This is a genomic window from Spirosoma utsteinense (assembly GCF_014282275.1).
GTDB classification, from domain to species: domain Bacteria; phylum Bacteroidota; class Bacteroidia; order Cytophagales; family Spirosomataceae; genus Spirosoma; species Spirosoma utsteinense.
Genome location: NZ_VFIA01000005.1, coordinates 230,686 through 273,687 on the forward strand (window position 1 = coordinate 230,686; position 43,002 = coordinate 273,687).

Genomic DNA, 43,002 nt, shown 5'->3' on the forward strand with positions numbered 1-43,002 from the left:
GTTTCCAGCACGTTCGGCGAGCCGTTGTTATTGAAGCCCAGCGCGTTGGTGAAGTTGCGATACGCTCCGGTGTTCGACCGGGTGTTGTTGTATACGTAGTTACCCACGTTGCCCCGCAGCACGAAGCCCGCGTTGAACTTGCTGTAAGTATACTGCGTCGTGAAGCCCAGGAAGATCTTCGGGTTGGCCGACTGGTAGCGGTACCGATCATCGATCGTGATCAGGCCATCGCCAACGGTTTCGCCCACCCGGTTACGGTCTTCATACACCCCTTCAAGCGGTTTACCATTCTGGTCGTACACCTGACGCAGCACAAAGAACGAGTTCGTTGGGAAGCCCACGGTCTGAATCTGCACCGTGTTACCCGTACCGCCCGAGATGTCGCCGACCAGCACACCCGGATCGTTGGGGCTTGGCACTTTGCTCAGGTTCGTGATCTTGTTCTGGTTGTAGGTGATGTTGAAGCCTACGTCCAGGTTCGACCGCTCCCGACGGATAGGGTTGGTGTTGATCGAGAATTCAACGCCCTTGTTTTCCAGATTACCCACGTTGGTCAGCACCCGGTTTGTCAGGTTCGACCCGGCCGGTACCGGAATGGTCGCCAGCAAATCTTTGGTCTTTTTCTGGTAGACATCGATGCTACCCGAGATGCGCCCGTCGAAGAAGGCGTAATCCACCGCTGCGTTGATGGCCTGCGTTTCTTCCCACTTCAGGTTGGCGTCGTACCCTTCAGCCCGCAACGTCCGGTAGTAGGTGTTGCCAAACTGGTACTGAGCCGTCAGGTCGCTCAATGTGTAGCGCGGCAGGTAAGGGTAATCGCTCAGGCCCGAAGGCAGATCCTGCTGACCCGTAACGCCGTAGCCGACGCGCAGTTTCAGCGACGACAGCGCCTTGACACCCCGCAGGAACGACTCTTCTTTCACGTTCCACGACAGACCCGCCGATGGGAACGTACCCCAGCGAGTGTCGGGACCGAAACGCGACGTGGCATCCCGGCGCAGCGTAGCCGTCAGGGTATACCGGTCGTTGAAGGTGTAGTTAGCCCGGCCAAAGAACGCCAGCAGCGTATACTGCGTCTTGAACGGAACCCCTGCCGGCGTAAACTCGGTGCCGTCGGCAGTCAGTTCAGCGTAGCTTGGCGCATCCCGGATGAAATCCTGGTACGAGTAACCCGCCGTTACGTCGACGCGGCTGTTGATGCTGCGCAGGTCTTTGGCGTAGTTCAGATAAAACTCAAACGTTTTGTTGTCCCGCGTTTGCGACGACTGGCTGCTTTGACCACCCCGAAAAAATTGGGAGGCCGCCGTTGCCGGCACGAAGATCGTACCCGCTGACGTCGATACGTCATAGCCCAGGTTCAGGTTCGCCCGCAGTTCGGGCAGGAAATGGAACTTGTAATCGAACTGAGCATTCCCGATGCTGCGCTTCACCGTAGTCAGGTCCTGCCGCTGCATCAGCAGGCCCAGCGGGTTACGCGTAGCCTGCGTATTGGGGTTGCCCGTTGCCGGGTCGAGCCACTCATAAAAGCCGCCGTAGTTGCTGTTACCGCTATAAACGGGTTGCGTTGGATCGAAGGAAACAGAAGCCCCAATAGCATCCTGATTGGCAAATACGTTGTTGATGATAGAGCCTTTCAGGTTGAGGTCCACGCGCAGGTGGTTATCGAAGAAGCGGGGCGAAATACCGAACGAGCCCGAGTAACGCTCGAAATTCGACGTTTTCAGGATACCGTTCTGGTTGAGGTAACCAAACGACACGCGGAAGGGCGCGTTTTTGATCGACCCCGTTACCGACGCGTTGAAATCGCCACTCAGGGCGGTGCGGTAAATCTGGTCCTGCCAGTTGGTGTTGGTCGTCCCAAGCAGCGCCTGCTGAGCCGCGTTGCCCGTCTGGGTAATCGCAGCCCGGAACTGATCGGCCGAGAGTACCGGCACCTGCTTTATAACGTCTGAGACAGAACCCAGCGCGCTTACGCTCACGCGCAGCTGATCGTTTTGGAGGCCCTTTTTGGTGGTGATCAGGATAACGCCATTGGCAGCGCGGGCACCGTAAATAGCCGCAGCCGAAGCATCTTTCAGCACCGTGAAGGTTTCAATATCCTGTGGGTTGATCAGGCTCAGCGGGTTCGACGCCCCGTTGACGCTGCTGTTGTCGACCGGCAAACCGTCGATAACTACGAGCGGATCGTTGCTGGCGTTCAGCGACGAACCACCCCGGATACGGATCGTGCTGCCACCGCCCGGCTGACCGCTGGGGGGCGTAATACTTACCCCGGCCAGTTTACCGGCCAGCAGTTGCTCCGGGTTGACAATGTTTCCTTTCTGAAAGTCTTCCGCTGAAATCGACGAGATAGCCCCCGTCACATCTTTCCGGCGCTGCGTACCATACCCAACTACCACCACTTCATTAAGCGATTTGGAGTCGTCAGCCAGCGTTACATCGACCGCAGTGCGGTTGCCAACCTGGACTTCCTGGGGCGTTTTACCGATAAAGCTGAAAACCAGCGTAGCATTAGCTGGTACATCGGTAAGCTGGAATGTACCATCGATGTTCGTTTGTGTGCCCCGGGTAGTTCCTTTTAGCTGGACCGTTACGCCCGGTAGTGGTGTACCATCCGTTTCTTTGACCAGACCCGTCAGGGCTTGCCCCTGCGCCTGCGCCGATAGCTGGCCAGCGACTAGTAATAGCGTGAAGGCAACCAGACGCCAGAGCGACCCGGTAACGCCATCCCGTCGAAACCTTTTACTAAAGAGTTTCATCATTGAGTTGATTAACAATAGGTTGATAAGACTAAATTTTTGGCCTGACCAATTAGGTCTGGTCAACTTTATCTCACAAAAGTACCATTGGTAATCACCCCTGTCGCCCCACTTTGCAACGACGTTAAGAATAGTTAAACTTTTATTTAGTTAGCTGATTTACAGGAGTATACTCTACAAATTTAGTAGTACCTCTTTACGAAACTGGTACGATCAGGCCACCTGTTAGCCTTAATTTAACGCGTATGGTCAGAGCGGCTGCTCTTCGCTGGCCATATGGAAGTAATCTTTAGGCGTCTGGTTGGTCAGTTTTTTAAACGCCCGGTTAAACGCTGTTTTCGAGTTAAAGCCCACGTCGAACGCCAGGCTCAACAGCGTGTATTGTTTGGAACGCGGATCGTCCATGCGCTGCTTGAATTCCTCCACCCGGTACTCATTGATGAAGTCGAAGAAATTCTTCCCAAACCCCTCGTTGATGACCTTCGACAACACATGCGGAGGCATTTTCAAACCACCCGCCAGTTCATGGATCGTCAGGTTAGGGTTTTTATAAGGTTTCTGCGCTGTCATGTATACCGTCACCATTTCCCGAAACTGCACCAGGTCGAGCGGGTGAGCGGATTTTCCGGGTGCAGGACGGGATGTGCCATCTGTCGGTGCTGTTTTAGCGGGGGTTGCAGGCCCTTCTTCGGCGGTGAGCAACCGTTGGTCAGGAGCGGGAAGTATGGCTGGTTCGGGCAGCGGATGTACTACGTCCTCGAAAAAGCCCGACACGGGTGTCTGGGCGGGACGCGGTTGGGGTAATTTGAAGATCTCGGGCTGATGAACCGCCACATACCCCAGAAAATAGGTGATAGTAGAAAAGGCCAGCCAGATGGCATCCACGTTCCGCTCGGCCAGCGCCAGCACATCGAAGGTAATAAAGCGACTGGCCGCAACCAGCCCGTACAGGAACGTCCAGAGCATCAGACATACCGCCTGTATGGTCAGGACCGTGCTTAGATACTGAAGATTCTGTTCGTACGATATGCTGGTCTGGTAGTGCGCTTTATAGGCCCGGATCGTCCGGCGGCAGATGAACCAGTACGTCAGGTTAAAGACCAGCGCCAGAAAGCCCGTCGCTAAAAAAAGTCCCCGAAGCAGTGGGTCCTGGTTAACGAGCTTCAACTGAAACACCTTGCTTTCCATCAGGAAGTAAGGAAGGTAAGCCAGGAACTGCACCGCCACCGGGATGAAGTGATACGCCCACCAGCGGGTAGGCCGCTCCGCGCTGGCCGACCCGGGGTCGAACAGAAGCCGCCGGATGTAGAAGTAAAACAGGGGGGCGTAGAGAAACCAGATGAAATCCGGCACCAGTAATAGCTTGGCGTAGTTGTTGGCCACTCCGCGATACCCGCCTACCACTTTAAGCAAAATGAACAACGACGCCAGTCCGATAAGCACGACCAGCCAGCGATTAGCCAGCCGGTTGTAGTTCTGAATACTGGGAATGGCAATCAACAGCAAAAGACCCTGAAAGCAGCCGAACAGCATCAGGAGATCATAAATCGAATAGAACTGAAACGTGCTGGTGAGGTCTTCCCAGCTCTGGATGTTCACGTCGATGTCCTGATTGCCGGTCTCCGTGCGGGTTACGATTCGGTTCGGTCGCGCCTTTCCTGACTCCCGCCCTTCGACCGCATCCCAGCTTCCCCGCGTGAATTTATAGGTCAGCACGGGCGCGTCGGAGTAGACCGTCACGCGGTAGGTGCCGTCCTGCTGTCGGCGCAGTTTGTAGCGGGGATCGCCGGCGTTCCATTTGTTGAACGTACCGGCAATGTAGAGTGTCGCGTCCTGGGGTGTATTAGCCGGCACTTCGGTCACCACAAACCGGTAAGCCGGTCGCTGTTCCCAGCCCGCAATCGTATCCCGAATCAGCACGGTACCGTTCGTCCCGCGCTGGAATACCCGGTTGCCAATGGATCGCCCGTCGGCAGCGCCTTCGGTCAATTGCCAGCTTCCCTGCGTAAACTTGTACTCGAACTGCCGCAGCGAATCCGGTAAGGTAATGGTAAACCGACCGTCGGGCGTGCGCCGGAGCATGAAGCGCGGGTCGCCGGGGTTCCAGTCGTTGAAGTCGCCCGCAATGAACAGCCCCGGTCCGGACGGTGATAACGTGGGGTACTCGGCCACCTCTACCCGAACCTGCGCCCAGGTCGATAGTACGGTTAGCCAGCACGCCAGAAAGAGACCGAATCGATTCATGGGTTGAGTACGCCTGTCAACGTTCCCCGCTTCACTACGCCTGTGAAGCGGGGAACGGAACACTTTTTTTATCGCTTCAACACTTTCAGCACCCGCTGGCGTTCCCCTTGCTGCACCCGAAGTAGGTAGATGCCCGGTGATAGCGTCTGTAAATCGAGCGGTTGCCGTAGCCCGTTCGACGTCTTCTGACTCCGAACAGTCCGGAGGTTTCTGCCCCCTGCATCGCGCAAACTGAATTCTACCGCCCCACGGTAGGAGCTGGTTACGTCAACAACAACCGCATCATCGGCCGGGTTGGGCGAAATAAGAATCTGTCCATCCAGTTCAGGTTCGTTGGCCGTTACCAGACTCGGCACTACTGCGAATGGGACCAGTCCGGCCGTGGGCGTCGTAAACCTGGTGGTCGAGTAAATATGAAAAGCCCCTGGTTCCAGCGTTACGCTCTGGTTAGCCGTTGCGTTGGTTATGTCGATCTCTCGTCCCGAAAAGAAATGATACCACTTGCCGACGGATGGAAAACCCATCGTAACGGTTTGCGGCTTAGTGTCGAAATTACCGATCAGGTATACGGTTCCCAGTAGCCCGCGCAAGGTCAACCGTTTGACTGCTCCGGTGAAATCGGCGGTGAAGTCGGCCGTAGCAAACGTCTGGGAGGAGGTTTTGAGTTTGATCAGTTCCTGATACACGCCAAACAGCTTCTTCCGGTCGGCGTCCTGGTAGTAGTCCCAGCGGAGCGGCTTGGCGGCTGTCCGGCAACCGTCGTTCACCGTTGTACCATCGGAACAGGTGTTGATGCTGAGGTCGTAGCCCAGCTCGCCAAACTGCCAGATCATTTTTGGCCCCGGCACCAGCAGCAGAAACGCAGCGGCTAGTTTGGCCCGGTCGAGGGCGGTCGACAGGGTTTTGACGTTGTAATTTGCTGCCGTTGATCCGTTCTGGCGCAGGTCATACACAAGCCGTTCTTCGTCATGACTCTCGGCATACCCAATCAGATTGGGGCGCTGAAAATTGCGTTTCTGGTACGAAATTCCCTCAAAATTACCCTGCCCCGTGCGCGTAGCAGCCCGGTAGTCGCCGTTGTGGTTTCCCCACAGCAACATACCATAGTCGGCCAGTTCTTTCTCTTCCCGGTTATCGGCAAAGTGCTCCAGAATGACATAAGCTGTTGGGTCGACTAACCGGATCTGGTCGTAAATCCGTTTCCAGATGGCCACCCGGCTGGCGTCATAGACACCCCAGGCGTTCACGTCATTGCCGGAGTTCTTTTGCGTAAACCCTTTTGACAAATCGAAGCGAAAGCCATCGACTTTGTATTCCTGCAACCAGAATTTACACACCCGATCCACAAACGCTTTCGTGTCGGTGCTTTCGTGGTTAAAATCAAAAAAAACGCTGAACGGGTGCGTCGCCTGCTGGTTGAAATACGGACTGTCGGCCGAAGGCCTATCCCCCGCCCAGTACATCTTCACATACGGAAATTCGTAGTCGGCCTGGTTCAGGACCATGTCCAGCACCACGGCGATACCCTGCTTGTGGGCCGCGTCGATAAAGCGCTGGAGTGCCTCTTTGGTCCCGTACGCTTTGTCGGGCGCGAAGTAGAACGTTGGGTTGTAGCCCCAGGAATCATTACCCGAAAACTCGTTGATGGGCATCAACTCAATCGTGTTGATACCCAGTCGTTTCAGGTAAGCCAGACTATCGGTGAGGGTTTGGTAGGACCGGTTCTGGACGAAATCGCGCACGAGTAGTTCATACATTACCATGGTGTTGGTGGCAGGCCGCTGAAAACCCGTCGTCTGGAACACGAAGGGCGTCTGGCCCGGCTGCAGCACCGAGACCGTATTTCCCTGCGCTTTTTCGGGGAAGGCAATCAGGCTCGGATAGGTGGTAGCCGGGATAAACTTGTCGTTGTTACGGTCCAGAATCTTTTCGGCATAGGGGTCGGCAACGCCAATAGTGCCGTCGACGAGGTATTGGAAAGGCGTTTCACCCGCTTTCAAATTGGTTAGTTCAATCCAGTACCGATTACCATCGGGCGTCCGCTTCATCAGGTAAGCGGGGTCAATAGTCCAGTTATTGAACTCTCCCAGCAAATGAACAAAGCTCTTTTTAGGTGCATACAGCACCAGAACCGCTCTACCGGAACCGGTGTAGTTTATCCCGTCTGTTACATTAGCGGGCAAAGCAGCCGCCGTTGGCAACGGCTTTACCGAAAAATAGAAGGTATCGGCAACCGATTCGGACGTAGGCAGCACCAGCGTGGTCGCGCTCAGAATCACCGTACGCCGAACACCCGGCTGCGTACCCGTAGGTATCGTGGCCCGCAGCGAATCCTGGTCGCCGGTAGTAGCCACGATCTGACCGTCGACGGTTAGTTTCATGGCTGTTGGCTGAGAGGTCCGATACCGCACCGTCAGCGACTGGCTGGGATCGACGTAAAATTCTTTCTGCGTTGGTTCGATGCGCGACAGGCTGAGCCCGCCGGCATACACACGAACGGATAAATCTTCGGTTTGGGCCTTGCCATCGCCACTTTTAAGCAATACGCCCAGCCGTTGAATGGGAATGCTGGCCGCTACGCCAAAATAGGTGCGTGGCACGAGTTTTATCTGCCAGCGGTCATTACCCAGGGGTGTCATTTTCCCCGGCGCAAAGGGGGCATTGAAATTCGTTTGTCCGGCAGGCTGAAACTCGAAAGCATTGCCCGTTTCGGTACGCCCCGCCCCCGACCACAGGTATACATCATCGGTTTTGCCCAGCAGCGCTTTGGCACGTGCATCTTTAGCCTGTTTCAGATCGAAGATGAGGGTTACTTCAGCATTCGCCGTCGGGAAGGCGGGTTGGGTCGTTACAACGGGTGTACCTGCGGTCTGGCCCAGCGCCGATACGAATAAGCATAAATTGAGTAAAATAGCTTGATAAAGTGTTCGCATATAATTTTACAAAGGAGTAGGCCGTAAACATACACGTTTGCATACGCTTTTCATACTGTTCCCTGGTACAATAAAACGGGAAACATACCCCTACTTTTCACCTATATGGTAACTTACATCATATGCAAAAAAGCTATTGATGGTTGTCAGCCACCTTGCACACTAACAACCAGTGCCGGTATTCCTGACAATCCCGTATACCTGACAACCCGGTTTTGATGACAACCACTACCAGGGGCTTTGCCCACTGGCAGGATTGTCAGCAAAACCCTGCCAGTGGGCAAAGGCCCTGGTAGTGGTTGTCATCGATAAGGCCTATACCAATCCATAAGGACCTATTCCCGTTAAACAATCGTGTATCGTTTCAGCGCCTGATAAACGCGGTGGGTAGGTAGGCCCATGACCGTATAAAAGGAACCGTCCAGGCGCTCGATGCCCACCAGTCCGATAAAATCCTGAGCCCCATAGGAACCCGCTTTGTCGAACGGTTTGCAGACCCGGATGTAGTACGTGATTTCCTCATCGGTCAGGGGTGCGAACAGCACGGTGGTTTCGTCGGTGAAGGAGACCGTTTCGTTCGGCGTCAGGATACAAACCCCCGTCCGGACGCGGTGCGTGCGTCCTGCCAGGGCTCGCAACATACGCCGGGCGTCGGCTTCATCCTGTGGTTTGTTCAGGATTTGATCGTCGAGGATGACTACGGTATCGGCGCAGAGCACGATACGGTTGCCCAGGTCATGGCGAAACTCTTCGGCTTTCTGACAGGCGAGGTATTCGGCCACCTCGTTGGCAGGCATGGCCTCGGGGAAAAGTTCGTCGGTAGGCCGGGTTTCAATGGTGAACTGAAAGCCGGCATCGGTCATAAGTTGCTTCCGGCGGGGCGACCCCGACGCCAGCACGAGCGGGTAACGTAATGATAGCATCTCACAAAGGTAAGGGCCAGGCAGCGTTTGACGTTCGCCTTCGATGATTAGAAACCAGCCACAGAAGCCTTGTCAACGGTATGGACAAGTATCGTTCCTTTTCAGTTGACACGACCCGCCAGGATCAGCCCTTTCGTTTAGCCCATACCCTATGAACCGTCGTTCGTTTACCCGCTTGTTTTCGGCACTTTCATGGACCTCGGCTACCGGCAGCGTAGCCACGTTATCCCCTTACCCAGCTTCGGCGAAATCCGTCTCGGGTGCAGACGACCGGACATACTGGACCCGGACACTGGTCAAGGTTGCTGAGCCGGTATTGAGCGCGCTCGCGCAGGGGCGATTGAAGGCGACTATGCCCGTTGAGTCGGCTCCTGGCCAGCGTGATAGCCGCGTAAAGGTGTCGTATCTGGAAGCGCTGGGCCGAACGCTGGCGGGGCTGGCACCCTGGCTGGAAGCATCGACCGCTGGTCAGGAACAGGTTCAGCAACAACGGCTGGCAGACCTGGCCCGGCAGGCCATCACGAAGGGCGTCGACCCTGCCTCGCCCGACTACCTGAATTTTACGGAAGGCGGTCAGCCCCTGGTCGACGCGGCTTTTCTGGCGCATGCCCTCCTGCGGGCACCTGTGCAACTCTGGTCCAAACTGGATAAAGCAGCACAGGCCAATCTGATACAAGCGTTACAGGCCAGCCGGACAATTAAACCCGGCTACAACAACTGGCTGCTGTTTAGCGCTATGGTCGAAGCCGCGCTGCTGAAGTTTACCGGGTCGGGCGACGAGATGCGGATGGATTATGCCATACGGGAACACATGGCCTGGTATAAAGGCGACGGTGCCTATGGCGATGGGCCGGATTTTCACTGGGATTATTACAACAGCTTCGTCATCCAGCCCATGCTGCTGGATATCGTACAAACATTGGTTCAGGCCGGGAAAGCCGATAAGGCATTGTATGAAACGGTCCTGGTCCGTGCCCGGCGCTATGCCATCGTGCAGGAGCGACTAATTGGACCCGACGGGTCGTTTGCCGCTTTTGGCCGATCACTGGCGTACCGCTGCGGGGCATTCCAGCTGTTAGCGCAGGTCGCCCTGCAAAACCAGTTGCCACCGGAGTTGACCGCCGGCCAGGTACGTAACGCGCTCACCGCCGTCATCCGCCGGACAATGGAAGCACCGAACACATTTGACAAAAACGGCTGGCTACAGATCGGCTTATGTGGCCACCAGCCCTCCATTGGCGAAACCTATATCTCGACTGGAAGCCTGTACCTCTGCTCGGTGGCGTTTCTGCCGCTGGGCCTTCCCGCAGCCGATCCATTCTGGACAGCCGCCGGTGAGGACTGGACCGCGAAAAAGATATGGGGCGGGCAGGACGTAAAACCCGACCATGCGGTGAAGGGGTAGTATGCGTTCAGGCGCATTGGTCAGCACGTATTCTACCGGTGGATGTCTCTACTTCTTAATCTTGTTTTCTAACAGGAAAACGCCATTCTTGTTGGCAATGACCAGGTCAGGCATCCGGTCGCCGTTCATGTCCTGCGCCACGATATTGAGGCCTGCCCCCGAGTCGTTGTCGATAACATGCTCTGTGTAATAGGGCTCCTTGTCGGGCGTAAACTCAAACCACATCAGAATAGGGGCATCACTGTCGCCCGGGTCGCGGCCATGGTGAGCCAGAAAACGCTTGCCGGTAATGTAATCGGCACGGCCGTCTCCGTTCAGATCGGCCATGATGGATGAATGGGTCTGAGCCGTGGTCGTACTCATCAAATGGGTTTTGAAATTGATACCCCCCTGCTCATCGGCAACCTGTTCATGCCACCAGACCCCAAGCGCATGGGCCGAGGCACTGACAACGTCGTTCTTCCCGTCGCCATTCACATCCAGCAGCTGCATATGCGAACAGGGCTCACCTAAATCGGCGGGGTGAAAGACCCAGCTGCCGGATTGGTTATCGGCGGTTCCCTTGAACCAGCCTTCCCGGATCACAACATCCTTAATGCCATCTTTATCCACGTCGCCGTAGCCGATGCCGTGCGAGAAAATCTCGGTTCCCGCTACATTCTCTTTACTGAGCGCATAGCGTTTCCAGTTCGTGTCGCCGGGCTTTGTGGGTGGCTTCAGCCAGACGATCTGCTTTTTGGCTTTATCCCCGCACAGGATATCGAGCCGTCCGTCGCCGTCTATATCGACAAAGCCGGGAGACTCATTGGCTATCCCAACGGAATCAGCGATGATATGCTTTTGCCAGTCGCCGGGCTTGTTCTTCGGGTTCTCGAACCAGAAAGCGGGCTTACCCGGAAAGTCGATGATGACAACATCGTCCCATCCATCCTGATTCACATCCATCCCCAGGTTAAGGAACGATTCACTGTACTCTTTCCGGGGGTCGAAGACGCGGGACGGCGCCATCTGGTGCCGGGTCCAGTTCGGGGCTTCAAACCAGTAATAGCCCGCCACAATGTCCATTCGTCCATCTTTGTTCAAATCGGCTACAGCCACACCTTCTGAAATAAAGTCACGGGTGATCGTCGTTTTTTTGAAATCGGTTGACGGAACAATCGATTTGGCCTCAGCCCTGGCCGGCGCATTCTCAGCCTGCTGTTTCCGAACGTTGAACAACGACTTTGTCTGCTGGCTATATGCGCCGGTAAGGCAACCGCAAAGCAGCAGCCCACTCAGCAGGCATTGGCCAACCGTATATTTTTTCATATCGATCATACTAGCGTTCGTTTCGTTTAACACGCCTTCATGAGTAACCATTTTTGTCTGCCAGCGTCGCCGGTCAGGCCTTTCATCGCGCTTATTTGGAAAACTTCCTCTGGATAAAGCGTTCCCGGTCCCGGATGGTTACACTTACTCGTTCAGAACCCTGGCAATCAATGACTGAATCTCATGGTTTTCGTGCGACTGATCGAGCTTGCCTACCCGCTCATTCAGTTCTTTCAGCAGCTTCTTCGCATCGTCGGTACCAATGGCGGCAATCCGCTGAATGGTATAGGGCAGTTGTTTGGGCATCTTCGACTTTTGGGCCATGGCCAGCGCCCGTTTCATATCGATTGCCGCTAACGGTTCGGATGCATACCATACCATCAACGGCAGGTTATGATCATCCTTGTCCTGAACTTTCTGAACGAGGGCGTCCATCACATCCCAGCGACTGGCCGGTTCCAGCCGGAGCATGGCCGACGTCAGGTAGAGCCGCACCATCGCCGAATTGTCGTTCTGCGCCAAGACCGCAAAACGTTTCAATGTTTCGGGCGACACGTTTTTACTTTCGGTCAACAACTGTATGGCCCAACTCCGGACATACTCATTTTCGTTGGCAAGTAAGTCGGTCAGTTCCTTTTCAGAGAGACCCTGCGTAACATGCAGCGCCCATAAAGCCCGGAGCTTCCGGGTAACATCGGGATTTTGGGCCAGTATTTCTTTTAATGCCTTATGCACCTTTTTGTTAGGCCCTCGCTCCTGCAAGATCGTCCGGGCCTGCCTTACATACCATTCATTAGCGTTTAGCTGGTAATTGACCAGGTCCTTATCCGACGCTTTGGTTAGATCGACCTGTACCCATTTGTCGTTCTCGTGGGTGATCTTGAAGATCCGGCCCATCGTTTTGTCGTGCACATCGGGGTTAGGGCTGTGGCACTGGTTTTTGTCGTACCAGTCGATGGCCCATACCGAACCGCTGGGGTCGTACTTCATGTTCAGCCACTGCGACCAGGAATCGTTCATGGACAGGAAATCCGGTTTATGGGTAACTTCATACCCTGAACCAGCCCGAACCGGATGGTCCCGATTCAGTTTGGCACCGTTGATGTTATTCATGAAAATATCGTTCCGATATTCGGTTGGCCAGCTGTTACCGAGGTAAATCATGGCCCCGGAGTGGGCATGGCCACCGCCCGCTGAAGCCGACCGGAAGTTTCCGGCATGTGGACCGCGTTCGCCCACCCAATGCACATGGTCGGCGTGGGTTTTGATGTCGTCGTAGGTATAGGGATTGAAGTGCTTCCCGGCCTGCCGGAAATAGCGCCCGCCCTGGATCATGTTATACATGTGCGGAATCACGCAGGCGGTCACGAACGCATGCCCGTAGTCGTTGAAGTCAAGGCCCCAGGGGTTACTGGTTCCTTCGGAAAATAGCTCAAATCGATGCGTTGTGGGGTGAAAGCGCCAGACCCCGGCATTGAGTTTCGTGCGTTCCGAGTCGGGAGAGCCGGGCTTGCCTACGTTGGAATGCGTAAAGATGCCGTGGGTGCCGTAGAGCCAGCCGTCAGGGCCCCAGCGGAGACTGTTCAGTACTTCGTGGGTATCGTCGGTACCCCAGCCATCGAGCATTTTCTGAGGGGGACCGGTGGGTTTGTCGGTTTTGAAATCGGCCGGGATAAACAGCAGGTACGGTGCCGCCCCGAGCCATACGCCCCCCATGCCGACTTCGATGCCACTGACCAGATTCAGCCCTTCGGCAAAGATTTTTCGTTTGTCCAGTGTTCCATCACCATCGCTATCTTCAAGGATAAGGATGCGGTCTCTGCCCTGCCCTTCCGGTGCCGGAATAGGATAGGTATGTCCTTCAACGACCCACAGTCGGCCACGGGCATCCGTCGTAAAACAGATGGGCTTGACCACATCCGGCTCCGCGGCCCCCAGCGTAATTTTAAACCCACCGGGCAAGGTCATTGCCTGAGCCGCTTTGATGCCCGACAGCCCGGCGTTCAGCACGGGGTCCAGTGGCGGCAGGATGATAATATCTTTTTGATTCAGTTCATTCGGGAAGACGGGCCGGCTGGAGTAGAACAGGAATTCATCGAAGTTGATATGCGCCATCTTATCGTTGGCGATGTAAGGAATCTGCGAAATGCCCGTCTCCTTATCGACGATGCGAATGAAGATTTCCTGATTCATGTACGGCTGTAGATCCACCACGACGGGCTGAAAGGTAGCCCGTCCCTGCCCGGTACTGTGAAAAATAACCTTACCCGTGCTGGCCTGTACGAGTTCAACGCGTGTATCCTGCAACGCCCCGCCCGACACCCGAAAAGCGGCAAAAGGCTGGGTTACTGTAAATGCCGTAGACGTTAACGTGCCGGTCTGTTTATAATTTACTGTGCCTCCGCTGCTCAGAAAATGGCTCCCTTCGAAACCGATGTGCATGTCTTTATCATGGACCGGCGACGGGTCCTGATTCAGGATTGGGTTGGTAAACGCGTCGCCGGTGGCAGTCCAGTCGGCCAGGGTACCCGTTTCAAAATTCAGGTTCAGGGGCTTTCCATTCTTCAGCGGTAGCTGCCCGGCCACGGTTGCGGTTGTCAACGATCCTTCCACGACGTCAAACGTACCAACCATACCAGCCGCCCGGTGCCCTGGCACAGAACAGTAATAGGTATCGCTTTTGTCGGCATCGAACGTGATGCTGGTGCTTGCCCCCTTATCGTTGATCGACTTACTTTTAAGCCCAAGCTTTTCCAGCGAGATGTCGTGGGTCATCTGCTCACCATTGGTGATCGTGATGCGAACACGGTCCCCTTTGTTAGCCCGTAGTGTTGGATTACGGGAGCCATCCTTGGAAAAATAGCCCAGCATAGTCGCTTCCAGCGCATACTCACGGTCGACTTTCCCGGTATTCTGAGCAGGTCTGGGTTTAACCGACTGTGCCCTACCCGACGGATTAGGGGCTACAAAAAATGTTACGAAGAGAAGTATGAGTAAACAAGACTTGTTCATCGGAATAGATCGTAAATCGTTGACCGTAAGTTGACAGTAAGGTGGATATGCATGAAACAAAACGAATCAGCTTTCCTACTGATGGGAGGTGCGTAGTGTGCGGTGCAGTGGTACCGGCTACTTATAACCGACACGGGGAGTACGGTGCGCCACTGCTGACAGTCATGTCAAAACAGACAGACCCGTCTCTGGCTGGAAACGGGTCTGTAAACTTGATAATTGTAACTTACTTGTCGCTGTTAGCAGTTTTCCGATCAAAATCCTCCTCTGCTGAAGACTTCTTTTTGGAGTCTATAAGTTTACGCAATGCGCCCTTATCCATTTGGCTGAGTAACGCATTTGTTCCATCAACGCTAGCTTGCACGAATGCTTCCCAAGTCGGATAGAGTTTGTGTTCCTCCTCTGCATGGCCTGCTTTTACAGTCTGTTTTGTCAGTGACATTGTTCTATCGTTTGCTAGTGACAAGAAAAGCGATGTATTGATTATCAGAGCAAAAGGGCTCAAAATTTTGATTGGGCAGTACCCCGTAAATGTCAAACAATTCGAGGGCATTGTCAAGTTCACGGCCAATCATAGCCCGGTAGAGTCTTGTCCTTGAGTTACGGTGTCTTACGTATTCAAAACAGACAGACCCGTCTCCAACTGGAAACGGGTCTGTCTGTTTATTTTCAACGAATGAGCTTACTTTTTCGTTACCCGAATCGAAATCCGGCGGTTTTGAGCCCGGCCGTCTTCTGTGTCGTTACTGGCAACCGGGTGTTCCTGGCCGTACCCTTCGGCCTCCAGGCGGGAATCCGCAATACCCAGCCCAACCAATTCTTTTTTAACCGATTGCGCCCGGTCGCCGGAGAGTTTCAGGTTGCTGGCGGCATTACCCGTATTATCGGTGTAGCCGCCCAGTTTCACGTTCACGTTCGAGTACGCTTTCAGGATATCGCCGATATTTTTCAACTGTTCCTGCGATTCGGATTTAAGGGTCGCGCTGCCCGTCTCGAACGTCAGCCGGTCGAAATCGAACCAGGTCTCTTTGTCAACGACCTTGTCTGACTTGATGAAACTCAGCAGGTTCGCTTCGATACCATCCACGTCGACCCCTTTCAGCGACACACCGCCGTCCAGACTCAGGTCGGTTGGGGTGAATTCCCGGTTGGGCGTTGCCACATTTTTGTTGTCGGCAGCCGTCGACTGTTCAAGTGGCACTTCGGTACCGGCGGCCATTTTTCCTTCTTTCGCGTAGCCCAACGTATCAGACGACTTCACCGCGATATATGGCGCAATGACCAGCGATACGATCGACATCAGTTTGATCAGGATGTTCATCGACGGGCCCGACGTATCCTTGAACGGATCGCCCACCGTATCGCCCGTTACCGATGCTTTGTGCGGCTCCGACTTTTTGTAGAACATCTCGCCGTTGATCAGAACGCCTTTTTCGAACGACTTTTTGGCGTTATCCCAGGCCCCGCCGGCGTTGTTCATGAAGATACCCATCAACACCCCCGATACGGTAACACCGGCCAGCAGACCACCCAGTACTTCGGGGCCAAAGATAAAGCCAACGATGAGGGGCACCGACAGGGCAATAGCCCCCGGAAGAATCATTTCGCGGATAGAAGCCTGCGTCGAAATGGCTACGCATTTTTCGTATTCCGGCTTACCCGTTCCTTCCATGATACCCGGAATTTCGCGGAACTGCCGACGAACTTCCTCTACCATGGCCATAGCGGCCCGTCCAACGGCGGCAATAGCGAGCGACGAGAAAATGTACGGAATCATAGCCCCTACGAACAGACCGGACAGTACGTCGGCCTTGTAAATATCGATGGCCGAGATACCCGAGATACCTACGAAAGCGGCAAACAGGGCCAGGGCCGTCAAAGCAGCCGAGGCAATAGCAAATCCTTTGCCGCTGGCAGCCGTGGTGTTGCCAACCGCATCGAGGATATCGGTACGGCCGCGTACTTCTTCGGGCAGGTAGCTCATCTCGGCAATCCCCCCGGCGTTATCGGCGATAGGCCCGAACGCATCGATTGCCAGCTGCATAGCCGTCGTGGCCATCATACCAGCTGCCGAAATGGCTACACCATATAAACCGGCGAAATGATAGGACGTATAAATACCGGCCGCCAGCACCAGAATAGGTAATACGGTCGACTCCATACCCACGGCCAGACCGCCAATGATGTTGGTAGCCGCCCCCGTAGCCGACTGCCGGATGATCGACATAACCGGGCGACGACCCATAGCGGTGTAATATTCCGTAATGATCGACATCAGCGCGCCCACGACCAGACCCGTTACAATAGCGAAGAACACGTCCAGGCGGGTGAACTCAACCCCGCGAAGCTCCATGGTTCCTTCCGGAAGTACCGCATTAACGAGAAAGTACGAAGCAACCACGGTCAAAATAATAGATCCCCAGTTACCGAGGTTCAGCGCGGCCTGTACGTTGCCGTTATCGTCTTTTACCCGAACCAGGTAGCAGGCAAGAATCGAGAAAATAAGGCCCATTCCTGCAATCAGGACGGGTAGTACGATGGGCGCGTGGCCTATGATTGGATCGTTCGGAATAACGATTTCGCGGCCCAGCACCATCGTTGCCAGAATCGTGGCCACATAGGAACCGAAGAGGTCGGCACCCATACCGGCTACGTCGCCTACGTTATCACCTACGTTATCGGCGATGGTGGCGGGGTTACGCGGATCATCTTCGGGAATTCCCGCTTCTACTTTACCCACAAGGTCGGCACCTACGTCGGCCGCTTTGGTGTAAATACCCCCGGCCACACGGGCAAACAAAGCAATAGATTCAGCACCGAGCGAAAAGCCGGCCAGCACTTCCAGCGCCCGCTCCATCGGGATGCCGTTAACGGGCAGAATACCATTTTCGGCTACGGCACCTGCCACAAAATAATTGTAGAGAAAAATAAAGAGCACACTTAGTCCCAATACGGCCAGACCGGCAACGCCGATTCCCATGACCGAACCGCCCGTGAATGATACATCGAGGGCGCGGGTAAGACTGGTACGGGCTGCGTGGGCCGTGCGCACATTTGCCTTTGTGGCGACTTTCATGCCGATATAACCGGCAAACGCGGAGGTGAACGCACCAATGGCAAAGGCGACCCCAATGAACCAGTGCGAATTTTCGACCTGCGAACCAGCAAAGGCCAGGACGGCAGCGACTACCGTTCCGAAGATGATGAGCACTCGCCATTCGGCCCGTAAAAAGGCAATGGCTCCATCGGCAATATAACCGGCTATTTCCTGCATTCGGGCATCACCAGCCTCCTGCCGGTTTACCCAACTGAATTTAGCGATCATGACCACCAAACCCACTAATCCTAAGAGTGGTACGATGTAAAGACTATTGTTCATGCGATAACTTAGAAAAGGTTATTGGAATGGGGCAAATATAGAATTTGCCCGTTCATAACGCCCTACATCAACCTAAATTCATAGAATTTTTTTGAGGATAATTTCATCTATTCTCAGAGTTAGCAGTGGGATCAGGCGTATCAGCGCACCTAACTCGCTAGTTAATAGCCGCCAGTGCACCAGTTAGAAGGTGCCGGGTCTTTCCCTTAGCCAAACCACGAATAAAGAACTCCATTCGTTAAAGTCACCCCGCTTCCTGTCCCTTGCACGTTAGCGCCGTGCCGGAACAGGTTCAGGAGATACTAGGTGGGTTTCCTGTCCTTCTGTATTACTTAAAAAAACGGTAAATTTCTATAGCATCTATTAAAGCATATAGCTTTGATTATCAATCTTATACTAATTAATATTTAGTTATTTATACGCATGAGTATCAATAAATCGAGACGGAATAGACACATCAGATTTATTCAATATAATTAATTCTCAATTTCATCATATTATCAAAATTTAATTTTATTTTAATAGCCTAATACAAAATATTATTGCGAAAATTAAGCCTTTAATAGAATAAAAAGTATACAATTACTGATCATACCAAATACCTGAACTATGATGAAATCGTTACTCACAAGCCTGCTCTTTATTGGCTTAAGTTGCTCGTGTGCCTGGGCACAGGGCCGCAGAATAACCGGCACAGTCACGGCTGATGAAGCAACGGACGGATTTGCCGGTGCTACAATTGTCGTGAAGGGGACTACCATTGGTACCGTCACCGATGTAAAAGGCGAATACAGCCTGAATGTGCCGGCATCGGGTACGACACTGGTCATCTCAGCAGTAGGCATGCAAACCATCGAAGAAGCTATTGGTGGCAAAACAACCATCAATGTCATCCTTAAAACGGACACCAAACAGTTAAGCGAAGTAATCATTACGGCCTTGGGTCTCAAAGAAGAACGGGATAAATTCGCTTCATCGGTTTCGACCGTAAGCGGTAAAAATATTGCCCGCTCGGGAGAAACCAGCCTGCTGACCGGTTTGAGCGGTAAAGCCTCGGGGGTTGTCATCACCCGGAACGGGGGCGATCCCGGCGCGGGGGCCTACATTCAGATCCGCGGGCAGAACACCATCAATGGTAACGCCCAGCCACTATTTATTGTCGACGGTATCCCCATCAGCAACTCCAGCGATAATAATGGCGCTGCTGCGGGTAACAGTATCGTTCAGCAATCACGCGTTAACGATATCAACCCCGATGATATCGAGAGTATGGAAGTATTGAAAGGTGCTTCGGCGGCTGCGTTATGGGGTACCCGGGCGGCCAACGGGGTTATCGTGATCACCACCAAGAAAGGAAAGGATACCAAAGGCAAGGTGAACATCACATTTAAATCGACGGTCTCTTTCGATGAAGTCAACAAAAACCACAAACTGCAAACCAACTACGGCCAGGGAACGGGTGGTCTTTACCAGCAGGGAAGCCGGAACACGTTCGGCGATCTGATTTCAGGCCGGGCGGGCGGGGCAGATGCCTACATCACCGACCCCGCAGCGGCTGGCTACCAGGGTTTCGTCACCTTTCCCGACGGTACCAAACGCTACGCTATAGCCCCCGGCACGGCGGCTAACCCGCATGGCGGCAAGAACGCGCAGGACACCTATGACCACACCAAAGACGTATTCCAGACGGGTCACTTCACCGACAACAGTATCAACTTCAGCGGTGGCAATGCCCGTAGCAACTTCCTGCTCAGTTATTCTAACCTGAACCAGGACGGCGTTGTCAAACAGTTCAGTACGTATCAGCGTAACACGGTCCGGTTCAACGCGGCAAGCCAGTTTACGGAGTGGTTCCGGGCATCGGCCAACGTAGGGTACACCAAAAGTTACTCGTCGCGGGTGCAGCAGGGCGATAACCTCGACGGTATCATCCTGGGTGGTTTCCGGACGCCGGGCGATTTCAACAATGACTACTACACCGGTATCTATACCAATAAAACGGGGCAGACCTTCAACGATGCCCACGTTTCATTCCGGAATCCACTCGGTGTCGACCAGAACACGATCTATGCAAACCCGATCTGGAACATTAACAACAACCGGAACACGACCGACGTCGACCGCATTACGGGCACGGCGGAGTTAGGTATTACACCAACGTCGTGGCTGAGCATCACCGCCCGTACGGGTCTCGATAACTTTACTGACTACCGACTCGAACGCTTTGCCCGTAACTCCGGCTCATATGGAACGGGACTGCTGTCCAAAAACTGGATCACGGAGAAGCAGTTCAATACCGATGTTTTCGCCAATGCAAACCACACCTTCAGCAATAACTTCAGCGGCTCGGTACTGGTTGGCGTGAACTACAACAGCCGACGGAAGGAATATATCAGCGATCAGATCACCAATCTCATCGTTCCCAACGCGCCTGATATCCTGACCAACGCGCTCAACTCGAACAGTTCGATCAGCAACTACAATTCGCTCATCCGTACGTATGCCTATTACGGGCAGGCCGAAGTACAGGCCTATGACATGCTCTTTCTGACGCTGACCGGCCGTACCGAAAGCGCGTCAACGTTCGGCTCGAAAACCAACAGTAGCTTCTTCTTCCCCTCAGCTGCCCTGGCGTGGCAGTTTACAAAGTTGAAGGGGCTGCAAGACAATCCGGTACTTAGCTTCGGTAAACTACGCCTGACCTGGGGCCAGGTGGGTATCCAGCCGCAGCCTTACCAGAACTTCACCACTTTTTCGCCCGCTTCGTATGGCGATTCCTACGCTGGTGGTCTGAAATCGGCCAGCGCGCTTTATGGTGGCGGTTACGTGCGCAGCACTACGGCGGGGAACGACTTCCTGCGGCCGGAACGGAAAACAGAAACCGAGATTGGGGTCGACCTGCGCTTCTTCAATAACCGCGTCAACTTCTCGGCTACGGCCTACGACAACTCGACCGACGATGTTATTCTTTCGCTGAACGTACCCAACGAAACGGGCTATACCGTGCGGAATGTCAATGCGGCCAAACTCTCGAACAAAGGACTTGAGTTCGAAGCCGGTGCCGATGTCCTGACCCTTGGCTATTTCAAGTGGAATTTGTCGGCTAACTTCTCCCTCAACCGGAATAAAGTGGTCTCACTGGCAGGCGCAGCAGCCCAAACCCTACCCGATAGTTACCAGCAAAATGCGTCGCTGATCGAAGGTCAGCCCTTCGGTATCTTTTACTCGACCGATTTTCTGAAGGATGAGTCGGGTAAGTATCAACTCGACGCCAACGGTTTTCCACAAGGCGGAACGGGGAATGAGATCATTGGCGACCCCAATCCAACGTGGCGGGGCGGCCTGGGCAGCACGTTCTCCTATAAAGGACTTTCGCTCGCCGTACTGTTCGACCGGGTAGCTGGCAACGACTTTTATAACGGCACCCGTGGCGCGCTGTACAGCTTTGGTGTTCACGCCGATCAGGGCGGCACAGCCATTGCTCCCGCAGGCGGCATCAAAGACGTAACGGGCAAGACAATAGCCGCCGGCACGGCCTTCCAGGGTCAGATCAAGGACTTCGGCGCGGGTCCCGTAGCACTCAACCAGGCCTGGTACCAGGGTCGGGGAACGTCGTTCAACTCGGCTTCTTACAAGCAGTTTATCGAAGACGGTAGTGCTACCCGCCTGCGGGAGATCACGCTGACCTACAGCCTGCGCAGCGAGGGCTTCCGCCGGATTACCCACCTATCGAACGTCGACTTCAGCCTCACCGGACGTAACATCCTCTTATGGACCAAGTACACCGGCACCGACCCTGAAGTAAATATCACCGGCGCTGGTTTATCCCGCGGTCAGGACTGGTTCACCAACCCAAACACGAAATCGCTGCTGTTCTCATTGAGAATTACGTACTAAACCTGCTTTGGGCCACAAACTTATCTGAACTATGAAAAAATCATTCTCCTATAAAATTGCCACCCTGCTGGTAGCCGTTACCCTCCTCAGCAGTTGCAGTGAACTGTTCAACGAGCCAAACATCCAGAGCAATCCCAATGCCGTTACCGACGTGAGCATCCCCACTCTACTGTCGGGTACGCTGGTTGGCGTAACGATTCTGCACGAGGATACCGACGTCCGCATTAGCGCGATCTGGGCGGGGCAGCTGAACGGCCTGAGCCGCCAGCACCAGGGCTACGCCCAGTACATTGTATCGGCCCAGAATTTCTCGTGGAGTCCCCTTTATCCGGTAGCCAGCCAGGCACGGCTCATCCAATCCAAGGCCGATGCCGTCGGTGATAAGTGGACAAAGGGTGTTGGGCAGGTGCTGGAAGCGCTGGTCATTGCCAAGGCAACGGCTCTCTATGGCGACGTACCCTATAGCCAGGCATTCGACGACGTGAAATACCCCACACCCGTGTTCGACAAGCAGGCCGATGTATATGCAGCCCTACAAACCACGTTGGACAACGCCATCCAAAACCTGTCGGCAACGAGTGGGTTGGCGTTTATAGACCAGGATTTCATCTACGGGGGTAACGTTGCGAAATGGAAAGCGGCTGCCTACACGCTGAAAGCCCGGTTATATCTGCACATGGGCAACTACGCCAAAGCCGTTGAAAGTGCGGCATCGGGCATTAGTAGTCCGGCAGCTGATGCCCTCTCGCCCCACGGGGCCAGCCAGGGTATCGATTACAACCAGAACTATGACTTCTTTCGGGTCAACCGCCCCGGCGATACGGGTTTCGATGGCGCTTACCTGCCCCTGCTGATGCAGTCACGCATCAAATCGGCCAATACAAAGACCGACGAGACGGCCCTCTATAACCACTATTTCAAGGTAGGTGTGGTATCATCCGGCACCCTGGATCCTAACGTAGTCGATGGTGCGTTCACGTCCAATGCGCCCCATCCTATTATTACCTATTACGAAAACCAGTTGATCATTGCTGAAGCGCAGGCTCGCCTGGGCGATATGGGGAAGGCACTGGCAGCGCTCAATCTGGTTCGGGCCGGGCTGGCCGGGGGTACGCTGAATGGCAAAACGCTCCCCGTAGCCGGTCGCCAATATGATGCCTATGAGCTAAGTGACTTCAGCCCTGCTGGTCTGGCCAACCCGACCAAAGCGGCCACTACCCAACTGGCTCTGCTGTATGAAATTGTGGTTCAGCGCTATACCTTCTTTCTGATGCAATACGAAGCGTACAATGATGTTCGGCGGCTGGAGAAAGCAACGCCCGTGGTTCAGTTACCAATTCCCTTGTATACCGGTAATCAGAAACCCGAACGCTTCATTTATCCGCAGGGTGAAGTCAATACAAACCCGAATGTGCCCAAACCACTTCCAAACCAATTTCAGAAAGTACCGATTTTTCAATAACACGTTTAGATATTCGTAAATCGGTTAAAAGGCTACCTCTTTTTTAGGTAGCCTTTTCTTCTTTTTACCTTGAACATAAATCGTAAATTTGTCGGGTTCCCCAATAATCTGCCTCTCGCCTGTGTTTCTTAGAAAAATAGTCCCCATCCTGCTCTTTGGCAGCCTGTTCACTTTTGTTACGTTCGCTCAGGTTCCCTACGGACCTATCAAACCTACCCCACCCGGCGAAATTCTATCGAACCTCCACAAGCTCAACGTTCTCGGCTCGGTGCTGTACGTGGCGGCCCACCCCGATGATGAAAACACGCTGTTCCTGGCCTACATGGCCAAAGACCGGCTGGTTCGTACGGCTTATCTTTCGCTTACGAGGGGCGACGGTGGTCAGAACCTGATTGGTCCGGAACAGGGCGAAAACATTGGCGTGATCCGAACGCAGGAACTGCTGGCCGCCCGGCGGGTCGACGGTCCCGACCAGTATTTCAGCCGGGCTTATGACTTCGGGTTCTCCAAATCGACCGACGAGGCCGTGCGGACCTGGGGACAGGACAAAGTGCTCGCCGATGTCGTCTGGATGATTCGCAAGCACCAGCCCGACATTATCATCACCCGCTTTCCACCCGACGCCCGGGCAGGTCACGGACACCACAGTGCCTCGGGATTTCTGGCGGAGGAAGCGTTCAAGATTTCCGGTGATCCAACTAAGTTTCCCGAGCAACTGGCGTTCGTCAAACCCTGGCAGGCCAAGCGTGTGATGTGGAACATGTTCATTCCCGGTCAGTTTCTGAGCAACAAAAAACCGGAAGAAGCCGGTAACCTCATCGGGATCGAAACGGGCCTGTTCAACCCGATGCTGGGTCGTTCCTACGGCGAAATTGCATCGGAAAGCCGTAGCCAGCACAAGAGCCAGGGATTTGGCGTACCCGCCAGCCGGGGTGCCAAGGTCGATTACCTGTTGCTGAAGAACGGTGACCCGATGGAGAAAGACCCTTTCGATGGTATCGATTTAACGTGGAAACGCGTGGCCCGCAGCGAAGGCGTGCAGGGGATGGTAACGCAGCTTATTGCCGGTTACAAAGCCGATCGCCCGGCCGCTTCAGTGCCCGCGCTGGTGCAGCTCTACGGCGCCCTCAACAAACTGGATACGACCAACAATTACGTACGGGCCAAGCGGCAGGAGGTACAGAATCTGCTTCAGCAGTGTTTGGGCCTGTGGTTCGAAACCAATCCGGTCGATTACGCGGCCACACCCGGCGAAACGATCAAACTAACCACCAATATCACCGGTCGTACCGATGTGCCCGTTAAATTGGTAGGGGTTCGCTATTCGGCGGGGAAAGACACGACGATGAACGTAACGCTCAAACCAAATGACGTTATCCAGTACGCAACATCGGTAACGATTCCGAAAAGCCAGAAGATCTCGCAGCCGTACTGGCTTGAAAAGCCGATCGTCAAGGGCGTTTTTCAGGTCGACGACCAACAGTTGATTGGCCTGCCCGAGAATCCACCGGCGCTGTCGGCGAGTTACACGTTTGAAATCGACGGACAGCGGTTTACCTTTTCCCGGCCCGTCGTCTACAAATCGACCGACCCCGTCGACGGCGAAATCTACCGTCCGTTCATCGTTCAGCCCGACGTAACGGCCAACCTCACCGAGCGCGTGTTCACGTTCTCGGGTGCCCCCGCCGTTGCAAAAACCGCCGAAGTGGTGCTGAAAGCCGGTCGTGCTGATGTGAGCGGTACGCTGACGCTCAATGTACCCGACGGGTGGCGCGTTGAGCCTGCGTCACTGCCGTTCTCACTAAAGGGCAAAGGCGACGAACAACGCATCTCTTTCTCGGTGTCGCCCACGGCAAAAGCGACCAATGGCAAGTTACAGGCTGTTATGACCACTAATGGTGGCACGTTCACCAGCGGCCTGCGTTACGTAGCGTACAAACACATTCCAACCCAGACGCTTTTCCCGGCCGCCGAGGCTAAACTTGTAAAGCTGGATGTGAAGGTAACGGCCAAAAACATTGGTTACATCGTTGGTGCGGGCGACGAGATTCCGGCGGCCTTACAGCAAATGGGGTGCCGCGTGACGGTGCTTGGCCCGGCGGAGTTGAACGGCAACCTGTCTGCCTACGACGCCATTATCACGGGCGTTCGGGCCTACAATACGGACGCCAGCCTCGCCCGCTATCAGCCTAAGCTGATGGAATACGTTAAGAACGGAGGCACTATGATTGTGCAATATGTTACGCCGAACAGTTCGTTCCTACGCACCGAGCCACCTCTCCCACCCCTTGGTCCTTACCCATTCGCCATCAGTCGGGAACGGGTAACGGAAGAGGATGCAAAAATGACGTTTGTGAATCCCCAGCATCCGTTATTGAATACACCCAACAAAATCACTGACGCCGATTTCAGCGGCTGGATTCAGGAGCGCGGCATCTATTTCGCGCAGGACTGGGCGAAGGAATACGAACCCGTTTTCTCGGCCAACGACCAGAACGAAGCGCCCAAGCAGGGTAGCCTGATCTACGCTAAATACGGCAAAGGGCATTTCATGTATACCGGACTGGTTTTCTTCCGCGAATTACCCGCCGGTGTGCCCGGTGCCTACCGGCTCTTCGCCAACATGATCTCAGCGGGTAAACCGTAGGAGTGATAGTAGGATTGAAGTCGGGCTTAGAACCCGACTTCAATCCTACACTCTTTTACCCAATCGTTTGGGTTAACTGCTTCAGGCGTAGGTGCTGGAGGAGCATGATCGTTTTGCCGTCCATGATCTCTCCCCGTTGCATCATGGCGAGTGCCTCGCTGAAGGGTAATTCCAGAATATCAATCTCTTCCTCATCGATACCACCCCCGGTATTTCGTTCGGTGTCGGCTGTGTATTCAGCGATGTAAAAGAAAAGCTTCTCGGTGACAGAGCCCGGACTCATATACGCTTCCATAATCTTCTCGACCGATTGAATCCGGTAGCCGGTTTCTTCCTCCGTCTCGCGGAGAATGGCCGTTTGCGGGTCGTCGTTGTCGAGCAGGCCCGCGCACGCTTCGATCAGCATGCCCGACGAAGGGCCACCGTTACTGTTACCGTTGACAAACGTGGGCAAGCGAAACTGCCGGGTCAGAATAACCGTATCCGTCTCCGGGTTATGTAGTAGAATCGTAGCCCCGTTTCCCCGATCGTAGGCCTCGCGCTGCTGCGTTGTCCATTGTCCGTTTTTGCCGAGATAATTGAATGTGTAGCGCTTGAGCACGTACCAGTTGTCAGAAAGCAACTTCTCTTCGGTTATGCGTATTCGTTCACTATCCATATGTTTGATTTTGATTGATATTGTTTATTTTTGTTCAAAAGAACACAATCACTATGAATTTTCAACATCGGAAGCGACTTATTTTGCAAACGGTCGATGAACGGGGTTCAGCCGATGTACAGGAATTGGCCGATTTGCTACAAACGTCAGCGATGACGATCCGGCGGGACTTGGTGCAACTGGCTGCATCAGGGCTCATTTATCGAACCCGGGGCGGGGCCATGACGGTAAGCCTGGCGACTGATTCACACCGATTCGCGAATAAAACCGCTGTAAATCCAGAACGGAAAGATTACATATGCCAACTGGCAGCCGCCGAAATCCAGGAAGGCGACATCATTTTCATGGACTGCGGCAGTACCGTGTTCCGACTGTGCCCCTTTATTCGCCACAAGCGCATTACCGTTGTGACAAACTCCCTGCCCGTAGTGGCTGAACTGCTATCATCAGAAGTAACCGTGAATCTGGTGGGGGGCGAAGTCGACAAAGAGCGGCAGGCCATCCATGGACTCATTGCCGAAGAGCACATGGCCCGTTACCGCGCCAACCGGGCGTTCATTGGGGTAGACGGTATATCGCTCAAAAATGGTTTGAGTGCCAACGGCGAACGCGAAGCCGGCACGGCGATGATGATGGCACGGCAGTCCCAAATGACTTACCTGTTGTGTGATTCATCCAAGCTGGAAACCGACAAATATCTTCAATTCGCCCCGTTGAGTCTGTTTGATGTATTGATCACCGATGCAGAAGCACCCGACGAGACGGTAGCCGCCTATAAACAGGCTGGCGTAACCATCCTGAACTGAACAAGCATTGTGCGTAGGCCGTACTTCAGGCTTGAGAACCCGCCCTCACACGCTATTTTTGCCCCATGTGGCACATCTGGATTGATACCGGCGGTACGTTTACCGACGGTCTGGCCCGCGACCCCGCCGGGAATCTACACCGTACAAAAGTTCTCAGCAGCAGTCGGCTACGGGGGCAGTTGGTTGATACTAAACTCATTGCTCCCTGGCTTTCTGCCCCCATCTTCGACGGCTATCAACTGCGCATCGTCGAAACGGGCGAAACAACCACCGTTGTCTCGTTGAAACTCGATGGATCGCTGGTTTTGCGTAACGCGGACATCCTGTCGGCCAATGCTGTTGCTAATGCGGACCGGATGTCCGCGTTACGGACGGTCGAGCTGTTTACGGATGAGGAAGCGCCGGTGCTGGCGACCCGTTTACTCACGCAGACACCATTGAACGAGTCGTTTCCGGCGCTGGAGATGCGATTGGGCACAACGAAAGGTACCAACGCCCTACTCGAACGGAAAGGCGGTCGGGTAGCGCTGGTCGTAACGAAAGGATTCAAAGACCTGCTCGACATTGGCACCCAGCAGCGGCCCAATCTGTTTGAACTAGCCATTCCACCCGCCGAACGCCTGCATGATCGGGTGCTGGAAGTAGATGCGCGCATGGCCGCCGACGGACAACTTATAGTGCCCCTGACGGAAACAATTATTACCGATCTAATCCAGCAGCTTCGGCAACTCAAGCCTGATGCCGTTGCTATTTCGCTGCTCAACGCCTACCGAAACCCGGATCACGAAAACCAGCTATACGATGCACTCACCCGGGCTGGCTTTCCACTGGTAACGCTTTCAACGTCGGTATCAACGGCACCGGGCTACGTTTCCCGCACCCAAACCACCGTCGTCGACGCCTATCTGACACCGGTACTACGGTCGTATCTAACAAACGTACAAACGCAGCTGAGCGGCACAACGACCGGGCTTACATCAGGACGCAAACAGTCCGTGCGTATTATGACCAGTACGGGGGGGCTGGTTCGGGCTGATTTGTTCCGGCCCAAAGACAGCTTGCTCAGCGGTCCGGCGGGGGGTGTTATCGGCGCAGCCACCATCGGCTCCCAACTGCACACCAGTGGCTACCAGACCGACGGTACATTGACCCTCGACATGGGCGGCACCAGTACCGATGTGGCGCGAATTCAGGGTACGCCTGATTACCGTTTCTCCACGAAAATCGGCCCGTTCGACCTACAGTTACCCTCGCTGGCCATCGAAACTGTAGCGGCTGGTGGCGGATCGGTTTGCTGGTTCGAGGGGAGCGGATCGACATTCGGGCAACTGCGGGTAGGTCCGCAAAGCGCCGGTGCCAATCCCGGCCCGGCCTGCTACGGAGCGGGTGGTCCGCTCACGATCACTGATGTTAACCTGCTGCTGGGTAAACTCCACCCCAGGCAATTCGGGATTCCGGTGTTTGCTGAACGAGCTGAAGAAGCATTACAAACCGTCATTCAGCAGATTACCGGTAAAACCGGGACTGCTCCCGACGCCATCGAACTGTTGCGCGGCTTCGAGCATATTGCGAATGAAACCATGGCCGGGGCCATTCGCAAAATATCCGTTGCCCGTGGGTTCGATCCCAAAGTTTATAGCTTGCTGGTCTTTGGCGGGGCGGGCGGTTTACACGGCTGCGCGATTGCCCGGCTTCTGGGCATGGAACAGATCCTGTTACCGTTCGATGGAGGTCTGTTAAGCGCCTATGGCATTGGCCAGGCCCAGATCGAGCGAATAGTCGCCCGGTCGGTATTACGTCCTCTGGACGAGGTCGAGCAACTGCTGAGCAGGGAGATCAGCGAGTTAAGTCAGCAGGCTATGGCCGAACTCAGTCAGGACGTCGGCGCAACTACCGAACTGGCCGTTAAGTCGGTGATGTTGCACATGCGCCTGCAAGGGCAGGAAGCAACGATTGAGGTCGTCGTTCCGGCCACTGCGACCAGCCAGGCCAGTGCCTTGTTTGAAGAGAAATACCAGCAGTTGTACGGCCATTACCCCGTCGGTCGACCAATCGAAGTCGAAAGTATCCGGGTTATTGCCAGCACGATTGCCCCCGATTCCACCGCCAGTAGCCCGCCTTCGAGCCATCGGCATGCGGTACCGGCCTTCGAAACGGACGCTTACCCGGCTTACGACTGGACGAAATTGCAGGAGGGCGACACGTTTCGGGGACCGGCCTTGCTGCTCAACACCACCTCCTCCGCTTTTGTCGAGCCCGGCTGGCGGCTCGTTGTGCAAAACAGCCGGGACGCCGTACTGGATTACATTGCCGATGTAGAGACACCGGACCAAACAAAACAAACCGAGGTCGTCCAGCTTGAACTGTTCACGCAGCGTTTCCGGGCTATTGCGGAGGAAATGGGTGCTCAGCTGCAACGAACGGCTTTTTCTACGAACGTAAAAGAGCGGCTTGACTTCTCCTGCGCGCTGCTCGATGCCAACGCCCAACTGGTAGCCAATGCGCCCCATATCCCGGTGCACCTCGGTAGCCTGGGCGTTTGTGCGCGGCTTTGCCTGGCCCAGTTACCCCTAGGCCCCGGCGATGTACTGATTACCAACCACCCCAAATTCGGGGGTTCCCACCTGCCCGACGTAACGCTTTTGCAGGGCGTTTTCACCGATGATAACGAACCGCAGCTGATCGGCTACGTCATCAACCGGGCGCACCACGCCGAGATTGGCGGGAAAGTCCCCGGCTCCATGCCACCGGATGCAACCTCACTCGTGGAAGAAGGCGTCGTGCTGGAACCGCAATACGTGGTGAAGGGGGGCGTGTTCCTGTGGGAAAGCGGGGCTGACGGTGCAGTCGACGGTTTGTCGTCCCGCTTTACGGATACCCCCTACCCGACCCGCGCCCTGGCCGAAAACCGCGCCGACATTGAAGCGGCACTGGCTTCGTTACGGGCGGGCGAAACGGCTCTGCAAACGCTCGCCCGGCAGTACGGGCTGGCTACGGTCCATCAGTATATGACCCGTCTTCAGCAGTCGGCTACCGACGCCATTACAGCGGTACTGGCCCCGCTCAACGGACAGACCTTTACGGCCGGTGAAGCGCTCGACGATGGGCATACCATCCGGGTTGCCATGACGGTTGCAAACAGGCAGATTACATTCGATTTTACCGGCACGTCGGGCGTCCATCCCAACAACCTGAACGCGAACGTATCCATCCTTCACAGTGCGGTGCTCTACGTGCTGCGGCTATGGTGCGCCAACGATATTCCGCTGAATGAGGGTCTGATGGCTCCCGTTGCCTTTATCCTTCCCGAGTCGTCCTTCCTGAACCCCGTCTTTCCTGACATGCCGGAGCAATGCCCGGCCGTGGTAGGTGGTAATACCGAAGTGAGCCAGCGGCTGGTCGATACGTTACTGAAAGCGTTACAGTTGTCGGCCTGCAGTCAGGGAACCATGAACAACTTCCTGTTCGGCAATGGGCAATTCGGGTACTACGAAACCATTGGCGGGGGCGCGGGCGCAACGAATGGAGCGAATGGGCGATCGGCCGTGCATCAGCACATGACCAACACAAAACTCACCGATCCTGAGGAACTGGAACGGCGTTATCCCGTTCGGCTGCATCAGTTTGCCATTCGGACGGGTTCGGGCGGGGCGGGCCAATGGCAGGGCGGGAATGGCATCATCCGGGAGATTGAATTTCTAGCCCCCGTACAGGCTACCCTCCTGAGCCAGCATCGGCGGGTAGCGCCTTATGGCCTTCATGACGGAGAACCAGGAGCGGTTGGTCAGCAAACGCTCATCCATGTGGATAGGACAGAAGAAACGGTACCCGGCATATTCACGCGGGCGATGGCCGCTGGCGAACGAATCCGGATCAAGACGCCGGGGGGCGGGGGCGTCGGAAAACTAACGGGCGAATAAATGCTTCACCATTGAACCTGTTTTGGGTTACTGATAGCATAAAGCTGGCCGTATTCTAAACAGAATTAATATTCGGGTAAAGCTATTCCTGTTCACGCCCGGACGTGGCCGTCCAGGATACAGTAGCCCTGTTACCTGACGGGGGCATTTGCCCGACCTAAAATTCTAACTAGATTCAACAGTTATAGGCAGTTGGCGCAACAAATAGGGCTATACGGATCGTTGTATAATTTAGAGAAAATAATGTAGTCTTGTTACCCAAACTATTCCCTGCATGATCCAGACCAAGCTGATTCCCCGCACAGCCGAAGCCCATGAGCCGCCGATGCTCATCAAAAATATGCTGGCTCAGTCGCTTAGGTACGAGCCACAACGCGAGATTGTATACCGCGATTTGTTTCGGATGAACTACGTTACGTTCAACCAGCGGGTTCGGCAACTAGCCAACGTCCTGACGGGGCTGGGTGTTCAACCGGGTGATACGGTCGCGATGTTCGACTGGGACAGTCATCGCTACCTCGAATGCTTCTTTGCCGTAACCAGCATGGGAGCCGTTCTGCATACGGTCAACATCCGGCTGTCGCCCGCGCAAATTCTGTATACGGTGAATCATGCGCAGGACAAGGTCATCCTGATCCATGACGACTTTCTGCCCATACTGACGGCGATTAAAGACCAGATCACTACGGTAGACAAGTATGTGCTTATCTCGGATAAAGTTTACGTCGATCTCAACGCTATCGGTGAGGTTCCTGCTGGTTTTTCGGGTGAGTACGAAGCCTTGCTCAAAGGGACATCAGCGGAGTATGAGTTTCCGGATTTTGACGAAAACACCTGGGCAACCACGTTTTACACAACCGGCACAACGGGAAACCCAAAGGGCGTTTATTTCTCGCACCGGCAATTGTTCATGCACACCATGGGGCTGGCCTCGTACGTCTGCGGTTACCAGGCCGTACCGTTCTCAGCCATGACGGACGTGTACATGCCTATTACGCCCATGTTCCACGTCCATGCCTGGGGGTTTCCCTTCCTGGCAACTATGCTTTCGGCCAAACAGGTCTACGCAGGCCGTTATGACCCGGAACTGGTTCTGAAGCTACTTCTTCAGGAAGGCGTTACCTTCTCGCACTGTGTACCGACGATCCTGAACATGCTCGTCAACAGCCCGGCTGCTCAGAAATTTAAAGCCCAGCTAAGCAAATGGAAAGTGATCATTGGTGGTTCGGCGCTGACCAAAGGTCTGGCCAAAGGTGCGCTCGATCTGGGTATACAAGTGTACCAGGGATACGGCATGTCGGAAACCGCCCCGATTATGTCCCTGACCTACCTCAACGATCTGGAACGCGATCTGCCGATCGATGACCAGATCGAGTTTAGAACCCGTGCCGGTCGGATAGCGCCCTTTATTGAGATGCGCCTGATGAACGACGATGGTACGTTTGCGCCCCACGACGGGCATGCGCTGGGGGAAATAGTAGCCCGTGGTCCGTGGCTCACGCAGGGATACTACGAAGACCCCGAGCGGGGTGCTGACCTCTGGAAGGGCGGCTGGCTGCATACAGGCGACGTGGCTAGCATCACGCCCGACAACTGGGTACTGATTTCTGACCGTACCAAAGATGTTATCAAGACCGGGGGCGAGTGGGTATCATCGCTCGATATGGAAGATGCGCTCTCACAGCTGGAAGGCGTAGCCGAATCGGCGGTTGTTGGCCTGCCGGACGAACGCTGGGGTGAACGGCCACACGCCCTGATCGTGCAGAAGCCGGGTTATGAACTTACCGCCGACGGTATAAAAACAGAACTCCAAACGAAAGTGGATCGGGGCGACCTTCACAAGTGGTACGTTCCCGACCGGATTTTATTTGTCTCCGAGATTCCCAAGACGAGCGTTGGCAAAATCGACAAGAAACGCATCCGCTCCGAAATGAAGGAGCAGATCCTGGGAGCCGTTAACGCTTAATTAAACTTATACCTGTCAGCGTAGGAAGGCATAGGCAACAAGGCGTAACTTTTCGCTGCGTTTTCGGTGCCTTTCTTCGTTTCTGGCGGTTACTCTATCATGACCCGAATTGGCCTTCTCTCCGATACCCACTCCTACCTGGATCCCCAGATTTTTACCCATTTCGATACCTGCGATGAAATCTGGCACGCGGGCGACGTAGGTAACCTGGCCGTGATGGAGCAATTGAAAGCGTTTCGTCCCCTACGGATCGTGTGCGGCAACATCGATCGGGAAGCCAGCGACCTGCCGCTGAACGAGCGTTTCCAGCTAGAAGGCGTCGATGTGTGGATGACGCACATTGGCGGTACTCCGCCCCGGTATAACCCAACCGTCCGACCCGAATTGAAGGGTAACCCGCCTAACCTGTTCATCTGCGGGCACTCACATATCCTCAAGGTTACCCGCGATCCAACCCTACAGAACCTGCTCTTTGTGAACCCCGGTGCGGCTGGCAAAACAGGCTTCCACGTTATGCGAACGGTAGTACGGTTCTCGCTCGATGCCGGAAAAATTCTGGATATGCAGGCGATCGAGCTGGGCAAGAAATGACCATCTTCCTAGGTTCGTTCATCCATAAAAAAAGGGCTTCCTATGTAGGAAGCCCTTCTCTATATATATGCATCCAGCTTATAAAGGCAGGGATGGCTCAATCTCGGAAGGCTTGGACTCCTTACCGATCTCTTCCTTAACCTCTTCGCTGTTTTTGTAAGCCTGGTAGACTGTTTCACGCTCGAATGGACGTTTGCCAATCAGACGAACCAGGTCGTTTTGGTACAGGATTTCTTTCTCCAGCAGTTCTTTTGCCAGGATCTCCAGCGCGTCGCGATGCTCAACCAGCATCCCTTTGGTGCGAACGTAAGCTACATCAACGATCTTGCGAACCTCCTGGTCGATGTGCTTGGCTGTTTCTTCCGAATACGGTTTGTTGAAGTTGTAATCAGACTGCTTCGAATCGTAGAACGACACGTTTCCGATCACATCATTCATACCGTACATGGTTACCATGCTATAGGCTAGCTTGGTAATACGCTCCAGATCGCTCAACGCACCAGTCGACACTTTACCGAAGATGATATCCTCAGCAGCGCGGCCACCCAGAGCCATGCACATTTCGTCCATCAGCTGCTCGGTGCGATATAGATACTGTTCACGTGGAAGGTACTGCGCATAGCCCAAAGCAGCTACACCACGCGGTACGATCGACACTTTAACGAGCGGATCAGCAAATTCCAGGAACCAGCCCGCAACCGCGTGTCCAGCTTCGTGGTAGGCAACGATTTCTTTTTCTTCGGGCGAAATGAGCTTGTTCTTCTTCTCCAGACCACCAATGACGCGGTCCATAGCATCCTGAAAGTCTTTCATATCCACCGACTCTTTGTCGCTACGAGCGGCAATCAGGGCGGCTTCATTACAGACGTTAGCAATCTCGGCACCGGCAAAGCCCGGTGTTTGAGCAGCTAACTGCTTTGGATCAACGTCGGTCGACAGTTTGATCGGCTTCAGGTGGACTTTAAAGATCGCTTCACGACCGACTACGTCCGGCTTATCAATGCTGATCTGACGGTCGAAACGGCCAGGGCGCTGCAGGGCAGGGTCCAGCACGTCGGGGCGGTTGGTAGCAGCCAGGATAATGATACCGGAGTCGGTAGCAAAACCATCCATCTCTACCAGCAGCGAGTTCAATGTGTTTTCGCGCTCGTCATTGGCACCGGGCATGGAACCCCGTCCCCTCGAACGACCAACAGCGTCAATCTCATCGATGAAGATAATACAAGGTGCTTTTTCCTTGGCCTGTTTGAACAGGTCACGTACACGGGCTGCGCCTACGCCTACGAACATCTCCACAAAGTCGGAACCCGACAGCGAGAAGAACGGAACGCCTGCTTCGCCCGCAACAGCTTTCGCCAGCAAGGTTTTACCAGTACCCGGAGGGCCAATCAGCAGCGCACCTTTAGGGATTTTAGCACCCAGTTTGGTGAACTTGGTTGGATTCTTGAGGTAGTCGACAATCTCCTTAATCTCTTCTTTGGCTTCGTCAAGGCCAGCTACGTCGTTGAACGTGATCTTCACCTTGCTATCCGCATCGAAAAGAGCCGCTTTTGACTTGCCGATGTTGAAGATCTGCCCACCTGGCCCTCCTGCGCCGGACATCCGCCCAAGCAGGAAATACATAGCCAGCAGCATAACGATCAGGAAACCCCACGTGCTGATAATGTTGCCGAAATCACTGCGCTGTTCAAACCGGTAATCGATCTTTTCGTTGTCAGGTATGCCCTGCTGGATGGTATCAAGATCCTTTTTAAACGAGTCGCTGGAGGCAATGTTAAACTGGAAATGCGGACCATGACTGGTACCGAAGTAAGGTTTATCGGCAAACAGGTTGCGATATTTCGTGCTTTGAGCCGCCTGTTGGGTAAGCGTTATCTCAGCGACGCGGTCATTGACGACAACCACCTCAGACACTTCACGATCTTTCATCATCCGCTCGAAACGCTTTTGTGAGATTTCACGGGTAGCTGAGCTTTTGTTGAAAAATGTGATGCCAAGGATGGCGGCAATGAGTAGAGCGACGATCCAGCCCTGGAAATTAGGCTTACGTGGGCCGCCCCGGGGTACTAACGGATTTCTATTATTGTTATCTGACATTTCCTCAGGTTGTACAAACGGATATCAAGGGTAACACAGTTTTTCAAACGAATGTTTCTACAACGAAACGGTTCGGACAGGCGGTCACCCGGGTCGATAAACGGCCCAAATGACCACCTTTGAATTTATTGATTAACAGGCACAAGTGTACCTTCTTCAATGTAGTGAATCTCGGCATCGCCCCAAAGCTGTTCGAGGTCGTAGAAAGACCGGCGTTCTTTTTTGAAAACGTGGACGACAACGTCTACATAATCGAGCAGAATCCATTCCCGGTTCGTTTTACCTTCCCGATGCCAGGGGTCCTGCCTACTTGCTTTATATACTTCTTCCTCAACTGAGGAAGAGATAGCGTCAATCTGCGTGTCGGAGTTACCCGAACACAAAACGAAATAATCGCAGATGGCGTTTTTAACACGACGAAGGTCCATCACTACAATGTCCTGCGCTTTCTTCTCCTGCATCCCCCGGACTACGAAATCACGAATCTGTTCGGCGGTGAATTCACTATTTTTGCTGATTCTCATGCGTTTTATTTAACGTGGCACGATCCATTAAACAGCGGGTACTTTGCCTGGCCAACGCTACTCGTCGGCAGCACCATGTATTAACATCCTACTACTAAACTATACAATATTTTGTACAAAATCTATCCCAAAACTCTTTTTGCCGGGCAAATAATAAAATACCTGCCAAGCTGTCAGTCAACTAACGACGAAGCGTCCGATCTGATTGCGCAAAGCGAGCCTGCTGAGGGGACAATTGTCGTAACTGACAATCAAACGGCGGGTCGGGGACAGCGCGGCAACATCTGGCTGGCTCAGGCGGGTCAAAATCTAACCTTTTCCCTGATCCTCAAACCCGTATTCTTACCAGCATCCGACCAGTTCTGGCTGAATATGGCTATCTCACTCGGCATTACCGATACGCTCAAACCGTTGATCGGGGAAGCGCTGCGCATCAAATGGCCTAACGATATTTATGCTGGCGATCAGAAACTGGGGGGTATCCTGATCGAAAACACCCTGCACAGCTATCACATTGCCTGGTCGGTAGTGGGGATGGGCCTTAATGTGAATCAGGTCGAGTTTGCGCACCCTACCGCAACATCGATCCAACAGCAGACCCCGTTACCAAACGGCTATGACCTGCCCGGCCTGCTTAGCGCCTGTTGCGAGCATATCGAGCAGCGCTATCTGCAATTACGATCCGGGCAGCGCAAAGAGTTGGAATCAAGCTACTTACAGCTTCTTTACCGCTATCAGGAAGTTCATCACTTCAAAAGCGAAGACCGTTTATTTACAGGAAAAATTGTGGGTATAGACCCCATGGGGCGACTTGCCATCCAGCGTGGCGATGGAGTGCGGTATTTTAACTTCAAGGAAGTAGCGTTTATATTGATGAATGATGAATGATGAACGCACCACAAGGCTCATCACTCATCATTCATCATTCATCATTCATCATTCATCATTCATTTTATCGCTTCGCCCAGCGGATCACCTATGCAGCCGCTGGGTTCGAGGATGCCCAGGAGCGCCGTGATGGTGGGGGCAATATCGTAGATATGCGTTCGGCGGAAGGTCTGTCCAGGTTTGACGCCCCAACCGTAAAGCAGGAACGGGACATGTGTATCATACGCATAACTGGTACCGTGTGTCGTCCCTTTGCTACGCCCTTCAAACCAGCCTGCCTGTTGCAGCACGTAGATGTCTCCGCTCCGGTTGGGAAAATAGACGTTACGGAAAAGATCGGCCTGCGCTTCGGGCAATGCATCTGCATTCAGATTGTGTAGGTTCAATACATTGACCACACCCCGCTGCTTTAACAACGCCCGTTTGACCACATCGTACGCGTCGACCATAGCAATCTTCTTTTCGGCCAGCAGATCGTGGTTGAGGTATACTTCCTGGTTGAAATAAGCCAGCACCCATTGCCCCGGCCCGTAGGCTTTTTCGAGCGACGCTTTCACGGCATCGTTCACCTCGCCGTAGCTTTTGACACCAGCGGGAATCCGGTATTGCTGCGAGAAGCCCGGAACGTCTGCGGCACCGTGGTCGGCCGACATAAAGGCCAGCCATTGTCCTTTACCAACCGTGGCATCCAGTTGCGCGAACAGGTCGGCCAACTGCCGGTCCAGCCGAATGTAGTTGTCTTCGGTTTCGATGGCATGCGTACCAAACGTATGGCCAATGTAGTCGGGTGAGGAGAAACTCACACAAAGCATATCGGTCACGCTGCCCTGACCCAGTTTTTCGCCTTTCAGAGCAGCCAGCGCAAACTCTTTAGTGATCTGGTCGCCGTAGGGGCTGGTGCGTAGCACTTCGTATTTGGCACTGCCCGCCTGAACGACAAACTCGTGGGGAAAAACGGGCTTTGCCTCCCCCGTCAGCGTTCCCTCATATACTTCGTCATCGCTGGTGCTCTCGGTATACTGGTTCATGGGTAACAGAGGCTCCCATTTCTGCGTTAAAAACTGCTCGGGCAGTTTGCGGGCGTTGAACGCCTGCACCCAGGCTGGCAGCTCTTTGCCATAGAAGGTGCTACTGATAAAATTACCGTCTTTCGAATCGAACCAGTAAGCGCCGTTGGCGGCATGACCTGCGGGCAGAATAGCGCCCCTGTCTTTCAGCGCGATACCAACAACTTTGGACCGGCCGTCGGTAGCCAGTTTAAGCTGATCGCCGATGGTCGTGACGAGCATATTGCGGGGCGACATTTTACCTGCACTGCCCGTATTGCCCAGTGTACTAACTGTTGTATCCTCGGCGCAGTACATCATCCGGCCAATGGTCCGGTCGTAGAAATCATTCCCGACAATGCCATTCAGCGCAGGTGCCGAACCCGTATAGATAGCGGCATGGCCAGGTCCCGTGTACGTAGCGGCATAATGGTAATGGTTATTGCGGGCGTTGAAGCCACCGTCCATCAGCCGACGAAATCCGTTGGGTGTAAATTTATCGTAATACCGATACAGGTAATCATAGCGCATCTGGTCGACAACAATACCGACAACGAGCTTTGGTCTGTTCAGGGGTGTAGCCGGCTTGGGGACACGTGTATTTTTGGGTTGAGCAAACGTGGATACTGCTGTCACCAGTATCAGAAAACAAGAGGAAATAAGGCGCATGGAGCCGGTATTTGATAGAATGAAACTCAGTTTCGGCAAAGGTATAAACAAATTGGCAGGCCGACCTATCGGGGATATGAACGGTTTATGAAACTGTTCCTGTCCGTTTCCTTGCTTTGGGGAGGATTATAAGTAGTTTTTTTTAACATTGGTCTACCTATTGCGTTCATTCTAGGGCGGCTCCAACGGCCGTGTGTGATGCAATTCAATCGTCTCATGATTTCACTTACCAGCCCGGCATCTTACCTGCTTACGGCTTTGATTCTGTTTGCGGCCATTTTTGGCCGATACGTCCTGTTCTCGTGGAGCTTCTGGTGGTTGTTTAAAGTTTCGATGAAGACCCAGTTTGCGCACCGGGCCGTGCAGACACGCCCTCGTAAGCCAGGGCAGGACCGGCGGGAGATTGGCTGGTCGTTGCTTACTTCATTCATTTTTACCGGCATTGCAGTTGCCATTCTGGCAGCTCACCAGGCTGGCTATACACAGATATATACCGATTGGCAGGCATATCCATTGGTATGGTATCCTGTCAGCATTGCCCTTGTGTTATTTATTCACGAAACATACTACTACTGGCTTCATCGCTGGATGCACCGGCCGGGTGTATACAAGCGGGTTCACCAGACCCACCACGACAGTATCACTACCTCCCCCTGGACGTCTTTTTCGTTCCACCCTATCGAGAGTACCTTACAGGCTATCGTCATCCCGGCGCTGACCTTTGTTATTCCGTTACATTTCTCGGCAGTGGGGCTGATCCTTCTTATCATGACGGTGTCGAGTGCTATCAATCACCTGAATACGGAAATCTATCCCCGCGATTTCAACCGGCACTGGCTGGGTCGATGGCTTATTGGTGCTACCCACCATAGCCTGCATCATACCCAGTTCCGGTTCAACTACGGGTTGTACTTCACCTTCTGGGATAAATGGATGAAAACCGAAAGCCCCGATTTTCACCGGCTATTCGGCGAGAAAACGGGTAAAAGAATGAAAAATGAGGAATGAGGATGAGCCCGAAAGGCATATCATTCCTTATTCTCTTACTTGCTCCGATCGATGGTGTATTGCACCAGCTGATGCAGCGACTGGCGATAAGGGGAGTCAGGAAATTGATTGAGCAACGTTTGCGCTTCGGCAACGTAGCGGTTCATAACCTCGGTAGCGTAGTCTATACCACCCGAGTTTTTAACGAAGGCGATCACCTCCGCTACTTTTTTAGGATTTTCGCTCTCATTCTTGACAATGTTGATAATCCGGCGCTTTTCCAGAAAAGCGGCTCTGTTGAGTGCGTAAATCAGGGGAAGCGTCATCTTTTTTTCCTTGATATCGATACCCAGCGGCTTCCCGATTTCGGCCGTGCCATAATCGAACAGGTCATCTTTGATCTGAAACGCAATGCCCACTTTCTCACCGAACGCATGAGCCTGTGCGACGGTCTCTTCGTTGACCCCCGCCGACCGGGCCCCTACCGCACAGCAGGACGCGATGAGCGACGCGGTTTTCTGGCGAATGATCTCGTAATAAACGGCCTCGGTAATATCTAAACGACGCGCTTTCTCGATCTGAAGCAGTTCCCCTTCGCTCAACTCGCGTACGGCTGTCGATACGATCTTAAGGAGTTCGAAATCGCCATTGTCGACCGATAGCAGCAACCCCCGCGACAGCAGGTAATCGCCTACCAGTACGGCAACTTTGTTTTTCCATAAGGCATTGATGGAGAAGAAGCCCCGCCGGTAGTTTGAATCATCGACCACGTCGTCATGAACGAGGGTGGCGGTATGGAGTAGCTCGATAAGGGATGCTCCCCGGTAGGTAGACTCATTGATCTGTCCACAGACGCCTGCTGTCAGAAAAACAAACATCGGCCGGAGTTGCTTGCCCTTCCGTTTCACGATGTAGTTCATGATCTGGTCGAGCAGCATAACGTCGCTCTTCATCAAACCCCGAAATTTCTGCTCAAACAAATCCATTTCGGCAGCAATCGGAGCTTGTATATCGGCAACAGTCAGGGACATCATTCAGGGGTGAATCGTGGTAGGCAGTATATAATGAACAGGGTGTATTCACTAACTGTTCATTGCCATTGGGCACAGGCTGCGATAAAGGCATACTGTAATTCACGGCAAGTATAGTAAGGAAAGCGCAGACGCCGAAAAAGGCCGTTAGAAAACTGATACTGTTATATAGAACATCTGGTCGTATTCATTTTGGTTGCTATGTAAAAAAAGCTCAATTTACCCCCACATCCATTGCTCCAGAAATCCTGTATGGTCAACAATCCAACGCCCCCTCTCCCCCACCTGGCCGATGTGGCTCCCGAAACGCAGCCTCCTAAAAAGGCGCTTGTACTGGGTGGTGGTTCTCTAAAAGGAGCTTTCCAGGTTGGGGCCGTCATGGCGCTGTTTGAATCAGGCTTTGTACCCGATCAACTGTATGGCATTTCGGTTGGCAGTTTAAACGCAACCTTTCTGGCCAACGAAGCGGCCCGGCAGCAGGCCCAGACAGGCCATGTCGACTGGGTAAAGGTGGGTAAATACCTCATTGAATTCTGGATCAGGAATATTACCAAACCCGACGATGTAGCCGTTATCCGGTCGCGCTTTCGGTTGGGATACAACACGCTCATCCGCCGGTTCGACGGCCTGCTCGACAACTCCCCTATCCAGAACCTGATTCGTCAGAACATTGACCTGGAAGCCCTGAAAACCGGCCCTGTCACGCTTAAAGTCGGTGCGGTCGATATCATCGAGGGTGATATGCGGTATGCCGACGCCACCGACCCGAATTTCCTGGATTACATATATGCCAGCAGTTCTCTTCCCTTCCTGATGCCTGCCATTCAGATCGGGGGCGACCATCGCCGGGCGTTTCTGGACGGTGGGCTGCGGGAAGTAGCCCCACTTCGGGTGGCTATCGAAGACGGAGCCAGCGAGATAGCCTGTGTCGCCTGCCATGCCAAGCGAATCTATAATGAAAAATTCAACTACCGCAATATCCTTAACCTGATGGACCGGGTCAAGGACATCACCGTCAATCAACTCGTCAATAACGACATTGCCTGGGCCGAGCGTTTCGCCGAACGGGAACACCTGCATGGCCGGAATCTTCACTTAACGATTATCCGCCCCGTTGAGCCGCTCTCCTTAAACCTGATGCGGTTCACCTCCGACGATATAAGCCGCGTGATCGTGCAGGGATATCAGGCCGGGGTCGACATTGTTGCAAAGCGGCAGGCTGATGGCGAGTCGGCGGTATTACCGTAAATCATCAAAATAGCGTCGCTACCGGATTTGGCCGGTCAGTAGTCAGAATATCAGCTCCCTGCCTGAAGAGCATTTGATAGCCAGAAGCCGCTTCAGGCAATGGCTTCTCGTCTAGTTGGCCAACCCCGTAGGTACCTATCGAGCACGGAATGCCCTGCTTATGCAGGCGCTCATAAAAGAGCGCTGTCTGAGGCTTTTGTGGCGTTAGCGCAATCAAGCGCGAAGTTGGAGAAGGGTTACTTTCAAGACGGTCCAGGTCATCTATGCCGTTGATGCCCACAGCTAACCACAATGTAGGGAAGTGCGTGCGCATCCGCTGGGCATCGGCCATCGAGTAGCAAATCACAAAAACGCTGTTTTCGGCCTTGTGTTTTATTACCGTCCGCATGACCTGCACAAGGTCGGTCCCGGGCTTCACATCCAATGCCAATACGAACCGGTTTTTATTCCAGCGTAGGATCTCATCAAAGGATTGAACAGGTTGGTCTGTTAGAGTATGTTTTGGATAGTCTAAAAATGAGAGTCCGTCTTATCTTGTAGTTACCAAGCTCCAAGATCATGAACGAATCGTTTCAAGCACTAACGGACTCTCAATGGCAAGT

25 protein-coding genes and 1 pseudogene (1 of these 26 only partly in view) are annotated in these 43,002 nt (G+C 53.9%); 11 read left to right on the forward strand and 15 right to left on the reverse strand.

What is annotated here, in order from left to right:
* From FH603_RS05945 to FH603_RS05960, 4 genes are all read right to left on the reverse strand, one after another.
* Window positions 1-2,762: the 5' portion of a SusC/RagA family TonB-linked outer membrane protein gene (locus FH603_RS05945; protein WP_235985392.1), read on the reverse strand. Its footprint begins 277 nt before the window's first position; 2,762 of the gene's 3,039 nt are visible here — the first part of the coding sequence; the start codon lies at window positions 2,760-2,762; the stop codon falls past the left edge of the window.
* Window positions 2,763-3,008: 246 nt separating this feature from the next.
* Entirely contained in the window at window positions 3,009-5,003 is a 1,995-nt protein-coding gene (locus FH603_RS05950; protein ID WP_186736542.1) for a helix-turn-helix domain-containing protein, read from the reverse strand.
* Window positions 5,004-5,071: 68 nt separating this feature from the next.
* On the reverse strand, window positions 5,072-7,936 hold the full coding sequence (locus tag FH603_RS05955) for an alpha-amylase family glycosyl hydrolase (RefSeq protein WP_186736543.1): 2,865 nt from the start codon (window positions 7,934-7,936) through the stop codon (window positions 5,072-5,074).
* Between the two features lie 344 nt (window positions 7,937-8,280).
* Window positions 8,281-8,859: a Maf family protein gene (locus FH603_RS05960; protein ID WP_186736544.1), complete on the reverse strand. Its 579-nt coding sequence runs from the start codon at window positions 8,857-8,859 to the stop codon at window positions 8,281-8,283.
* Between the two features lie 151 nt (window positions 8,860-9,010).
* Here FH603_RS05960 and FH603_RS05965 point away from each other — a divergent pair, with 151 nt between their 5' ends.
* The gene (locus FH603_RS05965) at window positions 9,011-10,264 is read left to right on the forward strand and encodes a DUF2264 domain-containing protein (protein ID WP_186736545.1); all 1,254 of its coding nucleotides are present in this window, start codon (window positions 9,011-9,013) and stop codon (window positions 10,262-10,264) included.
* 48 nt (window positions 10,265-10,312) lie between these two features.
* Here FH603_RS05965 and FH603_RS05970 read toward each other — a convergent pair whose 3' ends face one another.
* The 5 genes and pseudogenes from FH603_RS05970 to FH603_RS05985 form a co-directional block, all read right to left on the reverse strand.
* A complete protein-coding gene (locus tag FH603_RS05970) occupies window positions 10,313-11,581 on the reverse strand; it encodes an FG-GAP repeat domain-containing protein (RefSeq protein ID WP_394366375.1) in 1,269 nt (422 codons plus the stop codon).
* A 135-nt stretch (window positions 11,582-11,716) separates the two neighbouring features.
* Window positions 11,717-14,584: a PVC-type heme-binding CxxCH protein gene (locus FH603_RS05975; protein ID WP_186736546.1), complete on the reverse strand. Its 2,868-nt coding sequence runs from the start codon at window positions 14,582-14,584 to the stop codon at window positions 11,717-11,719.
* Between the two features lie 226 nt (window positions 14,585-14,810).
* Window positions 14,811-15,026, reverse strand: coding sequence for a hypothetical protein (locus tag FH603_RS05980; protein WP_186736547.1), 216 nt, complete (start codon window positions 15,024-15,026; stop codon window positions 14,811-14,813).
* A gap of 4 nt (window positions 15,027-15,030) precedes the next feature.
* Window positions 15,031-15,174, reverse strand: a pseudogene (locus FH603_RS29220) (DUF6934 family protein); the annotation flags it as partial.
* Between the two features lie 92 nt (window positions 15,175-15,266).
* Complete coding sequence (locus FH603_RS05985) at window positions 15,267-17,963, reverse strand: sodium-translocating pyrophosphatase (RefSeq protein WP_186736548.1); 2,697 nt, start codon at window positions 17,961-17,963, stop codon at window positions 15,267-15,269.
* A gap of 609 nt (window positions 17,964-18,572) precedes the next feature.
* On the opposite strand from FH603_RS05985, the gene FH603_RS05990 reads away from it, so the two are divergent.
* The 3 genes from FH603_RS05990 to FH603_RS06000 all read left to right on the forward strand — a co-directional run bounded on the left by FH603_RS05990 (window position 18,573) and on the right by FH603_RS06000 (window position 25,969).
* Window positions 18,573-21,860 (forward strand): SusC/RagA family TonB-linked outer membrane protein, encoded by a 3,288-nt coding sequence (locus FH603_RS05990; RefSeq protein ID WP_235985393.1) that lies wholly within the window; start codon window positions 18,573-18,575, stop codon window positions 21,858-21,860.
* A gap of 31 nt (window positions 21,861-21,891) precedes the next feature.
* Window positions 21,892-23,322 (forward strand): SusD/RagB family nutrient-binding outer membrane lipoprotein, encoded by a 1,431-nt coding sequence (locus FH603_RS05995; RefSeq protein ID WP_186736549.1) that lies wholly within the window; start codon window positions 21,892-21,894, stop codon window positions 23,320-23,322.
* Window positions 23,323-23,443: 121 nt separating this feature from the next.
* Window positions 23,444-25,969, forward strand: coding sequence for a PIG-L family deacetylase (locus tag FH603_RS06000; protein ID WP_186736550.1), 2,526 nt, complete (start codon window positions 23,444-23,446; stop codon window positions 25,967-25,969).
* A 55-nt stretch (window positions 25,970-26,024) separates the two neighbouring features.
* Here the strand turns inward: FH603_RS06000 and FH603_RS06005 are convergent, their stop codons facing one another.
* Complete coding sequence (locus tag FH603_RS06005) at window positions 26,025-26,627, reverse strand: NUDIX domain-containing protein (RefSeq protein WP_186736551.1); 603 nt, start codon at window positions 26,625-26,627, stop codon at window positions 26,025-26,027.
* A 53-nt stretch (window positions 26,628-26,680) separates the two neighbouring features.
* Between FH603_RS06005 and FH603_RS06010 the strand changes: the two genes are divergently transcribed.
* The 4 genes from FH603_RS06010 (at window position 26,681) to FH603_RS06025 (ending at window position 33,910) form a co-directional block, all read left to right on the forward strand.
* Entirely contained in the window at window positions 26,681-27,433 is a 753-nt protein-coding gene (locus FH603_RS06010; RefSeq protein ID WP_186736552.1) for a DeoR/GlpR family DNA-binding transcription regulator, read from the forward strand.
* A 65-nt stretch (window positions 27,434-27,498) separates the two neighbouring features.
* Window positions 27,499-31,353: a hydantoinase B/oxoprolinase family protein gene (locus FH603_RS06015; RefSeq protein WP_186736553.1), complete on the forward strand. Its 3,855-nt coding sequence runs from the start codon at window positions 27,499-27,501 to the stop codon at window positions 31,351-31,353.
* Window positions 31,354-31,627: 274 nt separating this feature from the next.
* A complete protein-coding gene (locus FH603_RS06020) occupies window positions 31,628-33,319 on the forward strand; it encodes a fatty acid--CoA ligase (RefSeq protein WP_186736554.1) in 1,692 nt (563 codons plus the stop codon).
* Between the two features lie 99 nt (window positions 33,320-33,418).
* On the forward strand, window positions 33,419-33,910 hold the full coding sequence (locus FH603_RS06025) for a metallophosphoesterase family protein (RefSeq protein WP_186736555.1): 492 nt from the start codon (window positions 33,419-33,421) through the stop codon (window positions 33,908-33,910).
* A 78-nt stretch (window positions 33,911-33,988) separates the two neighbouring features.
* Here the strand turns inward: FH603_RS06025 and ftsH are convergent, their stop codons facing one another.
* Together ftsH and rsfS are read right to left on the reverse strand one after the other, a co-directional pair.
* Entirely contained in the window at window positions 33,989-36,007 is a 2,019-nt protein-coding gene (gene ftsH, locus FH603_RS06030; RefSeq protein ID WP_186736556.1) for an ATP-dependent zinc metalloprotease FtsH, read from the reverse strand.
* Window positions 36,008-36,132: 125 nt separating this feature from the next.
* Window positions 36,133-36,531, reverse strand: a complete 399-nt coding sequence (gene rsfS / locus FH603_RS06035) for a ribosome silencing factor (protein WP_186736557.1) — start codon at window positions 36,529-36,531, stop codon at window positions 36,133-36,135.
* A 111-nt stretch (window positions 36,532-36,642) separates the two neighbouring features.
* Between rsfS and FH603_RS06040 the strand changes: the two genes are divergently transcribed.
* Complete coding sequence (locus tag FH603_RS06040) at window positions 36,643-37,419, forward strand: biotin--[acetyl-CoA-carboxylase] ligase (RefSeq protein WP_186736558.1); 777 nt, start codon at window positions 36,643-36,645, stop codon at window positions 37,417-37,419.
* Window positions 37,420-37,478: 59 nt separating this feature from the next.
* Here FH603_RS06040 and pafA read toward each other — a convergent pair whose 3' ends face one another.
* Window positions 37,479-39,134, reverse strand: coding sequence for an alkaline phosphatase PafA (pafA, locus tag FH603_RS06045; protein ID WP_186736559.1), 1,656 nt, complete (start codon window positions 39,132-39,134; stop codon window positions 37,479-37,481).
* A 216-nt stretch (window positions 39,135-39,350) separates the two neighbouring features.
* On the opposite strand from pafA, the gene FH603_RS06050 reads away from it, so the two are divergent.
* Window positions 39,351-40,142, forward strand: a complete 792-nt coding sequence (locus FH603_RS06050; RefSeq protein WP_186736560.1) for a sterol desaturase family protein — start codon at window positions 39,351-39,353, stop codon at window positions 40,140-40,142.
* Window positions 40,143-40,177: 35 nt separating this feature from the next.
* Here FH603_RS06050 and FH603_RS06055 read toward each other — a convergent pair whose 3' ends face one another.
* Window positions 40,178-41,152: a polyprenyl synthetase family protein gene (locus FH603_RS06055; protein ID WP_186736576.1), complete on the reverse strand. Its 975-nt coding sequence runs from the start codon at window positions 41,150-41,152 to the stop codon at window positions 40,178-40,180.
* A gap of 252 nt (window positions 41,153-41,404) precedes the next feature.
* Here FH603_RS06055 and FH603_RS06060 point away from each other — a divergent pair, with 252 nt between their 5' ends.
* Window positions 41,405-42,400 carry a patatin-like phospholipase family protein gene (locus FH603_RS06060; protein ID WP_186736577.1) on the forward strand — a complete coding sequence of 332 codons (996 nt, stop codon included), beginning with the start codon at window positions 41,405-41,407 and terminating at the stop codon, window positions 42,398-42,400.
* A 4-nt stretch (window positions 42,401-42,404) separates the two neighbouring features.
* On the opposite strand, the gene FH603_RS06065 is transcribed toward FH603_RS06060, so the two are convergent.
* Window positions 42,405-42,788 (reverse strand): PI-PLC domain-containing protein, encoded by a 384-nt coding sequence (locus tag FH603_RS06065; protein ID WP_186736561.1) that lies wholly within the window; start codon window positions 42,786-42,788, stop codon window positions 42,405-42,407.
* Window positions 42,789-43,002: the final 214 nt, after the last annotated feature.

Excerpts from the sequence above, each read along its gene's own strand:
- FH603_RS06010 (WP_186736552.1), top strand. The coding sequence starts at position 26,681 with ATGAATTTTCAACATCGGAAGCGACTTATTTTGCAAACGGTCGATGAA.
- pafA (WP_186736559.1), bottom strand. The coding sequence starts at position 39,134 with ATGCGCCTTATTTCCTCTTGTTTTCTGATACTGGTGACAGCAGTATCC.
- FH603_RS06020 (WP_186736554.1), top strand. The coding sequence starts at position 31,628 with ATGATCCAGACCAAGCTGATTCCCCGCACAGCCGAAGCCCATGAGCCG.
- FH603_RS05985 (WP_186736548.1), bottom strand. The coding sequence starts at position 17,963 with ATGAACAATAGTCTTTACATCGTACCACTCTTAGGATTAGTGGGTTTG.
- FH603_RS06060 (WP_186736577.1), top strand. The coding sequence starts at position 41,405 with ATGGTCAACAATCCAACGCCCCCTCTCCCCCACCTGGCCGATGTGGCT.
- FH603_RS05970 (WP_394366375.1), bottom strand. The coding sequence starts at position 11,581 with ATGATCGATATGAAAAAATATACGGTTGGCCAATGCCTGCTGAGTGGG.
- FH603_RS06065 (WP_186736561.1), bottom strand. The coding sequence starts at position 42,788 with ATGCGGACGGTAATAAAACACAAGGCCGAAAACAGCGTTTTTGTGATT.
- FH603_RS05965 (WP_186736545.1), top strand. The coding sequence starts at position 9,011 with ATGAACCGTCGTTCGTTTACCCGCTTGTTTTCGGCACTTTCATGGACC.
- ftsH (WP_186736556.1), bottom strand. The coding sequence starts at position 36,007 with ATGTCAGATAACAATAATAGAAATCCGTTAGTACCCCGGGGCGGCCCA.
- FH603_RS05960 (WP_186736544.1), bottom strand. The coding sequence starts at position 8,859 with ATGCTATCATTACGTTACCCGCTCGTGCTGGCGTCGGGGTCGCCCCGC.
- FH603_RS05990 (WP_235985393.1), top strand. The coding sequence starts at position 18,573 with ATGATGAAATCGTTACTCACAAGCCTGCTCTTTATTGGCTTAAGTTGC.
- FH603_RS06025 (WP_186736555.1), top strand. The coding sequence starts at position 33,419 with ATGACCCGAATTGGCCTTCTCTCCGATACCCACTCCTACCTGGATCCC.
- FH603_RS06005 (WP_186736551.1), bottom strand. The coding sequence starts at position 26,627 with ATGGATAGTGAACGAATACGCATAACCGAAGAGAAGTTGCTTTCTGAC.
- FH603_RS06055 (WP_186736576.1), bottom strand. The coding sequence starts at position 41,152 with ATGTCCCTGACTGTTGCCGATATACAAGCTCCGATTGCTGCCGAAATG.
- rsfS (WP_186736557.1), bottom strand. The coding sequence starts at position 36,531 with ATGAGAATCAGCAAAAATAGTGAATTCACCGCCGAACAGATTCGTGAT.
- FH603_RS05950 (WP_186736542.1), bottom strand. The coding sequence starts at position 5,003 with ATGAATCGATTCGGTCTCTTTCTGGCGTGCTGGCTAACCGTACTATCG.
- FH603_RS05995 (WP_186736549.1), top strand. The coding sequence starts at position 21,892 with ATGAAAAAATCATTCTCCTATAAAATTGCCACCCTGCTGGTAGCCGTT.
- FH603_RS05980 (WP_186736547.1), bottom strand. The coding sequence starts at position 15,026 with ATGTCACTGACAAAACAGACTGTAAAAGCAGGCCATGCAGAGGAGGAA.
- FH603_RS05955 (WP_186736543.1), bottom strand. The coding sequence starts at position 7,936 with ATGCGAACACTTTATCAAGCTATTTTACTCAATTTATGCTTATTCGTA.
- FH603_RS06015 (WP_186736553.1), top strand. The coding sequence starts at position 27,499 with ATGTGGCACATCTGGATTGATACCGGCGGTACGTTTACCGACGGTCTG.
- FH603_RS06050 (WP_186736560.1), top strand. The coding sequence starts at position 39,351 with ATGATTTCACTTACCAGCCCGGCATCTTACCTGCTTACGGCTTTGATT.
- FH603_RS05975 (WP_186736546.1), bottom strand. The coding sequence starts at position 14,584 with ATGAACAAGTCTTGTTTACTCATACTTCTCTTCGTAACATTTTTTGTA.